The organism is Paenibacillus sp. VCA1 (assembly GCF_031583795.1).
GTDB classification, from domain to species: Bacteria; Bacillota; Bacilli; order Paenibacillales; family Paenibacillaceae; genus Paenibacillus_AQ; species Paenibacillus_AQ albilobatus.
Map to the genome: position 1 here is coordinate 55583 of NZ_JAVLSX010000002.1, position 57671 is coordinate 113253.

Sequence of the window (57671 nt, forward strand, 5' to 3'; positions counted from 1 at the left end):
CCGATCGCGATCGTGCGGGTCAGGTCGGAACAATATCCGTCGAGCAGCGCCCCGAAATCGAACGTAATCAGCTCGTTGCCGGCGATCACGCGCTGGCTCGCCACGCCGTGCGGCATAGCGGAGCGTTCCCCCGAAGCGACGATCGTATCGAACGAAGAGCTTGTCGCGCCGTTTTTCCGCATGAAAAACTCCATCTCCAGATCGACTTCGCGTTCGGTCATGCCCGGTTTAACAAAACCTAGGATATGCTTGAACGTTGCGTCCGCAAGATCCGCGGCCCGCTGCATCACTTTCAGCTCTTCGGCGTCCTTGATGATGCGCAGCTGTTCGACCAGACCGGAAACCGGCACCAGTTCCGCTGGTTTGAGCTGCTCGGCATATGCGCTGTATGCGGCAAACGACACGTCGTCCTGTTCGAACGCAAGCTTGCTGACGTTTGCTGCGGCCAGCAGTTCCTTAACGGTATCCATCACCCGCTGCTTGTGCTCGACGACCTGGACATCCTTCGTTTGCTCGGCCGCCTGAGTCATGTAACGGAAGTCGGTCAGCAGGTAAGCATCGTTCATCGTAACCAAACAATAGCCTGAGGAGCCTGTAAATCCGGTCAAATAACGCCGGTTGATCGCACTCGTAACGAAAAGTGCCTCCACATTTTTTTGCTGCATCGCCTCGCGCAGCTTAAGCACGCGCTGATTGCTCATTCGTTCTCGTCTCCTCTCATTCACGAACTTCGTCTCCCGGCGGCGTCAGGCGCCGTCGGCGCCGTTTTCCAGGTGGCGAAGCAAGGCTATCAATCCAAGCTCGTAGCTGACAGCCCCGAATCCGGCAATTTGTCCGACAGCCACCGGCGCAATGACCGATGTATGGCGGAACGCCTCCCGCGCGTGGATGTTCGACAAATGAACTTCCACCGTAGGGATCCGGACGGAGCTGATGGCGTCACGGACTGCGTAGCTGTAATGGGTCAGCGCGCCCGGATTCAGGACGATTCCGTCGGCATGTCCCAAGGCGCCGTGGATCCGATCGATGATATCGCCTTCATGGTTCGATTGATAAAACGTCAACGCCACGCCGAGCGTTTCGGCTTTTTTAAGCAAGCCTTCCTCGATCGATTGCAGGCTCTGGGATCCGTATACGCCGGGCTCCCGAAGACCAAGCAGGTTCAGATTCGGTCCGTTGATCACCCAAATGGTTCTCAAAATGGTATTCCCACCCTTACTGTCAAATAACCATCTGCTATTTTAACATAGGGAATGTCTACTTGAGAAGTTTTTTTGATGGTTCAAGCCTTGGCCTACTTTGGTTCCCGCTTGCGTTCATCCGTAAATTCGAAGGCGACCGTGTAGCCGATAAACAAACCCCAAAGCAAAAACAGACAAAATTCGCTTGTGATCGAATTCCAGCCGAGCCGATTGAGCGGAGTCACCATATTGAGCGCCGGTCCGGCTGCCGCAAAGATGACGCACCACCATACGATACCGTAGACGATCCCCGGCCAAGGCCCCCTCAGTTTGCGGAACAACATCCCGTATATGACGGACGCGATCACCGAAAGGGCGATGAAAAAAAGCCACCCTGCGAGCTGCCCCGCTCCGCTTTTCAGAAACGTATCGTTAAAAAAAGGCCTGCCGAGAAATCCCGGAATCACTTTCGTAAAATGCAGCGTATGAAACAGCCAGTGGATCGCGCCCCATATAAATCCCGCGAAAAAGCCCAGCTCCACGGAAAATGCAAACGGGTTGGTCGGTCCCTTCTGCGGTTTCTGGCGAATCGCGGACGCGTCAAATGTCATCTTCTTCTCTCCTTTTGTTTTCCTTAGTATGGTTCAATTCCCTTAAGCCTAAACCAACTAGAAATCGAGCCGGAAATTCGATACAATGGTAGTATTCAAAACCCGACTTTCATGCGGATGGAACGCTTTCGAAGGTTGGAATCCGATTACGGGATGGCTCGAAAATCCTGAATCCATCAAAACCCAGGGAAGGTGAAATGGTTGTCGCAACAATCGAAACCCGTCAGCTACGGCGGCCAAGCTGTCATCGAAGGCGTGATGTTTGGCGGCAAATATGTCAATGTGACAGCCGTGCGTCGGAAAAATCAGGAAATCACTTTTTTGGAAGTGCCCAAGCAGGACAAGAACTGGATCCGGAAAATGCGTAAAATTCCGCTCCTGCGCGGCATCGTAAGCATTATAGATTCGAGCGCCAAAGGGACGAAACATCTGAACTATTCCGCCGACGCTTTTGCGGACGATACGCTAGAGCCCGAAGAACGCGAAAAGCTGAAGAAGAAGGAAGAATCCAAATGGAGCCTCGGCATGATCATCGGCGTTTCGGCCGTCGGCATTCTCTCCTTTTTGGTCGGCAAATTGGTTCTCACCCTGCTCCCCGTTTTTTTAGAAAAATTTCTGTTCGGGGCGCTGTTCGAAAACTACATTTTGCATAATCTGATCGAAGGAGTCATCAAGCTGCTGCTCCTGCTGATTTACCTGTGGGGCATCTCGCAAACTCCCGTCATCAAGCGTTTGTTCCAATACCACGGCGCGGAGCATAAAGTAATTACCACCTATGAAGCCGGCGAGGAACTGACCGTGGAGAACGTGCAGAAGCACAGCCGTCTCCATTACCGGTGCGGAAGCAGCTTCATGATGCTCACCATCGTCCTGGGCGTGCTCATATACTCCCTAGTACCGTGGGATACTATGACCCAGCGCGTGCTGCAGCGGATTATTTTGCTCCCCGTCGTCATCGCCGTTTCCTTTGAATTTTTAAAATTGACCAATGCTTTAAGGGATGTGCCGGTGCTTCGTTATCTGGGTTATCCCGGCTTGTGGCTGCAGCTTTTGACCACCAAGGAGCCCAAGGATGACCAAGTGGAGGTCTCCATCGCCTCCTTCAAGCGGATGCTTGAGCTAGACGCACAGATGGAAAAAGCGCCTGAAACGAACCAGCCTGTCAGAACCGGAGTCTTGGATCCCCTGAAAGGATGAGGATAATATGAAAAGGCATGCTTTTATCTTTTGGATCGCCATCGCGCTCGCCGTACTTGGCATCGTGTGGGACATCATCGACCGTAATGCTGCCATGCTGCCCAGAATATTCATCCCACTGGGCGTGGTCGCCATCGTTTTTCTGCTTTACAAATTTCCGCCCGCCCGCTACCGCAAAAGGCCGAAGATCAAACCTTCCGCTCGGACGATGGAAAAGGTGGCCGCGGCGAAGCGATCGCAATCGACAGGCAAACGAAAGCATTATCCTTTTCAGGTCATCGAAGGCTCCAAAGGCAAAAACGATGATCAGCAGCCAAAATATCATTGACCCGCATTGCCGGGACAGAAGCTCATGCGCGAAAAAGGCGTTTATCCTCCGTTAGGAAGATGAACGCCTTTTTATGATCTGGCCGGCCCCGCAAAATACCGAATCAGCCCTGCCAAAGATATTCACTTTATGGTCCGGTTCATCCCTTAAACCTCGCAAAAAATTTCGTTCCCGCCTGAACTCCCGATTCGTACAGCTCCGCCGTTTTTTCCGGCGAAATGTGAAACTGCGTCGTTCCTACGCCAAGGGTCGGGATTTTGATCGTCCGAAACCGGTTTACCTGCTCGATGTATCGTTCGTCGTGCGCGGAAAGCATCGTCTCGAACATGGCTGTCAGCATGCTGATCGGACCGCGGATGACATGGGGGCGCCCCGTGCTCCGGCCCACCATTTGAAAGCCGATCGTTTGGATCGGCGCCTGGCCGGAGCTATCCGCCGGGGTGTCGTCAAACAGCCAGAGCGGAAGATTGCTTAACAGCCCGCCGTCGACGACGTAGACGAACTGGTCTTTGAACGCTTTGCCCCTGGCGGCTTTTCCGCACATGCGCAAAATGACCGGATCAAAAAAATACGGGATGCTGGTGCTCATCCGGATCGCCTTCGATACTTCAAACGTCGCCGGGTTGATGCCGAGCTTCGCCAAATCGCCCGGAAGGACCAATATTTTGCCGTTCGTAATATCCGATGCGATAATCATCAGTTTTCCGGCCGGAAGATCCGAAAACGTGCGAATCCCTTTCGACCGCAAGATTTGATGTATCCAATATTCAAGCGCCTCGCCGCAATAAAGCCCTTTTTTCAGGAAAAGGCGCACCGCGGGCCCGATAATTTTGATGTTGAAAACGGGGGCTCGATGGAGGAACGATTCAAAGGGAGTCGTTTTGACGATTTCGCTCATTTCGTCAGCCGTAAAACCTGCAGCAAGAAGGGAAGCCACGATCGACCCCGACGAGGTGCCGGCAACCCGGTTAAACACGACGCCCGCTTGCTCCGCCGCTTTGACGGCGCCTGCCAGCGAAATGCCTTTCACGCCGCCGCCCTCGAATACCGCATTAATGAGCATAGGAAAACCCCCGTCCTCATCTATTTAACCTAATGTATGAGATCGGGGGTTCAATTCATGACTTCATATGATGCGTATTATTGCTGATAATAAGCGGTCAGCGCCGGAACAAGTCCGAGCGGGTTGCTCAGCAGGTTGCCGGCTCTAAAAAAGATGCTGCCTTTCACTTCGCCGTATTTCTCGTTATATTTCAGCTGGTTGATGATTTCCTGGGCGGTTTGCCAGCCGGTTTCCGACGTGCCCAGTTTATAGGCCGCATGACCGATGTAAAGATCTACCCCGGTACCTGCCACTTCTTGGGCCCACCAGTCGACCAGTTTGTCATATTGGGCGGCTTTGAATGACATGCTCCAATAAATTTGCGGTGCTACATAATCGATCCAACGGTTCTGAATCCATGTTCTGACGTCGGCGTAATAGGAATCGTACGCGGTAATGCCCGCATTCGTGTCCGAGCCGGTCGGATCCTTCGCTTTGTTGCGCCATACGCCAAACGGGCTGATCCCGAATGATACCGAAGGTTTGGCCGCGTGGATCGATTGTCCGAGCTGCTTGACGAACGCGTTGATGTTATCGCGCCGCCAGTCGGCCTTCGACAGCCCGGTTGCATTGTACGTATTGAAGGCAGCATCGTCGTCAAAGGTTCCGCTTGTCGGATAGAAATAATCATCCAGATGAACGCCGTCGATGTCGTATTTTTTGACGACCTCCATCACGACGTCGATAATATGCTGGCGCGCTTCCGGAATGCCTGGATTGATGATCAGCTGGTTGTTCGATTTCACAATCCAGTCCGGATGCTGGATCGCCACATGGTTTGCCGCCAGTTTGTTTGTCGCGGAATCCATGCTTGCACGGAACGGATTGAACCAGGCATGGAACTGCATCCCCCGTTTATGCGCTTCTTCAATCATGAAGCCAAGCGGGTCATAGCCGGGATCCGCGCCTTGCGTTCCGGTCAAATATTTGGACCATGGCACCAGATCCGACGGATAAAACGCGTCTCCTGCAGGGCGCACCTGGACGAACACGGCGTTGATGCCCGTCGATTGCAGTTTGTCCAGGATTGCGGTAAACTCCTGCTTTTGCTGTTCCGATTTTCCATAGGATTTCGCCGACGGCCAATCGAGATTGGTTACGGTCGAGATCCATGCCCCGTGCAAGCCTTGCGCCTGCTGCCCGCCGCCGTTGCCGGGCTCCGCCGGGTCAGGTATGTATGTGCCGGAAATCAAGGCGATGCTTTGAGCCGCCTGATTCCAAAGCACCTGCAGTCCCAGGTTTTCGCCGACAAAACGCAGCGGCACCATGATTCTGCCGTTTTTGATTTCGACGGACGCGTCCAGCGCAACCGCTGCGCCGTTAACCGTGGCCGTTTTTTTGCCGTTTGTCAGCGACATGGACGAGCCGTTTTGATGGATGGTGACCGTTTTCGTCGTTTGTTCCCAGTTGACGGACGCCCCCAACCCTTCGCTGATCACGCCAAGCGGCACCATCGTCACATAAATTTTCGGAATGATGTAAGGATTGACGTCGCTGGCGACGGGATTGCCGTCCAGCGTAATCGTGATCGGCGGTGTCGAGGTTTTTGCTTGAACGTTGGTTACGGGTAACATCAAGATCAATATAAGCGCCAGAATCATCCATCGTTGAAACTTCCAAAACCTCATTCTACGAATCCTCCAAAAATAATAGATTTGCAGGCATGGGGCGCCGCGCCGCAACGGCCGGCGTCCGCCTTTTGCTTTCAGGGCTTTCCTCATAAAAACGAAGAGGCATCCGTCTCTTTTTAGAAGGGACAGATGCCTTGTTTACGAATCGCCCACTAATTCAGTGTGAATGTTCCGCAATTCCTGAAGACGCTGCTCATCCCGGCGGAAATATTCTACAAGCGTTTCGATATGGGTAATGGAATCCCAGCTCAAATGATGCTCGATCCCTTCCACATCCGTGTAAATATGCTCATCGGATACGCCGATCATCGTCAAAAACTCTTCCAGAAGTTTATGGCGGTCAACCAGCCGTTTTCCCATTTTTTTGCCTTTACTGGTAAGCACGAGTCCCCGGTACTTCTCGTAAATCAGATACTCGTCTTTATCCAGTTTCTGAATCATTTTGGTTACGGATGAAGGATGAACCTCCAGGCCTTCGGCAATGTCCGAAACGCGAGCATATCCTTTCTCGTCAATCAGCTTGTAGATGCGCTCCAAATAATCCTCCATGCTGGGCGTTGGCATCTTCTTCCCTCTTTTCTCTTTTTAAGCATGAAACTAAACACCTGCTCTTGTAATGATACATGTTTCCGAGAGCACTTGGCAAGTCCTGCCGGGAAACCTCTCTTTTCCAGAACAGCCTTGAAATCGCTTCCCCATTTTATGCAAAAAAAGGTAAACACAAAGGCAACCCGGTCCCCGATCCGGACGAACGCCAAAACGCCCTGCGAGTAGTCCCCGCAAGGCGCATGTTCAACCATTTTCTTTCAGCTTTAGAGCGATCGATTCGCCTAGAATTTCATCCAGTCAGGCGTAATCGCCTGCAGCCAAATCGTAATTTTGGTCATTTGGTTCGTGAACAGCAGCACGCCCATCAGCAGCATCAAAGCGCCGCCGATTTTCATCATGATGCCGGAATATTTCACGATCCAGCGGGTGGACCCGATAAAAAACGCAAGCACGAAAAACGGGATCGCAAACCCGAGCGAATAAGCGGTAATAAGCGAAAACCACGAGCCTGGCTGAGACGCGGCAAGCCCTATAATTGCAGTTAAAATCGGCCCGACGCAAGGCGACCATCCGGCGGAAAACCCGATGCCGAAAATAAATGAACCTATGTATCCGGCAGGCTTGAATTTCAAATTCATTTTGTAGTCCTTCATCAGAAATTTCGGCTGAAAGATACCAATAAGGAAAAGTCCCATCAAAATAATTAAAATGGCCGAAAGTTGACGAATCAGATCACGATTGTTGTAAAAAAAGCTGCCCAAAAAACCTGCACTCACCCCAAGGGTGTAAAACACAACCGAAAAACCCAAAATAAATGCGAGCGTATGCGTCATGGTCCGGAACCGGACTTCCCTCTTGTTCTGCTCCGTTTTCAGCTGCTGCACCGACATGCCCGTAATATAGGACAAATACGACGGATACAGCGGCAAACAGCATGGAGAGATAAAGGAAGCCAGTCCCGCCAAAAACGCGATGCCGATGTTCAAATTCGACAAGGCCGTACCCCCTAAACGATTTCTACACCGATAATCCTTTTTTGCCGGCCATGGTTAATACGAGAATCAGAATCAACAGGAGCACGATGGTGGCCCCAGGCGCCAAATTCCAAATGCCGGCGATGACGAGTCCGATAATGACGGCGATTTCGGAAATGACCACGGATAAGACGACGGAGGATTTGAAGCTGCGGGCGATCAGCAGGCTGATGGCCACCGGGATGGTCAGCAAAGCCGAGACAAGCAGCGCGCCCACGATTTTGATGGCCGTACTGATGACCAGCGCGGTCAAAACCGTGATCAGCATGTTCAAGAAACGCACGGGCAGCCCGTTGACGCTTGCGGCGTCCTCCTCGAAGCTGAGCAGAAAAAACTCTTTGAAAAACAGGGCGACCACCGCGACGACAACGAGAGTAACAGCACCGACCACGTACAAATCCTGCGTATCCAGCGTATAGATGCTTCCGAACAAATAACTCATCACATCTGTATTGTAACCCATCCCGAGCGTAAAAAACAAAGAAGCCAGCGCGACGCCGCCGGACATGATGATGGCAATAGACAGCTCGGCATAGCTTTTATAGGCTTTTCGAAGCTTTTCGATCGCAAAAGACGCGACAACCGCAAAAACCAGACCCGCACCAAGCGGGTATACTTCGATCAAAAACCCGAGCGCCACTCCCGCAATCGTCACGTGCGCAAGCGTGTCGCCAATCATGGACAATCTGCGGAGCACCAAAAAGATGCCGATAAGCGGAGCGGTAATGCCGATCAGAATGCCGCCGACAAGCGCCCGCTGAAAAAAATCACTAAGCAAAATATCGATAACCAATAGAAACGACTCCTTCTCGCGAAATGCTTGCGGACCAAGGTCAGGACAGCGAATGCTGCAAATCCGGAACCTCGCAGTTTTGAACGTCATGGGAATGCCGGACATAAAAATGGATGCTGCCGTTTTGCTGCTTCGGCTCTTTGCCAAGATAGTTTTCCACCATCCCCATATCATGCGAAACCATCAGGAACGTCATATGGTGATGCTGGTGCATGTGCGTGACCAGTTCAAAAAAATCCGCCTGGGTTTTGGCGTCGATGCCGACGGTCGGCTCATCCAAAATGAGCAGGTCCGGATGGTTGATCATCGCCCTTGCCAGAAATGCTCGCTGCTGCTGGCCCCCCGACAACTCCCCGATCCTTTTGCCGGCGATCGACTCGATGCCCATGACCTCCATGGCGTCGTCGCATTTTTGCTGCTGGCTTTTGCTCACTCTGCGAAACAGCGTCTTGTTATTGTACAGGCCCGACAGGACGACCTCGCGCACCGTGGCCGGGAATAAAGGGTTAAACGCGTTTTTTTGCGGAACGTACCCGACCCGCTCCCAATCTTTAAATTTGCGGATCGGCTGGCCGAACAGCCGGATATCGCCCGCGCCCGCGGGCAAAAGCCCGACGATCATCCGGAGCAGCGTCGATTTGCCGGCCCCGTTGGAACCGATGATCCCGACGAAGTCCCTTTCCTTCACCGAAAAACTCAAGCCGGAGATGACCTGCTGCCCCCGGTAAGAAAAAGAGACGTTTTCAAGCTCGACCACCGGCTGGTGGCAGTCATCAAGGTTCGGCGTTATCATAGTGGGTCTCCACCTTTCTGTCATGGAATGGCTGCCGGATTTCGGATTTCTCCTATTCCTGCAGCGCCAAAATCAAATTCGTCAAATTATTGCGCATGAGCGAAAAATAATCGTCCCCATGCTTCAGCTGATCTTCAGTCAGCCCTTCGACCGGGTTCAGCACCAACACTTCCGCCCCCGTTTCCGAAGCGAGCGTTTTGGCAAGCCGGTCCGACACGAGCTCTTCAAAAAAGATATAATGGATTCCTTTTTCCTTCACGAGATTCGCCAGCTCCAGCAAATCCCTGGAACGCGGCTCGGCGTCGGGAGACAGGCCCATGATGGCATGCTGCGTCAATCCGTAATCCCGGGCCAAATAACCAAAAGCCTCGTGGGATACGACGATTTCCTTCCGCGGCATCTTGTCCAGCTTCCCGGTAAACTCGCGGTCCAGCTCTTCCAGTCGTTTTTTCAGATTCAGGTAACGTTCGTTATAAGCATCCTTATGGGCCGGATCGACTTCGATGTAATTGTTTTTCATATTTTCCGCCATGATCATCGCGGATTTCGGGCTGACCCACGTGTGCGGGTCGACATGATGCTGATGCCGCAGCCCTTCGCCTTCATGATGTTCATGCTCGTCCTCCCCGTCGGCTTCGATCAGCTTGATGCCTTGGCTGACCTCGTAAGCCTTCACCTTGCTGCTGCGATTCAGGCCCTTCAAAAATTGCGGGACCCATCCCTCCAGCCCGGCGCCGTTATAAAAAAACAGCTGCGCTTTGGACGTATTGACGATATCCTGGCTGCGCGGCGTCCAATCATGCGGTTCGACGCCCGCCGGCAGCAAATTGATGACGTTGGCGTCATCGCCGCCGATCGCTTTCGCAAATTCGTATATCGGGTAAAAGGTCGTCACTACGTTGACCTTGCCTTCGACGATTTTTCCTTGGCTCTGCGGACCGCAGCCTGCCGCCAGCATGACGATCAGCAGGGTCATCAAAGCAGCCGCAACGGTTTTGAGCCTCCATGTTCTTTTCACCTTTTTTAAACCTGCCTTAATCGTAATTTTTACTAACAAATTATAGAATGGGCTTTGAAAATTTGTCAACACCCTGACGGCTGCTATCTTTCAAATAAAAAGACGGATTCCCTTCAAACTTCGAAGGTATCCGTCTTAGTATTCCAACATTTTCCGATGTTCAGACCGATTGGGTCGTTTACTTGACGACTGCGCCGTTTGGCATGCTGTCCGGCACGGTAGCCAGCGTCAGCTGGTCGCCTTGGGAGGCCGCAAGGATCATCCCTTGGGACAGCTCTCCGCGCAGCTTGACCGGCTTCAGGTTCGTCACGCAGATCACTTTGCGTCCCACCAGCTCTTCAGGTGTGTAAAACTTCGCGATGCCGGACACGACCTGGCGCTGCTCAAACCCGAGATCGAGCTGCAGCTTCAGCAGCTTGTCGGCTTTTTTTACCGGCTCGCACGCGATGACCTGCGCCACGCGCAGCTCGACCTTCGCGAAATCTTCGATGCCGATTTCTTCCTTCAGTTCCGGCGCTTCCGCTTCTTCTTTGGCGGCAGGAGCGCCGCCGGTCATCGCTTCCTTGATGTAAGCAACCTCCTGCTCGACTTCAAGGCGCGGGAAAATCGGGTTGCCTTTGACGAGTTTCGTTCCGGCAGGAATGAGGCCAAACGTTTTGCCGCTGTCCCAAGCTGTCAGTTCGCCTTCGCTAATCCCCAGCTGCTCCCAGATTTTGCGCGGAGCCTGAGTCAGGAACGGTTGCAGCAGGATCGACGCGATCCGCAGGCTTTCCACCAGATGGGTCATGACGGACGCCAGCTCTTCGCGTTTGCTTTCGTCTTTTGCCAGCGCCCATGGCTGGGTTTCGTCGATGTATTTGTTGCTGCGGCTGATAAACTGGCTGATCGCCGTCAAAGCGACGGAAAATTCCATGTTTTCCATGGCGTCTTCCACTTTCTGATACACCGCTTTTGCAGCTTCTTCAAGTTCGCCGTCGAACGCGGTGACGCCGGACTTGTATTCCGGCACGACGCCGTCAAAGTATTTGTCCACCATCGCGACGGTGCGGTTCAGCAGGTTGCCGAGGTCATTCGCCAAATCCGAATTGACGCGTTCCACGAAACTTTCCGGCGTAAACGTTCCGTCGGCGCCAAACGGCACCTCGCGAAGCAGGTAATAACGAAGCGTGTCGAGGCCGTAACGGTCGATCAGCGTCACCGGATCCACGACGTTGCCTTTGGATTTCGACATTTTGCCGTCCTTCATCAAAAGCCAGCCGTGCGCAAACACCTTTTTCGGGAGCGGCAGGTCCAGCGCCATCAAAATGATCGGCCAATAAATCGTATGGAAACGTACGATCTCTTTGCTCATTAGATGAACGTCGGCCGGCCAATATTTGTCGAACAGCGACGTGTCTTCCGAGCCGTAGCCAAGCGCGGTGATATAGTTCAGGAGCGCGTCGATCCACACGTAAACGACATGTTTCGGATCGCTTTTGACTTTGACGCCCCATTCGTACGTCGTCCGGGAAACGGCCAAATCTTCAAGCCCCGGCTTGATGAAATTGTTGATCATTTCGTTTTTGCGTGATACCGGCTGGATGAAATCCGGATGCTCTTCATAATATTGAAGCAGACGGTCCACGTATTTGCTCATGCGGAAGAAATAACTTTCCTCTTTGACGCGTTCCACCGGCCGTCCGCAGTCCGGACATTTGCCGTCCACGAGCTGCCGTTCCAGAAAGAAGGACTCGTCCGGCGTGCAGTACCAGCCTTCGTATTCGCCTTTGTAAATGTCGCCTTGCGCAAGCAGGCGCTCAAAAACTTCCTGCACGACTTTCGTGTGCCGGGGTTCGGTCGTCCGGATGAAATCGTCATTGGAAATGTCGAGCTTTTTCCACAGCTCCTTGATGCCCGCCACGATGTCGTCGACGAACTGCTGCGGCGTTTTGCCCGCTTCGGCCGCTTTGCGCTCGATTTTTTGGCCGTGCTCGTCGGTTCCCGTCAAATAGCGCACGTCATAGCCGCGAAGCTTTTTGTAACGCACCATGGCGTCGCCCGCCACCGTGGTGTAAGCATGGCCGATATGCAGCTTGTCGCTCGGGTAATAGATCGGCGTCGTCAAATAAAACGTCTTTTTTTCAGACATAGGTTGTCATCCTCCACATATTGATAGTTCTTGGATCAGGATTTCGCAAAATCCTCGTAAAAACAAAAAAATCCCGCCCCGCTATGGGACGAGAGTTCTCTCACGTGTTACCACCCAATTTCCCCGCTTCCTTCCGGAAAACGGGCTCCATCGGTTCCCGGCAGCCGCCGGTGACCGTCCATTAACGCTGGAACACGCCGCATCCTTACGCAGCGGATCATTGATCCGCTTCGCTCGAAAGCAGTTCCTCCGGGACCATCTTCGGAAAATCGCCTAGACCGGTTCGCAGCTGCCCCGGCTCTCTGAGCTAAGCGGACATTTTCTTACTCATCCGTTCGTCGGAAATGCCATATATTCCTTAATATACTGAACCCGGTTACCGAAAGTCAAGCGAGGCGGCTGCCTTTATTCCCCGATTGGCCGCCTTTCTCCTTGCGCGGAGGAACCGGATCGAGGCCTCCCGGGTGAAACGGCTGGCATTTGGCGATCCGTTTGGCGGCCAGCCACGAGCCTTTTAACGCCCCATGCACTTCAATGGCTTCCAAAGCGTACGCGGAGCATGTCGGATAGAACCGGCAGGTCGGCGGCTTCAGCGGCGAAATGAATTTGCGGTAAAACCGGATCGGTCCTTGAACCGCTTTGCGGGATATGCCCATCTTCATCGCCCCCCGGCGGGTTTGGAGGCCGCAGGGTTCGCCTCGTCCGGCATGGCGTGCCGGCAGTCCTTACAATATCCGAACACTTCGAATTTATGCGTCACGACCTGAAATTGCTCGGGGGCATCGGTAAATTGCACCGGACAGAAATGGATCGGATACGTTTTTTGACACTGCAGGCAGATCATATGGTGATGATGGTGCTCTTCGCTGCAGCTGGCCTTGAACTTGATGCCGTCTTCGAACACAACCTGCTCCAGCACGCCGAGCTCCTGCATGACCCTCAGATTCCGGTATACCGTATCAAAGCTTAAGCCGCTGTATTTTTTGCACATATACTCATAGACATCCTTGGCAGACAAATACCCCGAATGTTCGCCAAACAATCCGGCGAGCGTCTTCCGCTGGTCGGTAATGCGCAGTCCCTGTTCCGACATGGCGTGAATGATCTGATCCGTCGAAAGCATAACGCTCATCCTCCCGTTGACATCAACGCAAAAAATGCATTGGTTCGCACTTTCGCTGCTTCTCAAAAATCAATCGAATGTGCAGTATGTTAATACCTTTAATAATGCCTCAAAACGGTATGACAGTCAATCGAAGCGCCCGGATGCTGTGGAGGAAACCGCGCTCTAATGCGGCAAAAGGTGGCGCCGGCAGAAAAAAAGCCATCCCGTGCAAGTTTTTGCTCCTGCAACCGGGACAGCCTCTTTGATCGTATAAAATTCGTATAAAATGACGTGACTTTTTATTATTTAACGAAATAGGTTTTCAGCTGATCCAGCATCAGGTTTGCGGCAAGCACCCCGCCCGCCGTATTCCAGATGACGTCGTCGACCTTGTGGGCGTTGCCTTTTTTCACAACGTCGAGATTTTTCCACAGCTTGTCGTTTGTCCATTCCTTCTCCATTTCATTCCCTTTGCCGTTGCCGGTGTCATACGTGAAATAGAACATGATGTCTCCGTCCATTTCCGGAATGCGTTCTTTGCCTACATCGTCAAAAAATCCGTCGTTATCCTGGGATTTCGTGCGCGCAAAACCAAGCTCGCTCAAAATAAGGCCGGAAAACGTATCTTTATAATACATACGGGCTTTGCCCGCCATAAAACGGACCATGGACACTTTCATGTTCAGCTTGTCGCCCAGTTCGGCTTTCAAATCGGCTACGTGTTTGTCGTAAGCGGCAAGGACTTCGTCGCCTTTCGACTGCTGATTGACGGCGTTAGCCCACAGCTTGAAGTTGTCTTTCCACTCGCCGCGCAGCGTCTCGGAGAAGACGGTTGGAGCGATGGCGGATAATTGGTCGTATATTTTTTCCTGACGCATTTTCGTGCCCAAAATCAAATCCGGTTTCAGCGCGGCAATCGCTTCAACGTTCGGCTGGCTTTCTTCGCCGAGGTTTTCGACGCCCTGCATTTGATCCTTGATGTGAGGATACCATGGATCTCCCGTCCAGGATTTGACGGCGCCGACAGGTTTAACGCCAAGAGCAAGAAGGGCTTCGGTGCCTTCGTTGGTCAGTACGACGACGCGCTGCGGGTGAGCGGGCACTTCGACTTTCCCCATAATTGTATCGATCGTGCGGTTCGCATCGCCGGCGCTTTGCTCCGCCTCTTTATTTCCGGTTTCACTCGTGTTTGCGGTATTTCCGCTGTTGCTGCCGCATGCGGACAATACGAGCACGGCCGCCAGCAGCATAAGTATGATTCCGTTCCATTTTTTCATCAATCTATGTCTCCCCTTCGATTACTCTGATAATGATTATCAGTATCGAATCTATCCTATCGAAGACGCTTCACCTTGTCAACAAAAGAGAATAAAACAGTCGGCGGGTTCGCGGCAATTGCCGCTTGCGGCATGCCTTAATTGAGAATGATATTCATTGACAACTTTCTCCCGTCCCCTTACACTTTTATATGTTGTTTATTTTGACTGATAGGAATGAGGGATACGCCTTGCAGACGGTCTGGCTGCAAAAAACTACATATAAATGGGTTGGCCTGATCGCCGGGATCGTCATTCTTCTGCTTTGCGTCGCGGCGAGCATTCTGTTCGGAGTGCACAGCACGGGCTGGCGGCAGGTGCTGGAGGCGTTCACTTCTTATAACGGTAGTACCGAGCATATCATCGTCCGCGAAGTCCGGGTGCCGAGAGCATTGATTGCGGCGTTTGTCGGCGGAAGCCTCGGCATTTGCGGGGTGCTGCTGCAATCCTTGACCAAAAATCCGCTGGCCGATTCCGGCATATTCGGCATTAATGCGGGAGCTTCATTATTTGTGGTCGCTTCCTTCGTTTTATTTGGAGTAAGCTCGCTTGCTTCGTTTACATGGATCGCTTTTTTGGGTGCAGGCGTCAGCTGCCTGTTCGTTTTTGTTCTCGGATCTGCCGGCAGACAGGGGCTTACCCCGCTCAAAATTACGCTCGCCGGCGCCGCCATCACCGCGTTTTGCAGCTCCATGACCAACGGCATGCTTATCATTAGCGGACGCGCGATGGAAGAGGTGTTGTTCTGGATGTCCGGATCGGTGGAGGGCAGAAGCCTGGACATTTTGCTGAGCCTGCTGCCTTACATGCTGGCGGCATGGATCGTCGCCATGTTGATCAGCTCTTCCGTCAACACGCTTATGTTAGGCGACGACGTCGCCAAAAGCCTGGGGCAGCGAACCGCGCTGCTGAAGCTTACGATGGGGGCGCTGATCGTCGTCCTGGCGGGGAGCTCCGTCGCCGTGGCCGGCCCGATCGGATTTCTCGGGCTTGTCATCCCGCATATCGCGCGAACGATCGTCGGCAGAGACATCCGCTGGCTGGTTCCTTACAGCGCGGCGATGGGGGGCATATTGCTTCTGCTCGCCGACATCGCGGCCCGATTCATCGCCATGCCGCGGGAAATTCCGATCGGCGTCATGACCGCCATCATCGGCGTTCCGTTCTTTGTTCAAGCTGCCAGAAAGGGGCTGTTAAAAAAATGAGCCGTTCCGCCAAATCCAGAGAGCCGATCGCCATCCGGATGAAAGGCAATCGGGTTTCCTTTCTGACCAGCAGAAAGCAGATTTTCGTTTTGGCCGGGTTGGCCGTTCTTTTGCTGCTTGCCCTCGTCGCAAGCATCGGTTTTGGCACGAAATACGTGAATCCGTGGGCCGTCGTGCAGGCCATATTCGGACAAGGCGATGCGCTGGACGTCGTCGTCGTTCAAAAGCTGCGCTTGCCGCGGGTGCTGGTCGGCGCCATGGTCGGCGCATGTTTGGCCATGTCGGGCGCGATTACGCAGGGACTGATCCGCAACCCGCTTGCTTCCCCCGATGTGATGGGGGTTACCAGCGGCGCTTCGCTTGCGGCAACGGCGATCATTACGCTGATTCCTTCGGCCAGCGTCTTTTGGCTGCCGCCGGCCGCTTTTGCCGGCGCCGCGCTCACGACTTTGCTGATCTATTTCCTGTCTTGGAAAAAAGGCGTCAATCCGCTGATGCTCGTCCTTGTCGGCGTCGGCATCGGCGCCGTCGCTTCGTCGCTGTCGACCATGCTTTTGGTGACCGGGCCGACCGACGTCGCGCAGAAAGCCTTCAACTGGTTGCTGGGCAGCGTATACGGCAGCTCGTGGAAACACGTCAACATGCTTCTGCCGTGGTTTATTGCGCTCGGATTTTTAAGCCTGGCGTTTTCGCGCCGCATCAACATGCTTCAGCTTGGCGACGACCTCGCGGCCGGAGCGGGAAGCAGCGTCGAAAAAGACCGGACGATGCTTATTTTCATTGCGGTAGGATTGGCGGGGGCAGGCATATCCGTCGGCGGGGCGATCGGTTTTGTTGCGCTGCTGGCGCCCCATATCGCCCGGAAGCTGATCGGCTCCTCTTATGGCTCACTGCTTCCGGCAAGCGCCTTATGCGGCGCCCTGATCGTTGTTCTCGCCGATCTGCTCGCCCGGAACGTTGTTCCCCCGCTTGATATTCCCGTCGGGGTGTTCACTTCGGCGGTGGGAGCCCCATTTTTCATTTATTTGTTGTGGCGAAGCAGAAGCTCTTAAGATAAAGCGACTTCCGAATTCAACGATCTGACTACAAGCTTGTTTAAAAAGCGAACTCTTTAAAACGAACGAAAGCCTTCCCGTTTCATTAAGCCGGGAAGGCTTTTTTGTGTGGTCCGCAAAGAAAGGAACCATGCGCTTTTATCTCTTTTCAGCGGTTTTCATGTTTATATCCATTATTGAGCCATTCGAACATGTCCGGGGAAATTGCCCTTCTTTTTTCTTCGCCGCGGCTGATGACGATTTCGTTTTCCGCCGGCGTACAGGTTTTGATTCCGCTGCCGTCCGGATACGTAACCGAAACGCAATCATACGCCGGCTCGACCCTCATCCTTTGATGGCTTTCGGTCGTGAGCTCGGCAGCCATCGGATAACCGTGACGCCCATAATCCGTCTGGCCCGGGGTTGGTTTGGCCGCTTCAAGCCATTCCGCCATTTTGGCGATGATCGGATCGCCCTTCGTCCATGTCGTTCCCCGCATATCGTCCCCGGGTTTTCCGCCCACCAGCTTCACGGATACGATCTCTTCTCCCCGGATCGTTTGGTTCCATGGACCCGGTTCGTCGGCACGCACGGCAGCAGCCGTTAACAAAAAGGGGATGGCCAACACGCCCGACATGACAATCAACCGTTTCATATATATTCCCCCCGCTCGTCTCATTGATAGCCACACCCTTTTAAACGATCCTGCTTAGGTTACGGGTTACATGATCCTTTTATTGCAAAAACTGCCTCTATATCATCGGATATAAAGGCAGTTTTCTATTCAATCTGAAATGATCGGATTTAGCGCGAATGAACCCATCTTTACGCCTTAAGGCGTTTTGACTTCAGGCAGCGGTGTAAACAGCAGGTTGATCGGCAGGTTGCTGCCCGGCGCGGCGGTGTACCAAATTTCCACGTTTTCCTCGCCGTTGCCCGTGCGGTACAACACGCTTGCTTCATGCGGCGCATTGACGGACACGTTTTTGGCAACCTGAACCGGTTGGCCGTTGACCATCACGACGCCCGTGTACAAGCCGCCGCGCGGATTCAATGTAATCAAGGTATGCGGAGCGACGCGGCTCACCGTAATTTTATACAATACGCCGAAGTTGCCCGCGTTGGAAGTTTCCGTTCCGTAAATGCCGTCCAAACCTGTCAGGTTCGGATCCTGGCTGTTGTCGCCAAGAACGAGGCGCGACGGCGTGTCGCCGACGAGATCGTCATAGCGGATCAAACGCGTGGAATCCGGATACGTTCCGCGATTATGAACGTCCCGCTCCAGGTTCGTCAAATACGGCAAGGTTTGCAGCGGATCTTTGCTTTCGTCGATCATGATGAAGCTGTATTGGATCGGAAGATCGCTGAACGCGTCGGCAAGCGCGGAAATCGTATCCCCCTGCTTCATTTTGATTTTGCTTATATCGGTCATGATGACTTTGCTTTCACCCGGAGCCAGGTTAATGACCTGACGGGCGGTTTGGTTCTGCATCGATTGGAAATAACGTTCCGTCGACACTTTGCCGGTCAACGTCGGATACAGGTTCGGTCCGCCCATGCCAAAGTCCTGAATCGTAAGCTGTGCAGGTGTACCCGCGTTCGTGTTCGTCGCAATGACGTACAGTTTCATGTTTTTTCCGGTCGAATTGACGTGGTGCACCATGAAGCGCGTGTTGCCAAGCCCGGTCTCGCGGTACAAAAGCCCTTCCTGATACACGGTTTCCGGGCTGTTGCTGCGGATCAGCGTGGACGGCTCGGAAGAAATCTGGTATTGCAGGTTTTTCCACGATGGAACTTGGGAACCGTCAAACGCAAATTTATCGCCTACATCCGTAAACAGCTTGTTGAACTGATCTTCGGTGTACAACGTCTCGTTTGTGATATTGATCGTTTTTTGGAATTCGCTGGTCGCACCGTGTTTGTCGGTTACGGTCAGACGGATGGTCACCGGACCCGGCGTAAAAAACGCCTTGCGGTCGTTCAGCCATTCACGGCTGACGATCGCGTTCTCGTCATCGGTGCTCAGATCGGTGATCGTCACCTTTTCGCCCATTTTGTACTCGTCTTTATCGGTCGTAAATTTCGCTACAGGCGGTTCATTAGGCTTCACCACGTTTACGGTGACGGTGTACGGATCGCTCCATTGTCCGCTGGAATCCTGGACATAATGCGTAATCGTGTGAGGGCCTGCCTCCTGGAACACGTCTTCTTTGCCTTCCCAGCGTTCATCCACGATTTCCAGGCCGTTCGAAACCTTCGTTTGCGTGGTGTACGTCACCGTCGTTTCGCCGGCAATAATTTCCGAAGGCGAAACGGTAAACGCAGCCACCGGTTTGGTCGAAAGCGTCAGAATGACTCTTTTGTTGGCCTGATCAACCGTATAAGGAATGTTCAGCGCTTGGGTGATCGAAGTAAGCGGCACCATGAACACGTTGTTTTGCTGATAAGCCGGGCCTTTCATTTTCGTAGAGACGCCGTCGACGCGGTACACGTTGCTGTTCGTTTTAAAACGAAGCTCCTTGCCGTCTTTCATAATGATCGTTTCTTTGGTTTTATTATCATATGTAAGCTTGAGTCCCGCACGTTCGACCATCGCCCGAATAGCTACGTAGGAAACGCCGTTTTTGACCGCCATAGGCTGGCCTGCAAGATAAAGCTTTCCGTTTTGGTACATTTTGTTGCTGTTCATCATCAGGATCAACTGATCGGAACCGGCTTGAAGCGGATCTGTGGAGGTTACCGAAGTTCCTGCGGATTTTCCGTCTTTGCCCGGATCGGAAGCGCCGTTTTGCCCGCTTGTTTGGCCGGTCGGATTTACGTCTCCCGATGGATCCTGCGCATTTTTGCTGCCGTCTTGCGACGCCTGGTCCGTTTGGGAATCCCCGGATTGAACATCTCCCGTTTTGCCGGAGTCATTCTGGTTTACGTTCCCGTTGTTACCGTCTGTCGTTCCGGTGTTCGTTGTTCCGGTATTCGTCGTTCCTGCATTTGTTGTTCCTGTATTTGTCGTGCCCGGGTTCGTTGTTCCCGTTACTGCTTGGTCTTTCCCTAAAGCATTGTTTGATGGTTCCCCGTTTTTGGAATTATCTGCAATTCCTGCTGCGTTAGCGGCGCCGTCCTGCTTCGCGTTTGATGCAGCGTCCGTATTCGCGGTGATGTTTTGAATCGTTTCCGTTGTTCCTGTGACCGCACCTTCCGCACCCGCAGCCGGAACGACCAATGCGGTCTGGGCTGCAGCTAACACAGCGATCATTGTCAGTTTCTTGAAATTCATGTACAGACTCCTTTACACTCCCATTTTTCTATCTCGCCCTCAAACAGACATAGTATTAGACGCAGTATCCGATAAAAAGTTGCTTACCGTTTTCAAGCAAAATAAGAAAAAAGTCGATCGGTGGAATTTTTGGGCATGACCGGCTGTTTTATACGGAATTTTCCCACGGTTTTAGCAAGCTTTTTCTCCCCGGAAAATCTGGATGTTCAGAAAAAAAAGCGGAGGATTCCCGCCGAAAAGGGATCTCCCGCTTTCAAACCTTGCGACGATTCAATTCAGTGCATGGTTAGACGGCGCCCAGGACGCTCAGGCTAACAGGCAGCTTGCCTTCGGCTTTGTTTTTCCCTGCCAGCACGGCCGCCAACGCTTCCATGAAATAAGGCGTATTTTCGTAGCAGCACAGATAAGCCGGAATGGATGGAATTTCGTTCAAATCGTACGGATTCCGGGTAGAAGCCGCCACCAGCTTGTCATGCTTTTGCTCCATCAGCCGCTCGGCCAGCACGCGCTGTCCTTCGGGCAGCGTGCTTCCCGCCGTATAAGTGACCAGGACGACCTGACTGAAGCCTGCGGCAACGGAGATCACCCGTTCGATTGCATCCTCGTCCGGTTCGGCGCTGACCACGATTTCCTGAACCTGCTCCAAATGGCCGGCCAGCGCGTCCCCAAGGGTGACAAATTCCGTCCACGGCTCGTCGACCTGCGTTTCGGAACGCAATTCAGGCCAGATGACCAACACGGGCGCTTCGGGTTGAAGCGGCAGCTGCCCCTGATCCTTGACGAGCGTCACGCTCTTCAGGGAAACCTCCTTTAGCAGGCGATCCACCTCGGGTTTCTCATGCCTTTCGCGGAATACCGGCGGCTCGTCCGGAGTTTTCAGATTCGCCAGCCGTTTGGATTTCAGCGCCAAAATGCGGGCAACGGCGTTGTCGATCGTCTTTTCGCTGATTCTTCCCGACAAAACGGCTTGTTTAACCGCTTCGAACGCTTCGATCTGATCGCTGAGCGTATGGCTGACCAGGACGACGTCCGCGCCGGCTTCCACCGCTTTGACCGCTCCTTCCCCGATGCCGAAAAACTTGGCGATCGCGTGCATTTCAAGGCAATCGGTCACGATGATGCCGTCGTAGGCCAAATCCTCGCGGAGCAGCCCGGTCAGCACCGATCTCGACAAGGTGGCGGGGATCCGTTCCGGCTCGATGGCCGGGAAAATGACGTGGGCGGTCATGATGACGTCAACGCCGCCGCGGATCGCCTCGATGAACGGCTTCAGCTCAACCTGCTGCAAGCGGTCCAGGTTATGCTCGACGGTAGCCAAACCCATATGGCTGTCCACGTTCGTATCGCCATGCCCCGGAAAATGTTTTGCGGCTGCGGACAGCCCCTTCTCCTGGAACGCCTTGATGACCGCCGCCCCATGTTCCGCGACCCGGTCGGCGTCTTCCCCGAACGACCGGACCCCGATCACCGGGTTATGCGGGTTGTTGTTGACGTCAAGGCATGGCGCGAAGTTCATGTTGATGCCGACCTGAAGCAGCTCCTCGGCGCTGATCTTCGACACCTCATAGCTGTATGCCGGATTGCCGGTAGCGCCCAGGGACATATTGCCCGGAATCCGGCTCATTTTTTTATGGTCGATCCGCGCCACCATGCCGCCTTCCTGATCGATGGCGATCCACAGCGGCAAATCCCCTTGATCCGCAGCCAGCTTTTGCAGCGAAGCCGAAAGTCCGGCAACTTGTTCGGGGTCGCCGATATTGCGGCGGAAATAAATGACGCCTCCCAGATGGTATTCCTGAATCAGTTTCTTGATCTGGTCGTCCGGCACCAATGAATGAAATCCGCAAATGAACATTTGGCCGATTTTTTGCTCCAGTGTCATGTTCGAAAGATCCATTTTTCTATGCACTTCCTTATCAACTTAAAAATAGGGCTTACTTTTCCAACATTTCTATCATAACGGAAATCAGCTTACAGGGATACTTCTCGCTTGATCGCGGAATTCCGACGGGGTCATGCCGGTATGCCGCTGAAACACCTTCGTAAAATACCGCCGCTCGTGGTAACCGATGCCGACGCCGATTTGCGTGATGCTTTTATCGCTGTGGAGCAGCAAATATTTCGCGGCCTCGATGCGCTTCCCGGTGACGTATTCCACGAAGGTCATCCCCAGATGGTTTTTGAACAAAAGGCTGAAATAACTGCAGCTGATTCCCAGATGCCCGGCAAGCTCCTCGATGCCCAAATCCGTATCCAGCCTGCTCGCGATATAAGCAACGGCCTCCGCCATAAGCTGCTGCGGATTTTTTCTGGCGGTCTGCTGCCCTTCCGCCTCCCCGATGCGGGACACCGTTTGCCGAAAAGGATCCTTCAGCCGCTGATGGACGATTTGTTCCCCGACCGCGCGGATCGTGTTTTCGAGTTCCTTATAGTGGATCGGCTTGCAAATGTAATCGCGCACCTTGTATTTGATGCCCGCCCTGGCGTATTCAAACTCCTGGTAGCCTGTCAGCAAAATGATTTCCGCGTTCGAACCCCGTTCCCGAAGCTCCCCGATCAATGTCAGGCCGTCCATGACCGGCATGCGGATGTCGCACAAAATAATGTCCGGGTTATGAATGTCGAACAGCTCCAAGGCTTCCTTGCCGCTCCGCGCGGCCAGCACCTGCATGTTCATGTCCTTCCACGGAATGATGCGTTTTAAATTGTTGAGGATCGGAGCCTCGTCATCGACAAGCATTACGTTAAGGATCATTTTTATCCCTCCATTCGGCATCAGGCAAAACACATTGAATGATCGTCCCCGTCAAAAGCGAAGAACAAATAAACAATCCGTAGTACTCCCCGTAATGGATCCGGATCCGGTCGGCCACGCTCCGCACGCCCAGCCCCCTCCGTTCCTCATTTATATGTCTGTCTTCCACTTTGTTGCGGCCGGATTCCTCTTCCTTGTCCGTCTTCATGTAGACGAATTTGCGAAGCTGCTCCGGACTCATGCCGATTCCGTTGTCCTGCACCTGCAAAATGAAGCGGCCCCGGTCCGTCCAGCACGACACATGGATATGCCCCTTGTAACCGATCCCTTCAAAGCCATGTTGGATACAGTTTTCGACGAGCGGCTGAAGGGTCAGCTTCAGCACGCTGCGCCGGCCGAGCTCCGGCGGGATGTCCAGCTCGTAATCGAACAGGTCGTCGAACCGGAACTTCTGGATCTCCAAATAGCTGCGCAAATGCTCGATTTCCTGGTCAAGCGGAATTTCCTCCTTGCCCTGGATGCTGATCCGCAAAATATTGCCGAGCCTGTGCACCATCTCGCTCACTTTGACGCCTTCGTTCTGGATCGCCAGCACGTTGATCGACTCGAGCGTGTTAAACAGGAAATGCGGCTTGATCTGGGCCTGAAGCACGCGCAGCTCGGCTTCGGTTTTCTGCTTCTGCTCGGTTTTGATCTGCTTGAACAGACTGTTGATCTGGCCGACCAGGTCGTTGAAGCCTTTGGCTAAAATATGCAGCTCGTCCTTGCCCCGGTCCTCCACCTGCACGTTAAAATCGCCGCCCTCCACCTTCCGCATGAAACGGACGATAACGCCGATGGAGCCGGTAATCCTTCTCATGAACACCATGTTGAACGTGATGGCCGCCAGCAGGCACAGCAGGGTGATCCCGATAAACCATTGGGCAAAAACGAGCGTTTCCTTGGACAGCGACGCCCAGGAGGTAACCGCGACCACGTTCCAGGAGTAATCCTCCATATGGTAAATCGAAACGATGCTTTTTTCGTTGTCGAAATCGGTTTTGAAGCTCTGGTACCCGGATCCGAAATGCACCGCCTTTTTCATGACGGAGGAAATCCGTTTGCCTTCCAGCGTTTGGTTCGGGTCGTACAAAATCAGGCCGTCGTCGTTGACGAGCATAAACTGGGTGGACTGCATGTTTTGCGTCGGGGACAAATTGCGGAAAATCGATTCGATATCCCAGTTTTTGATCTGCACGACGAGGATGCCGATGTTTTTGAAATAGCTCAGCTCCTTGACCAGCCGGATTTGCGTGAATACCGGTTCGGTGCCCGTGAGCTCGGGATATTCATGCGGGGCGATCCATTTCGGCACGCCGTTCAGATCGATGACTTCCTGGTACAGAGGCTGTTTTTTGAAATCCTCGAAAGGCATGGTCTTAAAGTTTTCTTTGGTGAACACCGATACGACCGCGCCGCGCAGATTGTACAGAAAAGCGTAACTGATCGCCGGATGGTTATACAGCAAATTGCGAAAATTCCGCTGGCTGTTGTTCAGGCTGAGCTGCTCTTCGTTCAAATCCTGCTTGGAAGGGTCCTTGGCGGAAAGCGCCATATGGAAAACGGAGGTGGCGATGCCGTTATCCGTCACGTTGTCCATCTGCCTCAACACGGTCCCGATGCTGTAGCTGATCGATTTCAGCGAATATTCGGTCTGGCGGCTGTATTTTTCTTCGATCGAATGCGACGACACGATATACGTGACGACGCCCAAAATGCATACGGGCACGATGATGAGCACGACAAATGCCGTAAACAACTTGTTGCGCAAATTCATGGGCACTCTTCCATTCTCGACATTTTGCAAAATCCGTTATTAAGCGCATGGTCCTGCATGCAAAAACGCCTTGGCTTGCAAGCCGTCCGCACAGCTCGTTATCTCCGGCAGCCTTCGCTGCTATTTGGCGGAGTCGGCCGCCCTATTGGCTTCGTCCTGCACTTTTTGCAGCGCCTCGGCCATTTTTTCCGGCGTCGTTTGGCCGCTGATCAGCTTCTGGATTTGAACGTTGCTGATCTCCGACGTCACGTCCGCCTGAACAAGGGCGTCGAAGGCCGGAAACTTCGTATCCGCCTTCTCGATCACGTCGACGATCTCCTTCATGAGGCCGTCGTTAATGCTCGAAGCGAGTACCGAGGCATCCAGCTTCATCGCCGGCAGCACGCCGTCTTCGACCAGTCCGCGGATCTGCATATCCTCGTTGAACATGTTTTTAATGAAGGATTTGACCGCCGCGATTTTGCGGGGATCCTTGGCGACCGCGGCCGAAAAGCCGTAGCCGTTATTGAAATTCAGCATCAGCGAGGTCTGGTCCCCGACGCCCCCCTCGACCGGCGGCATGTTAAAAAATCCTACTTTGCCGAACATGGAAGCCCCCGATTCCCCCTGCTTGAACACGGATGATTTCCACGTGCCGTCGTACATCAGGATGGCTTTGCCGCTCGTAAACTGGGCCGTATATTCCGGATATTCCAACCCGAGCTCGCCTTCGGTAAAGTAGCCTTTGTCTTTCCATTCCTTATGCTTGGCGAAAGCCTTGACGACGTTCGGGTCGGTCCATGCGGCTTCGCCGGTGGCAAACTTGGCGGTAATGTCCGGGCCGGCGTAACGCGACCATAAATGGTTGGTGATCATGAGCGGAATCCAGCCGGCTTTCGAGGCCGCGGCAATCGGGACCTTGCCGTCGGCCTTGATTTCAGCCAGCATGTTCTCGAACTCCGCAAACGTCGCCGGCGGTTTCCAGCCTTTTTTCTCGAAATACTCCTTGTTGTAATAAAACCCTTCGCCCGAGCCGCCGATCGGCAGCCCGTACACTTTCCCCTCGTATGTAAATGCATCTAATGAAGAAAATTTGTCCTTGATGCCCAGTTCCTCGATGATCGGCGTCAAATCCAGCAGCTTCCCCTGCTTGGCGTACATGACGGAATCCGGGCTGCCGAACAGGTCGAAAATATCGGGAGGATTGCCTGCCGCCATCTCGCCGCGAAGTTTTTCTTTGCGGTTTACGTCGGAATCGACGCCGTCCAGTCTGAACGTCAGCCCGTTTACCTCGGCCTCCACCTTTTTGACTACATCGTTCAGGATGGCAAACCGTTTCTCTTTATCTTTGCCGACCTGGGTGTGACGGAGCGTCAAATCGAAGGGTTCGGCCTTTTTCTCAGCGGCTTTGGCCCCTTTTGCATTGGATGCGTTTTCATGGTTGGGCGCGCTTTGGTTCTCACAGGCTGTCAACCATAATGAAGCAGCGAAGCACAGCGATATCAAAAGAATGAAGCTTCTCTTGACCTTCATCGTTGATCCCCCTTAAATCTCACATTCTCATTATAAGAATGAGTATACATCAACGTTAGTGCAACAATCTGCTATTTTGGGGATAAAAATCTCTACTATTTCGGAAATTTGCAAAAACGGCAGCCTCCCAAGGTTCCGCAGACAAACCAAGAGCCCTTTTCTTATGCAGAAAAGAGCTCTTCAGGCGATTCGCTTATGCGGATTCGGTTTGTTTACGCCCGGCTTCTATCAAACGGTACGCGCGCTGCACCTCTTCTTCGGCAGGGCTCGGAACGCCTTCCAAAGGGTAGGTTTTGCCAAGCGCCTCCCATTTGTAGACGCCCATCTGGTGGTAGGGAAGAATTTCGAATTTTTCGACGCCCCGGAGCGTCCCGATGAACCGGCCGAGGTCGATCAGGTGTTCCTCGCGGTCATGGATGCCCGGCACGTACACATGCCGGATCCACATTTTGCGCCCATGCTCCGACAGCCATTTCGCCGTCTGCAGCGTCCGTTCGTTGGATTTCCCCGTCAGCTTGATATGCTCGGCGTCGTCGATGTGCTTGATGTCCAGCAGCACCAAGTCCGTCGCGTCCAGCAGCCGATGAATCCGCTCCGCTTCGTTAAAGCCGTTGCTGTCGAGCGCCGTGTGCAGGTTCCAGCGTCTTTTCGCCTCCTCGAACAGCTCCGCCACAAAATGCGACTGCAGCGTAGGCTCGCCGCCCGAAACGGTAAGGCCGCCCCCGGATGCCCGGTAATACGGCAAATAAGGTTCGATTTCGGCCAGCACTTCCTCGACCGTCATCTCTTTGCCGCCGTCCAGCGCCCAGGTATCCGGGTTATGGCAGTACTGGCATTTCAGCAGGCAGCCCTGCATGAAAAGGACAAAGCGGATGCCCGGCCCGTCGACGGTTCCGAAGGTTTCCATGGAGTGTACATGCCCTTTGATCATATGAAGTCATCCTTTCCGCATCCGCTTGATGTCCGGTTCGGCACGGGAGAGCCCGTGCCCCGGTTTACATGGAGCCGTGGAACGTACGGTTAATGACGTCGAGCTGCTGCTCGCGCGTCAGCTTCACGAAGTTGACGGCGTAACCCGATACGCGAATCGTCAGCTGCGGGTAGTTCTCCGGATGCTCCATCGCGTCCATGAGCTGCTCGCGGTCGAATACGTTGACGTTCAGATGATGCGCTTTGCTGCCGAAGTATCCGTCCAGCATCGATACCAGGTTCGACTTGCGGACCTCGGGCTCTTTGCCGAGCGCTTTCGGCACGATCGAAAACGTATTGGAGATGCCGTCGAGGCTGTCCTCATACGGGAGTTTGGCTACCGAGCTGAGGGAAGCGAGCGCCCCTTTCTTGTCGCGTCCGTGCATCGGATTGGCGCCCGGCGCAAACGGCTCGCCCGCCTTGCGTCCGTCCGGCGTCGTGCCCGTTTTTTTGCCGTACACGACGTTCGAGGTGATCGTCAGGACCGATTGGGTCGGCAGCGCGTTCCGGTACGCTTTATGCTTGCGGATCATGCCCATGAACGTTTCCACCAGCCAAACGGCGATGCCGTCCACCCGATCGTCGTTGTTGCCGTAGCATGGATATTCGCCTTCGATCTCGAAATCGACGGCAATGCCCCGTTCATTGCGGACCGGTCTCACTTTGGCGTGTTTGATCGCGCTCAGCGAATCGGCCGCTACGGACAGCCCGGCGATGCCGCAGGCCATCGTGCGAAGGATGTCGCGGTCATGCAGCGCCATCTCGATGCGTTCGTAGCAGTATTTGTCATGCATGTAATGGATGACGTTCAGCGAGTTCATGTACAGCTTCGCCAGCCATTCCATCATCGGCTTCAGCCGTTTGACCACTTCGTCATACGACAGCACCTCGGACGTAATCGCCGGATATTCGGGTCCGACCTGCGCGCCGGATTTTTCGTCGATGCCGCCGTTAATGGCGTACAGCAAACATTTTGCCAGGTTTGCGCGGGCTCCGAAAAACTGCATTTGCTTGCCGATCCGCATCGCGGACACGCAGCAGGCGATCCCGTAGTCGTCGCCGTAAATCGGGCGCATCAAATCATCGTTTTCGTATTGGATCGAGCTCGTCTCGATCGATACCTTCGCGCAATATTTCTTGAATGCCTCCGGAAGTTTTTCCGACCACAACACCGTCAGGTTCGGTTCCGGCGCCGGTCCCAAATTGTACAACGTATGCAGGAAGCGGAAGCTGTTTTTCGTCACCCGGGTTTGCCCGTTTACCGACATCCCGCCGATCGACTCCGTCACCCAGGTCGGATCGCCGCTGAACAGCTCGTTGTAGTCCGGCGTCCGCAGAAACTTGACGATCCGAAGCTTCATGACAAAATGGTCGACAAGCTCCTGCGCCTCTGTTTCCGTCAGCGTGCCTTCTGCCAGATCGCGTTCGATGTAGATGTCGAGGAACGAGGAAACGCGTCCCAGCGACATCGCGGCGCCGTTTTGCTCTTTGATGGCCGCCAAATAACCGAAATATAGCCATTGGAAAGCTTCCTTGGCGTTTTGCGCCGGCTTGGAGATGTCGTAGCCGTGCATTCCGGCCATTTGCTTCAGTTCGCCGAGCGCGCGGATTTGCTCGGACAATTCCTCGCGCAGGCGAATGACGTCCTCCTCCATGGCATCGACTTCAAGCTCGAGCAGCTCCCGTTTTTTCTGCTGGATGAGGAAATCGACGCCGTACAAGGCGACGCGGCGGTAGTCGCCGATAATCCGGCCGCGGCCGTAAGCATCGGGCAGGCCGGTAATGATTCCCGCTTTGCGCGCCGCGCGCATCTCCGTCGTGTAAGCGTCAAAGACGCCCTGGTTATGCGTTTTGCGGATATTCGTAAAGATGTCGATCAATTCTTGGGGAAGCTCGAAGCCGTAAGCCTCGCATGCATCGACCATCATGCGGATGCCGCCGAACGGCTGGATGGACCGCTTGAACGGGGCGTCGGTTTGGACGCCGACGATCTGTTCCTTTTCTTTGTCCAAATATCCCGGCCCATGGGACAAAATCGTCGAAGGCGTATGAACGTCCACATCCAGCACGCCGCCGTTTTCCCTTTCCTTTTGGGTCAAATCGGATACGATTTTCCACAGCTCCGTCGTATTCTGCGTCGGCCCGGCCAAAAAATCTTCGTCTCCCAGGTAGGGGATGATATTACGCTCGATAAAGTCGTTGACGTTGACTTTGTTCATCCAATTTCCTTTTTTGAACCCGCGCCAGCCCGGCTGCATGGTTTGTACGTCTTGTTCCAGAACAGACATTGGAATCCCTCCGTTTTTCAGGATATGATCCGCCGCATCGATGCGTTTTGCTATTTGTGATTTCATTCACTTATATGGCGTGATCTTGCTAATTTTTGCTTTATGCTGCTGCTTATCATTGGCTTTTGCTGCGTTCTTGCTTGTGATCTTTCATCGATGCGGCGTTTTCCTTTACAAGTCCAGTTTAAGAAACTTCCGCCAAAACGGCTGTGACATATATCACATTGTCGCAGCCGTCATGTACCGAATGCCTACTCCTCGAACCGACCGTAAAACGCGTTCCGGTAAATGTCCGCCAGCTCCGATACGAGCGGCAGCTTCGGATTCGCCGTCGTGCATTGATCCTCGAAAGCGCGGTCCGCCAAGTAATCGACTTTTGCTTCGAATTCTTTGGCGTCAAATCCGAGCTCCTGGAACGATTCCTCAATGCCAAGCGCCTTGTTCAATTTCCGTATGGCCAGAATCAGGCTGTTTACGCCTTCCTCCGTCGTGCGGGCAGGCAATCCCAAAATGCGCGCGATTTCCGCATACCGCTCGTCGGCGACGAAATGCGAATATTTCGGGAACGAAGCGAACTTGCTTGGCTTTTTCGCGTTGTAACGGATCACGTGCGGCATCAGGATCGCGTTGGTCCGGCCGTGCGCCGTATGGTATTCGCCGCCCCATTTATGCGCAAGGCTGTGGTTGATGCCAAGGAACGCATTGGCAAAGGCCATTCCGGCCAGCGTCGAAGCATTATGCATCTTTTCGCGGGCAATTTTGTCCCCGGTCAGCGCCGACTTCTCCAAGTATTGGAACACGAGCTGGATCGCTTTGATCGCCAGTCCGTCCGTATAATCGCTGGCCATGACCGATACATAGGCCTCGATCGCATGCGTGAGCACGTCCATCCCCGTATCGGCCACCGCCCGTTTCGGCAGCGTGTAGACAAACTCCGGATCGACGATCGCGACGTCCGGCGTCAATTCATAATCCGCAAGCGGGTATTTCGTATTGCCTTGGTTTTTGTCCGTTATGACGGCAAACGAGGTGACTTCCGAGCCCGTGCCCGAGGTCGTCGGAATGGCAACGAATTTGGCCTTTTTCCCGAGGCGCGGATATTTGTAGATCCGTTTGCGGATGTCCATAAACTTCTGCTTCAGGTTCGAAAAGTCCGTATCCGGATATTCGTAGAACAGCCACATCGCTTTGGCCGCATCCATCGGCGAGCCCCCGCCAAGCGCAATGATGCAGTCCGGCTGGAACCGTCTCATCATGTCGGTGCCCCTGTCCACCGTGGTCGTCGAAGGGTCGGGCTCCACTTCCGAAAACACTTCGATGACGACCGGATTTTGGCGCTGGCGCAGGAAATATTCGACCCTTTCGACATACCCCAGCTTCACCATCATTTCGTCGGTCACGATCGCGATCCGGCTGATGTCCGGCATTTTGGCCAAATATTGCGTCGCTCCTTTTTCAAAATAAATCTTGTCGGGTACTTTGAACCATTGCATATTCACGGTACGGCGCGCCACCCTTTTGATGTTGATGAGATTGACCGCGGTTACGTTCGAAGACGTCGAATTCCGGCCGTACGAACCGCAGCCCAGCGTCAATGAAGGCAGGTTCGTGTTGTAAATGTCCCCGATCGCCCCGTGGGTCGACGGCGAATTGACGATGATCCGCCCGGTCTGCAGCCGGTCCGCGAACGCCGATATCACTTCCTCGTTATGCGAGTGAATGACCGACGAGTGTCCCATGCCGCCGAACGCGACGACCTCCGCCGAACGCTGGATGCCTTCGGCCGCGTTTTTTACTTTATAACAGGCCAGCACCGGACTGAGCTTTTCCGCGGACAGCGGATACTTCGGACCGACGCCTTCGATTTCGGCCACCAAAATTTTGGTTCCCACCGGCACGCTGAAACCGCATATTTCCGCGATCTTCACCGCGGATTGGCCGACGATGGCCGGGTTGACCGCGCATTTTTCCAGGTTGATGGCGCCTGCCGTCAGCTTGGCGGTTTCTTCCTTATTGACGAAGTAGCAGCCGTTCGCCGTCATTTTCTTTTTGACCGCCTCGAAGATCGGCTCCTCGATGATGACCGCCTGCTCCGAAGCGCAAATCATCCCGTTGTCGAACGATTTGGACAAAATGAGGTCGGTCACCGCCTGATCGATGTCCGCCGATTTTTCGATGAAGCAAGGCACGTTGCCCGGACCGACGCCAAGAGCAGGTTTTCCGCAGCTGTAAGCGGCGCGCACCATGCCCGATCCTCCCGTCGCCAAAATGAGCGCCACGTCGGGATGGTTCATCAGCGCATTCGTTTTTTCCATGTTCGGCTCTTCGATCCACTGGATGCAATCGGCTGGAGCCCCGTGCTTCACCGCCGCCTCCAGCATGATTTTGGCCGCCTCGCGGCTGCACTGCTGCGCCGATGGATGGAAGCCGAAAATGATCGGGTTGCGGGTTTTGATCGAAATCAACGCTTTGAACATCGTCGTGGACGTCGGGTTGGTCACCGGGGTGATCCCCATGATGATGCCGACGGGTTCGGCGATTTTTTGGTAGCTTTCGTACGGATTGTCTTCGATGACGCCTACCGTTTTTTCATATTTGATGCTGTGATAGATGTATTCGGTGGAAAACATGTTTTTGGTGATTTTGTCTTCATATACGCCTCTGCCGGTCTCGTCGACGGCCATCCTGGCCAGCCGCATATGCTGATCAAGCCCGGCCAGGGCCATCGCCTGAACGATCCCGTCCACTTGCTCCTGCGTCATGTCCATGAACTTCCTTTGCGCCTCGTTCGCTTTGTCGATCAAGTTCTGGATGTACGCTTCCGGCGACTGCTGTTTTTGTTCTGCAGCGGGTTCTTTTTTTACAGCCATGTCTCTCATCCTTCCAGTTTATTTTGAAATCCTATCTCTGGCCTGATCATAACAAAACCGGAACCGTCCGGAGATGATCTTTCTCACACGAAAGTGAAAATAATCACAAATTCGGAATTTCGACACTTTTTCGGTCTTCAAAGTCCCCAAAAACCATTTTTTTCAGGTTATAATTTACTTAAAATTTATTTTAAAAATTAAAGAGATAGAGGGGATAACGAGTATGAGCAACCAACTGAACGTAATCGAAACCCGCGGGAATACAAGCTGCTTCTCCGAACAAAACCTGGAGCGCCTGATGGCTATCATGCAAGACCGGACCGCGCCCGAAGGATCCCATTTGTTTTGGGAAGGCGACAGCTCCGACAAGTTGTTTTACGTTAAAAGCGGGCGCATCCAGCTGACCAAATCCACCGATGAGGGCAAAGAGCTGATTTTGTACATGTACCAAGCGGGAGACATCGTTGGCCATGCCGATCCCTTTTTCAGCCATAAGCAAAGTTATACCGCCGAAGTGATGGAAGAAAGCGTCGTCGGCGTCATCGACCATAAAGACCTCGAAGTGCTGATCTGCCAGCACTGCGATTTCGCGATCGATTTCATGAAATGGATGGGCGTCCATCACCGGCTGACCCAGACCAAGTTCCGCGACCTGATGTTGTACGGCAAGCCGGGTGCCCTCTGCTCGACGCTGATCCGGCTTAGCAATACGTACGGCGAGGAACACGGAGATGACATTTTGATCAACAAAAAAATTACCCACACGGATTTGTCCAACATGATCGGCTCGACGCGCGAAAGCGTAAACCGGCTGCTCGGCGATCTCCGCAAAAAAGGCGCCATCGAATACGAAAACGGCCTTATCGTCATTAAAAACCTTGAAATGCTGCAGGACGTTTGCCATTGCGAGATGTGTCCGAAAGAGATTTGCCGTATTTAAGCCGTTAAGCCGCCGGCCAGCATCGCCGATGTTCCCGTCGCCATAAAGCCAAAAAAACCTCCAGGACCGCATTTCGGCCAACGGAGGTTTTTTAGCATGCATTAAGACCTATACCCCTGACAAATTTTGTAATCCACCCCTTATTCCAGTCCCATCATTCCAAAATACCTAAATATGTCATATCACGAAGCCAAAAAGACCTCTTTTGATTCTAAAGTCCTATAAAACTTTCGGAATAGAGAACCGATGAACATGATGTTGCGCATTTCTTTGGTCTTATTTTCATTGCGCAATTATTCCTAAAATATCATTCGATCATCGTTCACCGCCAGGCGGACACAGTCCCGGCAGCTGCCCGAAACAAGGACCGGCATCCGGCCCGCCCGTGTTGATCCATAAGACCAACAACCCATTTCGCCGCAAACGACGAGGGCATAATGGATCATGGATCGTATAGATCGTATAAGGAGTGCAGAGAGTATGGCATCAAAATGGATTCAGCGCATATTGACGATTATCGCCTTTGTCGGCACCATGGTTTCCGGCACGGAGGAAGGAGCGGCTGCGTCCCAACCGGCACCGGCTCCCAAAACCGCCGCGGCCCCGCATGACCAAAAAGCCACGTGGCTGTGGAAAACCGAATGGATCCGGCGGGATCCGCAGGAGGTTCTGACGTTTCTGACCCGGCATGAGGTAAACCTTGTCTATTTGCAAATCAATGCCGACATCCCCGTGACCTATTATAAAAGCTTTATTAAGCAGTCGGCGGCTCTGGGCATTGAGGTGGATGCGCTGAACGGCGCCCCAAGATGGGGTCTCACGTCGAATCGGCAAGAAATTACCGGTTTTCTGAACTGGGTAAAAAGCTACCAGCAAGCGGCAGGCGAAAACGAAGCGTTCCACGGCATTCACGTCGACATCGAACCCCATTTGCTCCCGGAGTGGAAAGAAGACCTGCCCGATGTCATCCGCCAGTGGGAAAGCAACGTCCGCTACCTTCGAAACGAAGCCGATCGCATGGGGCTGCCGTTGTCGGCCGACATCCCGTTCTGGCTCGGCAATTATACCGCCTCCGACGGCAAAACGGCCCTTAACCGGTTTATGATCGGCCAATTCGATTCGGTTACGGTCATGTCTTACCGCAATACGGCCAAAGGGATCAACGACATCGCCCAAAGCACGCTGAAGGCTGCGGCAGACCTCGGCAAAGCCGCCATGGCCGCCGTAGAAACGAAACCAAGCCTCGAAGGGGATTTCATTACCTTTTACCAGGAAGGGGCCGAGGTCATGTATGATCAAATGGCCGAGCTTCAGGACATGCTTAAAGACAATCCGGCCTACGCCGGCATCGCCATTCATGACTTTGACGGCTGGCGTGACTTGAAAAATTAATTAAAAATGAACCGTTCTTACGGATTGAGCTGCACCGAAGCCTGTTTCCCGCTAAGCTGGATTCCCGACGTCCGATGCCCTGCATGGCTCAAATCCTTTGCCAGCCGCTCAAGCAGTTCTTTGGCGGCGGTTCCTTCCTTGCCTTTGATTCGAACGACAAGCAAAACGGCGTCGCCGGACTGCAATATCTTCTCCGCCTGGCGCCGTTTCGTTTCATAATCATGCTCCTCGATTTGCGGCGTCAGCCGGATCTCTTTTACCTTCATGCCTCGTTCCGCCGCTTTCGCCTGCTGCTTTTCCCTTTTGGCGTCTCCCGCCCCGATGAGCCGGCATGGCGGGGGACTGCTCATCAGCGAGGTGCAAACCAGGTCAACCTTCAGCTTTTTGGCCAACGCCAACGCTTCCGCGGTCGGCATGACGCCGAGATCCTCTCCGTTTAGTCCCGTCAGTTCCACTTCCGACGCTTTGATTTTTTCGTTCATCAGCATTTTCCGTACGCTCCCGTTCGTATTGTCGTATAAAGCCGCACGCCGGGCTTGGCGCCGGACATACCGTATGTATGATGCCGCGCTAAGCCCGGTCCAGCTTGATTTCCACTTCGTCCAAAGGAGAAAGCCTCATGTCAAAACCGTCTTCGGTCAATTCCTTGCCGTTCACTTTAATTACCCATTTTTCCACCGCTTTGGAGACGTATCCTTTGATCGAATGAACCATGCGCTTGTTCAACGTCAATTCGATGAAATCCGTGCTGGTGAGCATGTCCCGCACGTTTTCGTTTTCGGCGTACGGCAGGATGTACGTATGCGAAATCGAGGGCATGATGGTCCCGCCGTTGATTTTAAGCACGGAATATTGGACCTCTTTCGTTTTGGGATCCGTCGGTTCAATGGAGATGCCAAGCTCGTCGTTTTCCTTCAACACCGTATCCAGCTTGTCCTTTCCAAGCTTTTTATCGTTGAGCTCGATTCCCCAGGTGAAGGCGGGCGAAAGCGATACCTGGCTGATCGAATGGATGCTCCCGTCGTCCGCAAAGGTGACGATTCCGCTGTTTTTCAGGCCTTCCCGGATCGTAACCCCCTGCTCCAAATATTTTTCAAGATCGCGAATCGTGTCCTGAGAGAAAAAATCGTCTTTTTCCGAAATCAATATCGGCGAAAAACCTTCGCCGGATGCCACTGCGGCCGCATCCTTGGATTTGACGCCATCGCAGCCCGCCAGCAAAACCATGGCGGCAGTGATGAAAGCGATTACTTTTTTGAAGCTGTTCCCCATTTTGGGCACCACCTTTTTTTATTCATTGCATGGTGCTTCAGCGGCTGCAGTCTCTATGAACCAAAAATAGAGTCCTCGCCTGAGAACTCTATTTTACCATAATGGAGCGATCGTTTTCGACAGGGATTAGACAGGTTTAGACCAAAAACTCAATTGATCAGCGCCTGCATGAACGTTCTTGTGCCGTCCGAGTTTTTCAAATATGGACCCAAACCGAGAAAATGGCCGCGGTCGACATAAACGCCCGTCATCCACGTCCCCTCCAGAACCTCTCCATCCAGATGGAGGAGCAGCGGCGGCGCGGAAATCAGTTCCTGGTAAACGGGCACGCGGGTATTGTGCTTTTTGAAAGGTTTGCCGGATTGCTCGAAAGGAAGGGAAGTGACATAGGTAGGCACGAAATAAGCCGAGATGGTTTCCATCTCTTCTTCATCGTAAAAAGGGGCGTCGCCGAGAACGGGATAAAACAGCGAAATTTCCTCGAATTGCGACCAGATGAACAGCTGCAGCATCATGCTTTGCAATCTGCCGTTATGGAAGACGTATTCGCGTCTGCCCGGATGCTCCTTTTCTTTCGCGCCGTCGACGGGCTCGACGTAATGGCGCTCGCAGCCTACGCATTTCCATCCGGAGGGGCTTTGAATCCATTTTTGAAAGACCGGACTGCTGTTTTCTCCGCATGGGGAGAGCGGTTCTTGAGCGGGCTTCGGGCAGGCCCAATACTTTCGTACAGATTCCGGTACATGCTGAGCCAGCATTGAGATCGTTTTGTCGTAAATCTTCCGCACTTTGATAGAAGCGCTTTCAAGTTCGTTAACATCCTCTTGGCCATACCTGATTTCTTGGGAAAGTACTATTTTTCTCATCTTCATCCGCCTCCTTAAGCGCCGAAAAGGCAGTTTATTTCCAATTATACTACAGAACCTGCGGCAAGGTGCAAGTCTGTGCCTAAAAATAGAAAAAACAACCAGTTTTATGCAGCATCATTCCACCCTCGCATGTTTTCGTATAACGCAAAAAACCTCCCTTGCGATCGAAGGAAGGTTTAACGTCACGGTTCGTTACCGGGGCTCATCAAGTTCCACCCAGTGCTCGGCCCATTGCTGGACTTGGTCCATCACCGGCTGAAGCGCTTTTCCTTTTTCAGTCAATTCGTATTCAATCCGAACCGGCGTCTCAGGATAGACATGGCGTTCCAAAATGCCCTCGGTTTCCAAATCTTTCATGCGTTCGGACAGCATTTTGTCGCTCATGGATGGTATGATATGCGATATATCCTTGAACCGTTTCGGCCCGTTCATCAACGAGTAAATAATAAGCCCGTTCCAACGCTTTCCCAATACGGAAAAGGCCGTTTCGAACCGAGGGCACATACCGTAATCCTGATCCTTCATGTTTTTCACCTCTTTACAGGATCCATGCAAACAGTTAATGTCTCATGAAAGCTTACATTAAGTTAGTTTGTTTCAATTTTACCACATTCGATAAAAAAAGAAAACTCACCGAAGCCGAATCCTGCCCTGTAAATCCTTCCGGACCGCATCCGAAATCCGCCCACGGCAAAGCAAAAACGGCGGCATCCGCTGCCGCCGTTTCCTTTAGGACCGCCAAAAAGGCGCAATAACCAGGTTATACCGCAGATCCTTTTGCGAATTCCCTTACCGGCTGGGGAGCATGCCCAAACTGCAGCTTCTCGCCGGGAGCCGGGCAAGCCCATCTGACGCCATTGGCGATCACTTTTAAAACCCCGGGATGGAAATAGGTCGGATGCGTCTCATGGCCGGGACGGAAATAGAAAATTTTCCCGCGTCCGCGGCGGAAGGTGCACCCGCTTCTGAATACTTCCCCGCCTTCGAAATTGCTGATGAACACGATCTCATCCGGCGTCGGGATGTCGAAAAATTCCCCGTACATTTCTTCGTGATCCAGGATGATCTTTTCCCCGATGCCTTCGGCGATCGGATGGGACGGGTTGACGTTCCAGATGATTTCCTGCTCCTCCGCTTCGCGCCATTTCAAATCGCAGGACGTGCCCATCAAAGCTTTGAACGGTTTGGAAAAATGGCCGGAATGGAGCACGATCAATCCCATGCCGTCCAAAACGCGCTGCTTGACCCGCGCCACGACCTCGTCGCTTACCCGGTCATGGGCTACATGCCCCCACCAAATCAAAACGTCCGTTTGGTTCAGCGTTTCTTCGGTCAAGCCGTGTTCCGGCTCATCCAGCGTCGCGGTTCTGATATTAAAATCATCGTGCTGAATGCCTTGGGACAATGCCGTGTGGATGCCGTTCGGATAAACGGCTTTGACGGCGGCGTCCTTGTTCTCGTGTACGAATTCGTTCCATATCGTTACGTTAATCATGCTGATCCCCCTTATTTATACCCACCACATGTCGCCAAGCGACTCTTCGATCAGAACTTGCTGCAGGTTGGCCACCGCTTTCGAGAAGCCTTCCTCGATGGACATCAGGCCGTCTTCATGCTCAATGCTGACCACATAGTCATAACCGACCAGGCGCAGCGCGCTGATGATGTCGGCCCATGTTTTGACGTCGTGGCCGTAGCCTACGCTGCGGAACTGCCATGCGCGCTCCAGCATGTTCGTGTACGGCTGCATATCCGTTAAACCGTAACGGTTGACGTTAATCGGATCGATCACGGTATCCTTCGCATGGAAATGGTGGATGGCTCCTGCACGGCCCAAAATATGAATCGCTTGAACCGGATCGATGCCCTGCCACCACATATGGCTTGGATCAAGGTTGGCGCCGATCGCCTCTCCGGCCGCTTCGCGCAGGCGGAGCAGCGTTGCCGGCGTATGCACCGAGAAGCCCCCGTGCAGCTCCAAACCGATTTTCACGTGATGGTCGGCCGCAAATTTCGCTTGCTCCGTCCAATACGGAATCACTTTGTTTTCCCACTGCCATGCCAAAATTTCCTGGTAGTCGTTCGGCCACGGAGCGACCGGCCAGTTCGGGTATTTGGCGTTTTCGTGATCGCCCGGACAGCCGGAGAACGTGTTGACGACCTCTACGCCGAGCTTTTCGGCGAGCTTCACGGAATTGACGAAATCCTCGTGATCCGCCTGGGCCAAATGTTTCTGCGGGTGAAGCGGGTTGCCGTGGCAGCTGAGCGCGCTGATCGTCAGGCCGCGGGATTCCACCGCATGCTTGAATTCTTTCAGCTTCGCTTCGTTTTCAAGCAGCTCCGCCGGATTGCAATGCGCTTTGCCGGGGTTCCCTCCCGTTCCGATCTCAACCGCTTTCAGTCCTTTGGAAGCGACGTAATCGAGCGCATCCTCCAGCTTGCGTCCCCCGAACAATACCATAAATACGCCTAGTTTCAAGGTAAACTCCTCCTTGTGCTTTTTGGTTTTATTTTTAGCGAGGCTTGAAGCCTCTGTTTGAAAAGCTTTTCATCTCGCAAAAGAAGATGTCCGAAACCCCGCACAGAACATCTGTATGGGGATCGGGGCATCAACATGCATGTATTTTGGATGGATTATTCAAAATAAACGGCTTTACCCGTTTTGGCGGATTCGTAGATCGCCTCCAAAATTTGCGTTACGACAAACGCCTGCTCCGGTTTCACGATCGGCTCCTTGTCTTCCAGAATCGCTTCGATCCACAGTCTTTGCTCCAGATCGGATTCGCTTTCCGCGGTTCCGGAGTAGAACGCGACGCCGCCCGCCTGCAAATCGATGTTCGTATCGTACAAACGGCCGAGCTTTTCCCCGTTGATGCGGAGTCCGTCTTTCATGTCGGCGCCGCCTTCGGTGCCTGCAAGAATCGTTTTCGCTTCGCCGGTTTCCACGACGTTCAGCGCCCAGCTGGATTCCAACATGATCGTTGCCCCGTTTTCCATCGTAATGAAACCGAAAGCGGAGTCTTCCACCTTGAATTGTTCCGGATCCCATGGACCCCAGGCGTTAGCCGCGTCTTTGCGCTGCCCGAGCTTGTGGAACGAGGAGCCGAGCACGCTTTTCGGCTTGTAGTTGTCCATCATCCACAACGTCAAGTCAAGCGCATGCGTGCCGATATCGATGAGCGGTCCGCCGCCTTGTTTTTCCTCGTCCAAAAAGACGCCCCAAGTCGGAACCGCGCGGCGGCGGATCGCCAGAGCCTTGCCGAGATAGATGTCGCCAAGCTCGCCTGCTTCGCACAGCTGCTTCAAATACAAGCTGTCCGGACGGTAGCGGTTTTGGTAGCCGATCGTCAGCTTTTTGCCCGTACGGCGCGCGGCGTCCAACATTTCTTGAGCCTGCGCGACGGTTTTGGCCATCGGCTTTTCGCACATGACGTGTTTGCCGGACTCAAGGGCGGCTACCGTAATTTCCGAATGGGAATCGTTAGGCGTACATACGTGAACGACGTCGATGCTTTGGTCTTTCAGCAGCTCGCGGTAATCCGTATACACCTTCGCGTCTTTGGCGCCGTATTCCTCCGCGGCTTTTTCGGCGCGTTCCTTCACGATATCGCAAAATGCCACCATTTGGGCTTGCTGCTGCTTGGCAAGGCTCGGCATATGCTTCCCGTTGGCGATTCCTCCGCAGCCGATGATAGCGATGTTCAAGGTTTGGGTCGATTTAGACATGTACTGGTCCTCCGTTTTTCGCATAATTTTTAATCCATTCCATGCTTTGGGCGATGGCTTCGAGCGGCGGGTTCTGGCAGAAATCCTGCTCTACCACGATCCACTCCACCCCCGCTTTGTCTGCGGCATCGGCTACGGCCTTCAAATCCACTTCTCCTTGGCCCAGCTCCACCGTCAGCGGGGAGCCGTCCTCTTGTCTGCGGACATCCTTCCAATGCACGACCGGCAGCCGGCCCGCGTAGGATTCGATGTATCGGGCGGGATCGTAACCCGCAAAGTGAGCCCAGCAGCTGTCCAGCTCGATCTGGAGCAAGGATGCGGGAACCGCTTCATACATGGCGTCGAACACCGTTTTGTCCCCGATCTTTTCCGTAAACTCGAAATCATGGTTATGGTACAGCAGCGTGACCCCTTGTTCGGCGCAGCGCTTTCCGATGCGCTCCAGGTTCGCGAACACCTCGTCCCATTTGCGGTCTTCGGCTCCCAGATACGGGACGATCAGCCGGGTGTTGCCGATCTCTTTGTTGTAGGCAATCTCCTCGTCGAGGGCGCTCAGCATGCGGTCGTAGCCGGTATGCGTCCCGAGGGCGACCAGGCTGTATTGATCCAGCAACGCTTTCACCTCGGCGGCAGGGCGTCCGAAAAAGGTATGGAACTCGACGCCTTGATAGCCGAGCTCTGCTACTTTCTTCAACGTACCCTCGAAATCCTGCTCCATTTGCTCACGAACCGTATAAAGTTGCAATCCCAGCTTTAACATATAAACCCACTCCCGTTTTTTTGGATTGGCAAACGGCGTTTTAAGATAAAGTGCTTTCCAATACCACATGCTCGCCCTTTAAGGAAGAGGCTTGGAACGCATGCATCGCTTCAAGCACGTGGTAAGCGAGCTCCCCGCCCGCGCGGTGGTTCCGGCCTTCCCGGATCGACTTCACCATATCGTTCACCCCGAGCCCGCGTTCGTTTCTGCCGCATTCGAACACCGGAGCCAATGTTTCGGCTTCGCTTGATCCGCTTCGGCGGAGCTTGACGTCCCCGTCAAAAAAATTCGGATCGGGCAGGATCAGCGTCCCTTCCGTGCCGTATATTTCAAGCCAAGGCAAATCGGCCCCGCCTTTAATGTCAAAGCTTGTGATGACGGTGGCGATGGCGCCCTGCTTGAAATCGATCGTCCCGGCCAAATGCGTCGGCGTAAGCACCGGTATTTGCGTGCCGGCTTTCGGTCCCGAACCGATCGTTCTCGTCTGGACCGGAGCCCCGGCCGAAGAACTGATCCGGTGCATCGGGCCGAGCAGCTCCGCAAGCGCCGTCAAATAATACGGTCCCATATCGAACATCGGCCCGCCGCCCGGGGCGTAAAAAAACTCCGGATCCGGATGCCAGCCCTCCGGCCCGCCGCTCATCATAAATGCAACGGCCGCCACCGGCTTGCCGATCATGCCGCTTTCGATGGCGGCTTTGGCGGTTTGGACGCCCGATCCGAGGAACGTGTCCGGCGCGCTGCCGACGCGAAGGCCTTTGCTTTCCGCGACTTCAAGTATGCGCTTACCATCCGCAAGCGAGACCGCCAGCGGCTTCTCGGCATACACATGTTTGCCCGCTTCAAGCGCGGCGATGTCAATGTCGGCGTGGCTGCCCGGAATCGTCAAATTGATGACGAGTTCGATGGACGGGTCCGCCAGCAGGTCTGCCACCGTGTATACGTTTGCAATCCCGTATTCGGCCGCCCGCGACTCGGCGCGTTCGAGCACCACGTCCGCGCAGGCCGCCACTTCGACCACCGCGCTTTTTTTCAAGTTTTCCAAATAGATGGCGCTAATGTTGCCGCAGCCGATGATGCCTGCCTTCATTTTGCTCTCCATGTCCCACTCTCCTTCAGGATGTTGAAGGTTGAACCAACAATCTAGTACCCATGGTATTCCGAATTCATTTATATTAAAATGAATAATATGATTAAAACATGAACAATCTGGTCATTATTTTTCCGTTCGAATAAATAATCCCGCTAAGCGGGGTCATTGGCTTCGAAGCGGATCCAGGTACTTTAACGGTGACCTTGGCAATGATTGTTTTTATAGATAAAAAAACCGCCGGATTCTTTCGAATCCGCGGCCGGCATAGGAGTCATTTTCATGTCAACGGATCAAACGGTTCACATCTATACGGCGGGGTTTTCGTTCCACCATAAACCCTTTTACATGAGCGAAATGAACGGAGTCAAAAATTATTTGATGCGGCTGCAGACGGACGGAAGATGCCGGGCCCGCGTCGGCGGGGAAATGGTGCCCATCGAGGCGGGGGACCTGCTCCTTTTTTCGCCGGACGAGCCTTATGAGCTGAAAATCGACGAAGAGCTGAACGCCCAAAACGAGCTGGCGGTCGAAAGCGGCGATTACCATATTTTTTTCGGGGGCAGCTGGATCGAACAATGGTGGGCCCGCCAAAAGCGGCCGACGAAAATCAGGGTCCCGCTTAACGAGACGATTATCGGCCTGTTTAGGCAGATCGTGCTGGAGCAGCGTAAAATCTCGAATCCTTACCCCGAAATTTCGGGGTATTATATGCGGATCTTGTGTCTGGAAACGGACCGCCTTCTCCGCGAGCATCCGTCCACGACGCCGAAAACGTATTTGGCTCACCGGATCAAGCATTACATCGAGGAAAACGCGTCGGCGTCGTTTAAGCTGGAGGACGTGGCCGCCCACGTCGGGATCAGCGTTTCGCGCGCGGTTCATCTGTTTAAGGAAGCGTTCGGCAAAAGCATCATGCAGTACACGCTTGACGTCAGGCTCGACATGGCGCGCGAAAGGATCATTTTCAGCCCGATGTCCCTGGAAAACATCGCCGAAACCTCCGGGTTTGCGAATTACACGTATTTTCACCGCGTATTTCGCTCCCGCTTCGGGAAATCGCCGAAGGAGTTCCGGATGGACAGCCGCGAGCAGATTTAAAGATGGTTTTAGAAAAAGAGGCCGAATCCGCCTTAAAATGTACCCCATAGAGTAGACACCTAAAAAAAGGTCTACCCTACGGGGTACTTTTCTATACTTAAAGGAAATAAAATCCGGGGAGAAAACCATGAGTATTAAGTTATTTAGTCAACGTGACATGAACAAGGTTGTCGGAACTTTATCAAATGTTAAGAGTAGAATATTACTCTTTTAAGATTCCTCATTGAAGGAGATTGCAGTAACGCTAGGCACCGAGGGTGGTACTTATATAGGGTATGACATTATGACTACCACTGTCAGTCTATCCGTTGGATATTCCACGATGAATTGCAGGAATTGCTATATAAGTTATCTATAGTAGATCGACAGTATTTATTATTGAATGTGATTTGGGGTTATACGAGCAGGGAGATTGCTGATGCTTTTAATGATACTGCTGCTGTTACAAAAAGAATTCAACGAGCTAAGAAGAAAATGAAAGGCAACATACAGAATCTGATTGTCTAATGTGGATGGCGTCTAATTTGGAAGCGAAAATATTTATTTGTTGAAAGCTAGAATACTCCGGTGAGTACTAACCTCAAAGCCTTGTTACCGCACCACAACTAACAGTACAATAATTCCGAGCCCAATCAGCCAGATTACTGGGTGACCGAAATTTAATCCCCAGCCGACTCCGGACCTTTTCTCGACGATTAGGTTTGGATCTTTACGATTGAAATAAATCATACCTAATAGCCATTTATCATCATCATGGACAGGTCTGACATTGGAGAAATCGGCAGATCGCTCCATGCGGCTTCCGCCCTGACCAGCCCAGAACGATAAGGCGCAGGCGTATAGGATGACAAAGGCTATTATGATTAGGATAATGGGGATAGCGAAATTGATATCAAGCAGAGATATCATGCTTAGTTGCACGACGGAAACCAGGATAACTATTAAGAAGCTTGCTGTAATCATAAAATATGACCAAGTACGGCGGAAAGTTACGTCTTGTCTGATAGAACGGTTCGGATCAGTGGGTCGAACCTGCTGCTTCACTCTGCGAATACTCCAATTCTCAAATATGAACAAAAGTGTTATGAACACTTGTATTATCGTAGGCATAAACACAGAACTATAAGATTTAGCTGCATAGCGGTCTACGTTCCAACTGCTGTTGTAATGGATCGGAATCTGATCAGGAATCAGGTCGTAGTTGCGTAGCACAGTTACAATACTAACGACAATAATTAAAACATGAATGAGGAACCAATTACTAGACAAGCCAATGTTTCTTTTCCGAAATCCAGTGTCCACTGCCATGATCGATGGTTCCGGAGCAATAGGCAGCATAGGTAGTAACCTTTTCATTTTGAAATGATAGCTAATGTTTATGACTAGAGAGAATACGACCATGGCGAGTGAATAAGTGACAATGACCCAACTTTGTTGCTTGGAATGTTCATCACCGTATATTAGGCAAATGATACAAACAATGAATAGGATGGTATGTAAGGTAGCACTAATCCTAGCATATGACTTCCGCATCTGGCGCAAAGGCTCATTGTGGAATTGTACAGCGCTGACGGTGACCCCAAAACTAATTGTCTCTCTTGTTAAATAAGGCATGCTTACCATGAGTACAATTGTAGGTATAAATACAAAGACCATTACTATAACAGGCATTATCGTCATATCATTCGCCTCCTCTTATACATAAGTGTGTATTCGAAAACTCTATAACCCTTAGAGCATAGGCGATTCATCACTATGCCTTTTTGCGTATGATTATCCTTTAACTTAGGATAGGTAATCGACTTGAACATAAATTTAATTATAATCGATTTTAGTGACTATAAGGGTGAAATTAACAATTCAACCATATTTTTTTGCTACTCTTAGCAAGGCATTCTGAGCCTCCAGCCTGGCATACTTCTCTTCCTGCGTCAGCTCCCGTTTAAGGGACCTTCCTGATGCTTGGCTTCTAGTATCCTGCAAACCTAAGATTCCGTTCTCCTGGTAGCTCGCACGCCATCTCTTTCTCGAGGATTCGACTCTTTGGATCCCGATAACGGTTACGTCAAAACCACATTCCTCAAATATTTCTCTAGGAAGCTTACCCTTGTTATTTTCTGAGATAAATAACTGCTTAAATGCATCTGTATACGTAATTGCCTTAGAAGAAACAGACTTCACATAAGGATTATTTAATAACTGTTTGATTTCACTATCCGTGAATATTTTCTTGCTCATTTTTCAATTCCCCATCCCCATCTTTTTGCTTATAAACAAAAGTACCCTACCGAGAGACTTTTTTAAAGTGTCTTCTCGATAGGGTACAGTTTACATGGGATTCGGCCTTTTTGTTGTTCGGACGCATGCAAGCGTGATTAGCCGCTTTCGGTTAATACACTTTATAGGTTTGTCCGGTTTGCGCGCCCTCCACGCTTTTGCGGTACGCTTTCGCCGCCCTCGCCGCCGGCACCGGTTCAAAACCGGGAAAAAACGGGGCATAGCTGTCCATCGATTCCTCCAGCACGTTCGGGCTTACGTCGTTGATCCGGATCCCGCGCGGAAGTTCGATGGCGGCGGCCTGCACGAACGCACGGACCGCGCCGCCGGCCATTGCCGATGAAATTCCGCCCAGGATCGGATCGTCCATAATGATGCCCGTGGTCAGCGTAAAGCTGCCCCGGGCGTTGACATAATCCTTGCCGATCAACACCAGGTTGATCTGCCCTTTCAGCTTGCTTTGCACGGCGATTTCGTTATGTTCCGGCGTCAGCTCCTCCAGCCTGCCGAAATAAGCGTCGCCTGCGGCGCAGACGACGGCGTCGACGCTGCCGACTTTTTCGTACATGGCCTTGATGCTTTCAGGGGACATGATATCGACGGTAACGTCCCCCTTGCTGCGGCCGGCAGAAATGATTTCATGCCTTGGGGACAATTCGTCGCAGATGGCCTTTCCGAGCGTGCCGTGCGCACCCACCACAATGATTTTCATATTTGCATTGCCTCCTTTATCGTTGATGCCTCAAATCGGCACCGGTATCGTTCATGAATCAGCGGTCGCCGGCGTGCATTTATTTGCGTTTATCCCTGCCCGCAATCGCCTCGGACACGGCAAAAGCCAAATCCTCGTTGCCAAACAGCGACAAAACGCCAAGGACCGTCTCGTCCGGGATGGGCCCCGCCTCCTCCTTCGGCACCGTCAGCTCCAAAACCCGCTTCAGCCTTTCGTTCCCCTGCTGCTGCGGATACGCCTGCATGTACAGCTCCTCCGGATCAAGGCCCTCATTGACGCACCACTGGGCAAACACAAGGATCATCATGTCCTCGTCCTGCCGGTAGCTTTCCACGATGTTTTCTTCGACCTGTTTGCGGTATTCATCCATGTTTGCATTTCTCCCCTTCATCGTTACTTACGTATCCATGCGCATTCGCCGAAGTTCCGCTTTCCTGCCCCATGACGTCGAAGCGGCGGGTCCCCTGCATACGTGCCTTTTCGGACGCCTGCCATGGAAACCCGCCGCTTGCGGATTTTTTTACTCATGCGTAACGTCCTTACTTGCATGTTGAGCCTAAAACAAGGATCGATACACATTATACCTTTTCAAGGGACGAAACTGAATATGATTGCCGCTCAGCCCATGCCAACCGCCCGGCTTTTGGCGGCCTTTTCTTTTTTCTTCTTCGTTCGGAGCCCCAGCGCCACGACGGCGGCGATCACGATCAGCTCAAAACCGTACTTCAGCACCGCATTCGCAAACAGCCCGTGGATCAGCGGCTCTTCGACCAGCATCTTCGAGGCGGTCCAGGCAAGAATGGCCGCCCCGACCGTGATGATCACCGGGAAACGTTCCGTCAGCTTGACGATAAGCGTGCTTCCCCACACCATGATCGGCACCGAAACGGCAAGGCCGATGATGACGAGCAAAAAGTCTCCGTGGGCCGCGCCGGCTACCGCCAGCACGTTGTCCAGCCCCATCATCGCGTCGGCGATAATAATCGTGCGGATGGCCGCCCACACCTGGTTGCCTGCCGAGATGTCGTGCTTTTTCTCATCGATCAGAAGCTTATAGGCGATCCAGATGAGCGCAAGCCCCCCGACCAGGCGCAGCCCGGGGATCAAAAGCAGCTGCACGACAAGCAGCGTGGCGATCACCCGGATGACGATCGCGCCGATCGTCCCCCACAAAATAACTTTCTTCTGGTCTTCTTTTCTTACGTTTCGCGCGGCAAGACCGATGACGATGGCATTGTCTCCGGCCAGCACCAGGTCAATGATGACGATGGACAGCAGCGCCGTCCAAAAAGCCATGGTTAACAATTCCATTTTTTCTTCCACCCTTCTTTTTGAGGGAAAACATCCCCCCAGAATAAAATGATTGCTATGACTAGTCCGCCGCATGAAAAAAGCGCCCTTACCTTCATCAGGCAAACGGCGCTTTTTTTTCCACCAAAAAAGACCTCTACCTAATGAAAATCAGGCAAAGGTCTCGCAAAACAACGTTATGTTGCCAATAAAGCCGGGGATCCCGATCCCGTAATGACGACTTTATTGCATGAGCTACTCCCCTTTGGGAACTATTCACTTGTTGTTATCATTATATCAGGCCGATTTAAACATTTCCATAGTTTGTTTTATTTTATCTGCCGGTATTTGGTATGATGGGTAGGATGAAAGAATCCCGCAAGCGAGGAAACCGATGAAAAAATGGCTTCTGGCCGCTCTGTACGCGGCAGTTCTTATCACCGCCTGGATATACCGAAACGACGTCGTGGATTACATGCGGGAGCACGGCTCCTTCCCTATCCTTGTCTGCCTTGCCGCCTTGGTCGCCATGTTCCCGATCATTCCCTACAAGCTGGTCATCGCCGCCCTCGGCTTTTCTTTCGGCACGTTTTGGGCGGCCGCCGTCAGCTGGCTGGGGACGATGATCGCGGCGAGCGTCATCTATGCGCTTGCGAGGACCGTGCTTCGCGAGCAGGGGCGGGCTTATTTGAACCGGTTCCGCATGCTGCAGTCGTTTACCGCCTGGGTGGAATCCCATCCTTTTATGAGCGTCGCTGCCGGCAGGCTCATCCCGATCATACCGCAGATGGCGGTGAACGTGTTCGCTGGCGTCGCCTCCATTCCGTTTTGGACGTTTACGGCGGCATCCGGCATCGGCAAGCTGCCGGGAATTTTGGTCTATGCGTTTCTTGGCGACCAAGGATCCAAGCACCCGCTGGCTGCTGTTCTCGTTTTTGCCGGTTACGTGCTGCTGCTCGGCATCATGCTGCTTTTTTACCGGAAACGGAAGAAACTCCCGCCCGCTTAGCTTGGTTTCTTGGTTTTCGGCCGGCACATCGATTATAATGATTCTATTAAGGCAAGATATTCATGAAAAACCAGAACAGAAGAACAATTGGAACGGAGTGATATCATGAGCGATTTACAAGCGGTTCATCAGGAAAAAGCGACCTTTGCAGGCGGATGCTTTTGGTGCATGGTAGCCCCGTTTGAAGATCTGCCCGGCATCATTGAGGTCGTATCGGGCTATACGGGCGGTCATAAAGAGAACCCTACCTACGAAGAGGTGTGCTCCGATACGACGGGACATGTCGAGGCGGTGCAAATTACGTACAACCCGGATATTTTCCCTTACGAAAAACTGCTGGAGCTGTATTGGCAGCAGATTGACCCTACCGATGCGGGCGGCCAGTTCCATGACCGCGGCCAATCCTACCAAACGGCTATTTTTTACCATACGGAAGAACAACGCCGGCTCGCCGAAGAGTCCAAAGCCGCTTTGGAGGCCAGCGGACGGTTCGATAAGCCGATCGTAACGCCGATTCTGCCCGCCAAGCCTTTTTATCCGGCCGAGGAATACCACCAGGATTACCACAAAAAGAACCCCGGGCATTACAAACGTTACCGCAAAGGCTCCGGACGGGAGGATTTTCTGGAAAAGACATGGGCGCCGAAAAAGGACGAAGCCGACTTGCAGCAGCGCCTGACGCCGCTCCAATATCAGGTGACGCAAAAAAATGCGACCGAACCGCCGTTCCAAAACGAGTTTTGGGACCATCACGGCGAAGGCATTTACGTCGATATCGTGTCCGGGGAGCCGCTCTTCAGTTCGCGAGACAAATACGACTCCGGCTGCGGCTGGCCAAGCTTCACGCGCCCGATCCGGGATTACAGCATTAAAGAGAAGCTGGATCTGAGCCATATGATGGTCCGCACCGAAGTCCGCAGCAAAAGCTCCGATTCGCATTTGGGCCACGTGTTCGACGACGGTCCGGGACCGGAAGGCTTGCGTTACTGCATCAACTCCGCAGCGCTGCGCTTTGTTCCGAAAGAGGAACTGGAGGCGCAGGGTTACGGGGAATACAAAGTATTGTTTGAATAAATCGGCGAAAGCTCGCTTACTGCCGAAACGCCGTAGATTGCGGGCAGCAGAAAAACCCGGGGACGATCCCCGAGTTTTTCTTTATGGGATGACACTGTCTCTAGTTATACCGAAGTAGCCGTTGTCGTTTTCTCGTTCTGCGCCTGCTTCTGCGCCTCAGGCATCTTGTTGGATGTACGCAGCGGGATTTCGCGCAGGAAAAACAGCAGAATGAGCGCCACGGCCACAAAAGCCGCGCCTGACAAAAATACCGTCGTCAACGAAGCGCTGAGCGCATGTTTCAGCATGTCGATCATTTGCGTCAGCAGCGGCTGCACTTCCTTCGGCAGCGTTTCCTGCAGCTGATGGAGCTTCGGCTGGTCGAGCAGCATCTCCGGATTTTGGAAGGCGGCCAGCTTTTGGGCGACCTCCGGCTTGATCTGCTGCATGTTCACCCCATGGCCGGCAGCCATCTCGTCTTTCACATGGGCGGTTAAGCTTGTCGTCATGATCGTGCCCATCACCGCGATGCCGATCGTGCCGCCCAAATTCCGGAACAGCTGCGAGGATGCGGTTGCGACCCCAAGCTGGTCGGGTCTGACGGCGTTTTGCACCGTCAAGGAAAAGACGGGCATGCCGATGCCAAGGCCGAGTCCAAATACGATCATGGCGACGACGGCGAGCCAAACGCTGTTCATGACGGCCATGATCAGCATGCCGACGATCATAATCGGAATTCCCGTCAGCGCAAACCGTTTGTATTTGCCCGTTTTCGTGATCATGCGGCCGATGACCGTGCTGACGATGACCATCGAGATCGACATCGGCATCGTTACATAACCCGAATACGTCGGCGAGATGCCTTCAACGCCCTGCACGAAAAACGGCAGGTAAATAAGCGCGCCCATCATGCCTGCGTTCATAATAAAACCGATCACGTTCGAAATGGTCACGATATCGTTGCGGAACAGCGACAAAGGCAAAACAGGGCTTTTGACGACGCGTTCAACAAGTACGAAGATGACCAGGAACACGGCCGCGGCGCCGAACAAGCTCAAAATTTGCCACGACCCCCAATCGTATTTCGTGCCGGCCCAGGAAAAGCCGAGCAGCAGGGGGACGATGGTCAGCGTCAAAAACAGCGAGCCGAAATAATCGATTTTTTCCGATTTTTTGCGGGGAACCTTCGGAAACAGCATCACGATCATTACAAACGCCACAAGTCCAAGCGGCAGGAAAATCCAAAACAGCCATTTCCAAGCGAGATGATCGACGAGCCAGCCGCCAAGCGTCGGCCCGAGCACGCTGGAGAAGCCAAACACGGCCATCATAATGCCGGTCCATTTGCCTCTCTCCCGCGGCGAAAACAAATCCCCGACGGCGGTAAAAGCGGAGGCCATAATGATGCCCGCGCCGATCCCCTGAATCCCGCGGAACGTAATGAGCTGAAAAATGTCTTTCGAGAAACCGCTCAAAAACGCCCCGATGACAAAAAAGACGATCCCCGCCAATATGAACGGCTTCCGGCCGTAGATGTCCGACAGCTTGCCGACAAGAACCGTCGCAATCGTCGAAGTCAGCATATAGATCGTAATCACCCAGGTGTAATAGTCCATGCCGCCGAGAATGGCGATGATGCGCGGCATCGCCGTGCTGACGATCGTCTGGTTGATCGCCGAGAAAAACATGGCCGCGATAATCGCAATCATGATCGTGACTTTCCTCTTCTGCGATAAATCTTCCAAGTGTGCTCCACTCCTCGTTATTTATCCCTGAATTTCGATTTCACATGAAGTCATACCCGGGTGCTCTTGGATCTTTTGGCCGCTTCACCGGAAACAGCCGGACATGGCGTGCTTCATGCACCGAAGCCGCCGGTCAACTTTTCAACCAGTTCCGTCACCAGACGCCGTTCGTCCGGCGTAAGGCGTGCTAAATGCTCCTCGACGATCTCATCCCGTTTGCGGACGGCCCGGGCCAGCACTTCCTCCCCAAGCGGCGTGACTTCCACCAATATCGCCCTGCGGTCCGCAGGATCGTTGGCGCGAACGACGTAGCCCGCTTTTTCCAACCGGTCCACCATCACGGTGACTGCGCTTGGCTTGACTTCCAGCATTTCCGCAACCTGCGTCAGCTTGCATTGCCGCTCCCGATGGATGTAATGCAGCATGTACATTTGCGGTCCGGTCAAGGCGGAAGCCATTTCCTTGCATACTTCGCTTTCCAACCCCCGCCAGAAAGTCCGCACGGCAGCGTAAAACCGGTTGGCAAGCGCGTCCATGCGCATCCCCCTTTCTTTGTCCAATATGGTAAGGTTTGCTATTATTTCAATGGTTTAAATATTAGAAGTTTTAAGTTCCTATGTCAACCCTGTTATATGTAAAATTTTATTTATTTTCCTTTTATCCGATCAACCAGCCGATCCAATACGCGCAAGGCACGAGCAGCAATTGCGCCAGCAGCGTCCCGAGCAGCCGCGACACCATCAAAAGTCCGAATACCCGGTTGACTATTTCAAGCCCGGTCTCCCCGCGCAACGCCTGATCGGACAGGAGCGCGATTCGCGGATCGATCAGCAGCGTCAGCAATATCGTCGCGACGCCGTTGATCAATCCGGACGAGGTCGACGCTGTCAGCCGGAAAGCGGGCCAAAGATAGGCGGCATATAACGCGGAAAGGACTCCTACGGTATAAATAGCGGTGACCGCTATATTCAGCGCCATCAATCTTCGCGGTAAGGGCCCTTCGAATAGGGAGCGCATCATCCGAAAGGTCGGACGCTTGAAGTAAGTCAGCCCGTTTTTCCATTTCGCCCAAGACAGCAGATTCTTTGCCATTTTCGGAATGGATCCGGCCGCTTCCAAATGCACGACCATCCGCGAGCACAACCTCGCCGCGCTCGGAAACATCAGCATCGCGAGCAGCGTGCCGACGGTGGCGGCCGCAATGATGCCGTGAAGCCTTGGTTCGAGCCGGAAAGCGGCGGAATCGAGCGCATGATCCACCATGCTGCCGACCATCGGGCTTTGGGCGATATTCGAGGTGCGTGACACCAAGACCAGCAGCCCCGACAACGATAAAGCGAGCGTAATTCGGCGGCTCCGAAGCCCGCCCAAACGCAAAGCGTAAGATAAGCTGTCCACGGTATGGATGACAACGGTAAACATTAATATCATCATGAACTGAACCACCTTAATTTTCCCCCTCCCGATTATATTTTTACATTATAAACCAATGTCTTCAAATTTCTACCGTTTGATCCCCACAAAAAAACCGCCCGATCCTTAATTCAGGACCGGACGGTTATCCGTTAATGAGCACTCCGCACCGCATGAACGGGCTTGGTGGCGTTTTTGGGTGAAATTGCCGGTTCGGGAACGGCGGTATCGACCGTTTTGCCCTTACGGAATGAGACCGTGAACGTGATCGTTTGCCCGGCGATGCCAACCGCCAAAATCGTAAACAGCGTTTCCTTCAGCGGCATATAAAACAGGGACAGCAGCAATACGGCGGCATCCAAAAGAATAAATACGGTACCTACCTTAAGTCCGCTCCAGCGGCTAATGAGCAGCGATAAAATATCATCTCCGCCGGTAGCTCCCCCAAATCGGAGAACCAGTCCTGTGGCAATCCCCGTGACCAGACCGGACAACAGTGCGGCCAGCAGCAGATTGTCGTGCAAGTCGATGACCAACACCGAATAACGTTCAATAAGTTCGTAAAAAATAGAAAACGATAACGTCGCAAGCAGCGTGTGCATAACGAACTTGCGGCCTTTCAAAAACATGGCGATCAAAATGACCGGGATGTCCAGCAGCAGCGTACTCAGCGCCGGATTGATCCCAAGCACGTACTTGCCCAGCAGGGACAAACCTACGAACCCGCCCTCCGATAAATGATTTTGAAAATTGATGTGATAATACGCAAAAGCCAGCAAAAAAGTTCCGAAAAGCATCATTGCAATGGATGAAAACTTAGAAATCAAATGGTCTTTCTTTCTCATACAGGTTCCCTCTTATCGTCGTAGGTTAGTCAGGAGTCTGGCAAACCTCTGCGATAAGTACGGGACCTGCGGGACTTGGTCCTTCGCATGTGAAGTTCCTTCTTTCGCAGAGTTTGTCATTCGTCCTTGGTTGTCCAGGTGACTTTTCTCTACGAAAGGGAGCTACGTGTAAGAGAGATCATAACGTTTCCAAATCGTCCTTTGGGGATGGTTCCTTCGGGGACACATGGTATCCTGATCCTTTCTTTATGTTGTTGTGTTACATTTTTATTATAACACATTCCGGGCCGAAGCTAAACAGCAGGCTACCGAAAAAGGGCGATCCCTCCATATTTTGCACGTTGATTTTTTGTCTTTTTCCTGCCTTTCGTTGTTCACACATTGTCAATCTTTAATGTGACGAGAATCACAATTTGCCCTTAACGCCTTTTCTATACTTAAGAAGGGAGTACGAAACATATTTCAAGAAAAGAGGAATTCGTTATGTTGACGCAAGAAACCATAGACATCATTAAATCGACCGTTCCTGTATTGGAAGTACACGGAAAAGAAATCACGACCGTTTTTTACCAATTGCTGTTCGAAAACCATCCCGAACTGCTCAACATATTTAACCACGCGAACCAAAGAGAAGGAAAGCAGCAGACGGCGCTGGCCAATGCCGTGTATGCGGCCGCTGCGCATATCGACCATCTGGAGAACATCCTGCCTGCCGTGAAGCAGATCGCGCAAAAACACCGGGCTTTGAACGTCAAACCCGAGCATTACCCGATCGTCGGCGAAAATCTGCTTGCAGCCATTAAAACGGTGCTGGGCGATGCGGCCACCCCTGAAATCATAAACGCATGGGCCGAAGCATACGGCGTCATCGCCGACGCATTCATCGGCGTCGAAGCCGAAATGTACCGCGAGGCTGAAAACGCCCCGGGCGGCTGGGCCGGCTTCCGTCCGTTTGTCGTCGAACGCAAGGTGAAGGAAAGCGACGTCATTACGTCTTTCTATCTGAAACCGCGGGACGGCGGCGCCATTTCAAGCTATCTTCCGGGGCAGTACATTACGGTGCGCGTTAAGCCGGAAAATCAGCCTTACGCCCAAATCCGCCACTACAGCTTGTCCGCCGCTCCCGGAGGCGATTCGTACCGGATCTCGGTGAAGCGCGAAAGCGGAGCGCCAGGCAAACCTGACGGCGTCGTATCCACCTACCTGCACGATCGTATCCATGAAGGAGACGTGATCGAAATCAGCGCGCCGGCAGGCAGCTTTACGCTGGATACGTCCAAATCGATTCCGCTCGTTTTGATCAGCGGCGGCGTCGGCTTGACTCCGATGGCCAGCATGCTGGAGACGGTTCTGAAAGAGCAGCCGGAACGCAAGGTAACGTTCATCCATGCAGCCATCAACGAAAGCTTCCATGCGATGAGAGAGCATGTCGAACAGCTGGATGCTTCGCACGACAACTTGAAATCCTACATTTGTTACGAGAAACCGCTCGGGCAAGTCGCCTGCCATAAAACCGGGTACATCGATCTGCCTTGGCTTCAGGAAATTACGTCCCAAGATTCCGACTTCTATTTCTGCGGTCCGGTTCCGTTCATGAGCGCAGTCAACAAGGCGCTGAAAGAATGGGGCGTGCCGGAAGAACGGATTCACTACGAATTTTTCGGCCCTGCCGGCACATTGTAAAAATCCAGGATTTTTGCAAAATCCTCAATCAAAAGGGATATTGGCCTTTCGCCGGGCCGATATCCCTTTTTTCGTTTTTATCCTCCCCCACCCCATTTTAAAAACATGGCAACTTTGCAGCACGTATTCAACTGCCGGGACCCAAGCGTGATGCCGATCCCGCTCGGGGAAAAATCGGTCTGGACCGCTTCCGAAACGCCGATGGACTTCATCAGCCGGTCGACCTCCTCTTTATTGCCCGCTTGGGCGGCCCTCATGACCTGAACCGCAAATGAATGTTCGGACAGCTTGTTCAAAACCTTGTATCCATCTTCCATCAGCTTGTAGGTGTTCTGCAGCGATTGATTCAGTACGTCCGTTTGCACCTGCGGATATTCGCGGGCCCAGGCATAAACTCGGCGGGGATAGGGATAAGGATAAGGCGCGTACCAAACCCAATACGGGGGGTAACCCATGGGAGTTACCTCCTTTCTGTATATCCGGTTAACCCATTATATGTGCCCGCGCCGGCTTTTGTGATGTCCGCCCCTGCGCTTCATCCTAGCAGGCGAGCTCTACTTTGATCCGGTCCGGATCTTCGAAAAAAACCGCGTAATGCTCCGGTCCGCCGGCATAAGGATATCTGTCCTCGTACAGCAGCGGAATCCCTTTTTGCTTCAGCATGCGGGCCATCTCGTCAACTTGGTCGCGGGACTCCGCGCGAAAGGCCAGATGATTGAGACCTGTCGCCTTCCGGTGGTACGGGAGCTCCAAAAAACGCTCCTCCGTCTGCACGAACACGAGGTAGGTTTTTCCGTGCTTGAAGCTGAACCCTTTGTCCCAGTCCTGATACGGCGCATAACCGAGCTTTGCCAGAAACCATTCCCAAAACTCCCGGCTTCGCTCCAAATCCGATACGTTGATTTCCACGTGATGCAGCATCCCTTAATGCCCCCTTAACAAACGATTGATCGTTTCCCGCCGAACCCCGATCAATTGCCCGATTTCCTCCTGCGTCAGCAGGTCGGTGAAATGCACGCCATGCGAGTAATCGTTCAGCCATTCCGTCAAAAGCTCCAGCCGCTCCGCCGGCGTTCCCACGGTCAAATGATCCAGCCTTTTTTGCATGAACCGGACCTTCTCCTGCAGCAGCAGCGCGATTTCCAGCGCCTTCTCCGGATGTTCGCGCAAATCGCGGTACCAATCCTCCGCCAGAATCCGGTCCACCTCGCTGTCCATAAGGGCAATGGCCGACCCGTGGGTTTCCTTCGGAGTGATGAGGGAATGATGCGGAACCGTTTCGCCGGGGTACAATATGTTGAAAAGCACCATGTTTCCGTTTTTGTGAAGGCGCGTCACTTTAAACAGCCCGCTTTTGATATGGTACAAATATTTCCCGCTATCCCCCTGACGGAATAAAATCTCTCCTTTATGCAAAATCATAAGATGATATCCTCCCCGGTTTCTTTTGGTCCGTGATGCCAATACCTTATATTATACCAAAAAAGCTCCGGCTCCATTTCAAAGATTTGGCTCTTGCCGGAATGCATGCCCTTCGCTTAATATGAGTATAATCAGAACATATGTTCCCGTCCTTATTCATGAATGCAAGGAAGTGTTCGCATGAAAGCATCCGCTCTTCCCCCTGCCCCGGACGAAGAAGATTCGCAGCTGGTCAAAAGCTACATGCTCCATGTCGTTCTGCTCGATGTTCTGGAGCGGGACATCCGCACGCTTGGCACCCTTGCCCTGAAACTGCCGGACGTGTATATCCGCGGCTTGTCGGGCGTTCAGCAAAAGGCGATGCGGCGGCTGACGGAAATCCGCCAAGAGATGCGGAGCCGCGGCATCCGGGTATACGAGGAAAACCGGAGCGCCAAAGGGATGGAGGCTCTTTATTTATGCCGGGGATACCAGCGGCGTTTTTTTATGCTGTGGTCCTACGTCAAAGCGGAAACGGCCTGCGAGCTATGCGCTTATTTGGG

At 53.0% G+C, this 57671-nt stretch carries 55 protein-coding genes and 1 pseudogene (2 of these 56 running past the window's edge); 12 read left to right on the forward strand and 44 right to left on the reverse strand.

Translation table 11 applies throughout. The features are described from left to right. The 3 genes from RJP21_RS03730 to RJP21_RS03740 all read right to left on the reverse strand — a co-directional run. Positions 1 to 701, reverse strand: partial view of a M24 family metallopeptidase gene (locus RJP21_RS03730; RefSeq protein ID WP_310858167.1) — the 5' portion only. 376 nt of this gene lie to the left of the window's left edge; 701 of the gene's 1077 nt are visible here — the first part of the coding sequence; its start codon is at positions 699 to 701; its stop codon lies off the left edge, out of view. A gap of 45 nt (positions 702 to 746) precedes the next feature. Then, complete coding sequence (gene aroQ, locus RJP21_RS03735; protein ID WP_310858168.1) at positions 747 to 1199, reverse strand: type II 3-dehydroquinate dehydratase; 453 nt, start codon at positions 1197 to 1199, stop codon at positions 747 to 749. Between the two features lie 95 nt (positions 1200 to 1294). Next, complete coding sequence (locus tag RJP21_RS03740) at positions 1295 to 1792, reverse strand: YqhR family membrane protein (protein WP_310858169.1); 498 nt, start codon at positions 1790 to 1792, stop codon at positions 1295 to 1297. 201 nt (positions 1793 to 1993) lie between these two features. Between RJP21_RS03740 and RJP21_RS03745 the strand changes: the two genes are divergently transcribed. Both RJP21_RS03745 and RJP21_RS03750 read left to right on the forward strand, forming a co-directional pair. Continuing rightward, a complete protein-coding gene (locus tag RJP21_RS03745) occupies positions 1994 to 2989 on the forward strand; it encodes a DUF1385 domain-containing protein (protein ID WP_310858170.1) in 996 nt (331 codons plus the stop codon). A gap of 7 nt (positions 2990 to 2996) precedes the next feature. After that, positions 2997 to 3317 (forward strand): hypothetical protein, encoded by a 321-nt coding sequence (locus RJP21_RS03750; RefSeq protein WP_160041037.1) that lies wholly within the window; start codon positions 2997 to 2999, stop codon positions 3315 to 3317. A 139-nt stretch (positions 3318 to 3456) separates the two neighbouring features. On the opposite strand, the gene RJP21_RS03755 is transcribed toward RJP21_RS03750, so the two are convergent. From RJP21_RS03755 to RJP21_RS03805, 11 genes are all read right to left on the reverse strand, one after another. Further along, positions 3457 to 4380, reverse strand: coding sequence for a patatin-like phospholipase family protein (locus tag RJP21_RS03755; protein ID WP_310858171.1), 924 nt, complete (start codon positions 4378 to 4380; stop codon positions 3457 to 3459). Between the two features lie 77 nt (positions 4381 to 4457). Next, on the reverse strand, positions 4458 to 6047 hold the full coding sequence (locus tag RJP21_RS03760; RefSeq protein ID WP_310858172.1) for a family 10 glycosylhydrolase: 1590 nt from the start codon (positions 6045 to 6047) through the stop codon (positions 4458 to 4460). Positions 6048 to 6188: 141 nt separating this feature from the next. Then, positions 6189 to 6614, reverse strand: coding sequence for a transcriptional regulator MntR (gene mntR, locus RJP21_RS03765; protein WP_160041032.1), 426 nt, complete (start codon positions 6612 to 6614; stop codon positions 6189 to 6191). A 266-nt stretch (positions 6615 to 6880) separates the two neighbouring features. Next, entirely contained in the window at positions 6881 to 7594 is a 714-nt protein-coding gene (locus tag RJP21_RS03770; protein WP_310858173.1) for a cytochrome c biogenesis CcdA family protein, read from the reverse strand. A gap of 22 nt (positions 7595 to 7616) precedes the next feature. Beyond that, positions 7617 to 8420 (reverse strand): metal ABC transporter permease, encoded by an 804-nt coding sequence (locus RJP21_RS03775; RefSeq protein WP_310858600.1) that lies wholly within the window; start codon positions 8418 to 8420, stop codon positions 7617 to 7619. 46 nt (positions 8421 to 8466) lie between these two features. Continuing rightward, positions 8467 to 9219 carry a metal ABC transporter ATP-binding protein gene (locus RJP21_RS03780; RefSeq protein ID WP_160041028.1) on the reverse strand — a complete coding sequence of 251 codons (753 nt, stop codon included), beginning with the start codon at positions 9217 to 9219 and terminating at the stop codon, positions 8467 to 8469. 52 nt (positions 9220 to 9271) lie between these two features. Further along, a complete protein-coding gene (locus RJP21_RS03785; protein ID WP_310858601.1) occupies positions 9272 to 10195 on the reverse strand; it encodes a metal ABC transporter substrate-binding protein in 924 nt (307 codons plus the stop codon). 220 nt (positions 10196 to 10415) lie between these two features. Next, positions 10416 to 12365, reverse strand: a complete 1950-nt coding sequence (metG, locus tag RJP21_RS03790) for a methionine--tRNA ligase (protein WP_310858174.1) — start codon at positions 12363 to 12365, stop codon at positions 10416 to 10418. Between the two features lie 386 nt (positions 12366 to 12751). Further along, positions 12752 to 13021, reverse strand: a complete 270-nt coding sequence (gene yidD / locus RJP21_RS03795) for a membrane protein insertion efficiency factor YidD (RefSeq protein WP_160041024.1) — start codon at positions 13019 to 13021, stop codon at positions 12752 to 12754. Between the two features lie 2 nt (positions 13022 to 13023). Then, entirely contained in the window at positions 13024 to 13488 is a 465-nt protein-coding gene (locus tag RJP21_RS03800) for a Fur family transcriptional regulator (RefSeq protein WP_310858175.1), read from the reverse strand. Positions 13489 to 13772: 284 nt separating this feature from the next. Continuing rightward, positions 13773 to 14747, reverse strand: coding sequence for an ABC transporter substrate-binding protein (locus RJP21_RS03805; RefSeq protein WP_160041020.1), 975 nt, complete (start codon positions 14745 to 14747; stop codon positions 13773 to 13775). Between the two features lie 191 nt (positions 14748 to 14938). On the opposite strand from RJP21_RS03805, the gene RJP21_RS03810 reads away from it, so the two are divergent. Continuing rightward, positions 14939 to 15991: a FecCD family ABC transporter permease gene (locus RJP21_RS03810; protein ID WP_397386169.1), complete on the forward strand. Its 1053-nt coding sequence runs from the start codon at positions 14939 to 14941 to the stop codon at positions 15989 to 15991. Further along, positions 15988 to 17043, forward strand: coding sequence for a FecCD family ABC transporter permease (locus RJP21_RS03815; RefSeq protein ID WP_310858177.1), 1056 nt, complete (start codon positions 15988 to 15990; stop codon positions 17041 to 17043). The genes RJP21_RS03810 and RJP21_RS03815 overlap by 4 nt, the downstream gene beginning before the upstream one ends. 151 nt (positions 17044 to 17194) lie before the next feature. Here the strand turns inward: RJP21_RS03815 and RJP21_RS03820 are convergent, their stop codons facing one another. From RJP21_RS03820 to adhE, 9 genes are all read right to left on the reverse strand, one after another. Beyond that, positions 17195 to 17680, reverse strand: a complete 486-nt coding sequence (locus tag RJP21_RS03820; protein WP_310858178.1) for a hypothetical protein — start codon at positions 17678 to 17680, stop codon at positions 17195 to 17197. Between the two features lie 177 nt (positions 17681 to 17857). After that, a complete protein-coding gene (locus RJP21_RS03825; RefSeq protein ID WP_310858179.1) occupies positions 17858 to 20299 on the reverse strand; it encodes a copper amine oxidase N-terminal domain-containing protein in 2442 nt (813 codons plus the stop codon). A gap of 286 nt (positions 20300 to 20585) precedes the next feature. Further along, positions 20586 to 22196 carry a glycoside hydrolase family 3 protein gene (locus tag RJP21_RS03830; protein ID WP_310858180.1) on the reverse strand — a complete coding sequence of 537 codons (1611 nt, stop codon included), beginning with the start codon at positions 22194 to 22196 and terminating at the stop codon, positions 20586 to 20588. Positions 22197 to 22265: 69 nt separating this feature from the next. After that, positions 22266 to 23054 (reverse strand): response regulator transcription factor, encoded by a 789-nt coding sequence (locus RJP21_RS03835; RefSeq protein ID WP_310858181.1) that lies wholly within the window; start codon positions 23052 to 23054, stop codon positions 22266 to 22268. After that, positions 23044 to 24870, reverse strand: coding sequence for a cache domain-containing sensor histidine kinase (locus RJP21_RS03840; protein ID WP_310858182.1), 1827 nt, complete (start codon positions 24868 to 24870; stop codon positions 23044 to 23046). Before RJP21_RS03840 ends, RJP21_RS03835 begins: the two co-directional genes overlap by 11 nt. Positions 24871 to 24990: 120 nt before the next feature. After that, positions 24991 to 26382 carry an extracellular solute-binding protein gene (locus RJP21_RS03845; protein WP_310858183.1) on the reverse strand — a complete coding sequence of 464 codons (1392 nt, stop codon included), beginning with the start codon at positions 26380 to 26382 and terminating at the stop codon, positions 24991 to 24993. A gap of 193 nt (positions 26383 to 26575) precedes the next feature. Continuing rightward, positions 26576 to 27313 (reverse strand): pyruvate formate-lyase-activating protein, encoded by a 738-nt coding sequence (gene pflA / locus RJP21_RS03850; RefSeq protein WP_310858184.1) that lies wholly within the window; start codon positions 27311 to 27313, stop codon positions 26576 to 26578. Positions 27314 to 27377: 64 nt separating this feature from the next. After that, complete coding sequence (gene pflB, locus RJP21_RS03855) at positions 27378 to 29639, reverse strand: formate C-acetyltransferase (RefSeq protein ID WP_310858185.1); 2262 nt, start codon at positions 29637 to 29639, stop codon at positions 27378 to 27380. A gap of 251 nt (positions 29640 to 29890) precedes the next feature. Beyond that, positions 29891 to 32509: a bifunctional acetaldehyde-CoA/alcohol dehydrogenase gene (gene adhE, locus RJP21_RS03860; RefSeq protein WP_310858186.1), complete on the reverse strand. Its 2619-nt coding sequence runs from the start codon at positions 32507 to 32509 to the stop codon at positions 29891 to 29893. Positions 32510 to 32732: 223 nt separating this feature from the next. Here adhE and RJP21_RS03865 point away from each other — a divergent pair, with 223 nt between their 5' ends. Both RJP21_RS03865 and RJP21_RS03870 read left to right on the forward strand, forming a co-directional pair. Further along, positions 32733 to 33449, forward strand: a complete 717-nt coding sequence (locus RJP21_RS03865; protein ID WP_160041000.1) for a Crp/Fnr family transcriptional regulator — start codon at positions 32733 to 32735, stop codon at positions 33447 to 33449. A 480-nt stretch (positions 33450 to 33929) separates the two neighbouring features. Further along, positions 33930 to 34841 (forward strand): hypothetical protein, encoded by a 912-nt coding sequence (locus tag RJP21_RS03870; RefSeq protein WP_310858187.1) that lies wholly within the window; start codon positions 33930 to 33932, stop codon positions 34839 to 34841. A 17-nt stretch (positions 34842 to 34858) separates the two neighbouring features. Here RJP21_RS03870 and infC read toward each other — a convergent pair whose 3' ends face one another. The 9 genes from infC to RJP21_RS03915 form a co-directional block, all read right to left on the reverse strand. Beyond that, the gene (infC, locus tag RJP21_RS03875; RefSeq protein WP_310858188.1) at positions 34859 to 35329 is read right to left on the reverse strand and encodes a translation initiation factor IF-3; all 471 of its coding nucleotides are present in this window, start codon (positions 35327 to 35329) and stop codon (positions 34859 to 34861) included. Between the two features lie 82 nt (positions 35330 to 35411). Beyond that, positions 35412 to 36113: a hypothetical protein gene (locus tag RJP21_RS03880; RefSeq protein WP_310858189.1), complete on the reverse strand. Its 702-nt coding sequence runs from the start codon at positions 36111 to 36113 to the stop codon at positions 35412 to 35414. A gap of 149 nt (positions 36114 to 36262) precedes the next feature. Next, positions 36263 to 36979: a hypothetical protein gene (locus RJP21_RS03885; RefSeq protein WP_310858190.1), complete on the reverse strand. Its 717-nt coding sequence runs from the start codon at positions 36977 to 36979 to the stop codon at positions 36263 to 36265. A 195-nt stretch (positions 36980 to 37174) separates the two neighbouring features. Further along, entirely contained in the window at positions 37175 to 37507 is a 333-nt protein-coding gene (locus RJP21_RS03890) for a winged helix-turn-helix transcriptional regulator (protein ID WP_160040990.1), read from the reverse strand. Positions 37508 to 37742: 235 nt separating this feature from the next. Next, on the reverse strand, positions 37743 to 38477 hold the full coding sequence (locus tag RJP21_RS03895) for a ThuA domain-containing protein (RefSeq protein WP_310858191.1): 735 nt from the start codon (positions 38475 to 38477) through the stop codon (positions 37743 to 37745). 15 nt (positions 38478 to 38492) lie between these two features. Then, positions 38493 to 39461 carry a sugar phosphate isomerase/epimerase family protein gene (locus RJP21_RS03900; protein WP_160040987.1) on the reverse strand — a complete coding sequence of 323 codons (969 nt, stop codon included), beginning with the start codon at positions 39459 to 39461 and terminating at the stop codon, positions 38493 to 38495. A 155-nt stretch (positions 39462 to 39616) separates the two neighbouring features. Beyond that, a complete protein-coding gene (locus tag RJP21_RS03905) occupies positions 39617 to 40708 on the reverse strand; it encodes a Gfo/Idh/MocA family protein (protein WP_310858192.1) in 1092 nt (363 codons plus the stop codon). Then, complete coding sequence (locus RJP21_RS03910; protein ID WP_310858193.1) at positions 40701 to 41468, reverse strand: sugar phosphate isomerase/epimerase family protein; 768 nt, start codon at positions 41466 to 41468, stop codon at positions 40701 to 40703. Before RJP21_RS03910 ends, RJP21_RS03905 begins: the two co-directional genes overlap by 8 nt. Before the next feature lie 40 nt (positions 41469 to 41508). Next, positions 41509 to 42570, reverse strand: coding sequence for a Gfo/Idh/MocA family protein (locus RJP21_RS03915; protein WP_310858194.1), 1062 nt, complete (start codon positions 42568 to 42570; stop codon positions 41509 to 41511). A 270-nt stretch (positions 42571 to 42840) separates the two neighbouring features. Between RJP21_RS03915 and RJP21_RS03920 the strand changes: the two genes are divergently transcribed. Both RJP21_RS03920 and RJP21_RS31210 read left to right on the forward strand, forming a co-directional pair. Then, on the forward strand, positions 42841 to 43659 hold the full coding sequence (locus tag RJP21_RS03920) for an AraC family transcriptional regulator (protein ID WP_310858195.1): 819 nt from the start codon (positions 42841 to 42843) through the stop codon (positions 43657 to 43659). A gap of 327 nt (positions 43660 to 43986) precedes the next feature. Next, on the forward strand, positions 43987 to 44166 hold the full coding sequence (locus RJP21_RS31210; RefSeq protein WP_397386170.1) for a hypothetical protein: 180 nt from the start codon (positions 43987 to 43989) through the stop codon (positions 44164 to 44166). A gap of 84 nt (positions 44167 to 44250) precedes the next feature. Here the strand turns inward: RJP21_RS31210 and RJP21_RS03925 are convergent, their stop codons facing one another. From RJP21_RS03925 to RJP21_RS03945, 5 genes and pseudogenes are all read right to left on the reverse strand, one after another. Further along, the gene (locus RJP21_RS03925) at positions 44251 to 45339 is read right to left on the reverse strand and encodes a DUF1648 domain-containing protein (RefSeq protein WP_310858196.1); all 1089 of its coding nucleotides are present in this window, start codon (positions 45337 to 45339) and stop codon (positions 44251 to 44253) included. 201 nt (positions 45340 to 45540) lie between these two features. Next, positions 45541 to 45897, reverse strand: a pseudogene (locus RJP21_RS03930) (HTH domain-containing protein); the annotation flags it as partial. A 151-nt stretch (positions 45898 to 46048) separates the two neighbouring features. Continuing rightward, positions 46049 to 46648, reverse strand: a complete 600-nt coding sequence (locus tag RJP21_RS03935) for a short chain dehydrogenase (RefSeq protein ID WP_310858197.1) — start codon at positions 46646 to 46648, stop codon at positions 46049 to 46051. Positions 46649 to 46727: 79 nt separating this feature from the next. Beyond that, positions 46728 to 47039, reverse strand: coding sequence for a hypothetical protein (locus RJP21_RS03940; protein WP_160040975.1), 312 nt, complete (start codon positions 47037 to 47039; stop codon positions 46728 to 46730). Between the two features lie 248 nt (positions 47040 to 47287). Beyond that, the gene (locus RJP21_RS03945; RefSeq protein WP_160040973.1) at positions 47288 to 47980 is read right to left on the reverse strand and encodes a TerC family protein; all 693 of its coding nucleotides are present in this window, start codon (positions 47978 to 47980) and stop codon (positions 47288 to 47290) included. 373 nt (positions 47981 to 48353) lie between these two features. Between RJP21_RS03945 and RJP21_RS03950 the strand changes: the two genes are divergently transcribed. After that, positions 48354 to 48968, forward strand: a complete 615-nt coding sequence (locus RJP21_RS03950) for a TVP38/TMEM64 family protein (protein WP_310858198.1) — start codon at positions 48354 to 48356, stop codon at positions 48966 to 48968. A 105-nt stretch (positions 48969 to 49073) separates the two neighbouring features. After that, positions 49074 to 50042 (forward strand): peptide-methionine (S)-S-oxide reductase MsrA, encoded by a 969-nt coding sequence (gene msrA, locus RJP21_RS03955; protein ID WP_310858199.1) that lies wholly within the window; start codon positions 49074 to 49076, stop codon positions 50040 to 50042. A gap of 104 nt (positions 50043 to 50146) precedes the next feature. Here the strand turns inward: msrA and RJP21_RS03960 are convergent, their stop codons facing one another. The 4 genes from RJP21_RS03960 to RJP21_RS03975 all read right to left on the reverse strand — a co-directional run bounded on the left by RJP21_RS03960 (position 50147) and on the right by RJP21_RS03975 (position 54024). Then, entirely contained in the window at positions 50147 to 51766 is a 1620-nt protein-coding gene (locus RJP21_RS03960) for an MDR family MFS transporter (protein WP_160040967.1), read from the reverse strand. 113 nt (positions 51767 to 51879) lie between these two features. Continuing rightward, positions 51880 to 52302, reverse strand: coding sequence for a MarR family winged helix-turn-helix transcriptional regulator (locus tag RJP21_RS03965; protein ID WP_160040965.1), 423 nt, complete (start codon positions 52300 to 52302; stop codon positions 51880 to 51882). A gap of 121 nt (positions 52303 to 52423) precedes the next feature. Further along, a complete protein-coding gene (locus RJP21_RS03970) occupies positions 52424 to 53200 on the reverse strand; it encodes a lipid II flippase family protein (protein ID WP_310858200.1) in 777 nt (258 codons plus the stop codon). 131 nt (positions 53201 to 53331) lie between these two features. After that, on the reverse strand, positions 53332 to 54024 hold the full coding sequence (locus tag RJP21_RS03975; protein WP_160040963.1) for a YitT family protein: 693 nt from the start codon (positions 54022 to 54024) through the stop codon (positions 53332 to 53334). A gap of 459 nt (positions 54025 to 54483) precedes the next feature. Here RJP21_RS03975 and hmpA point away from each other — a divergent pair, with 459 nt between their 5' ends. Continuing rightward, positions 54484 to 55707, forward strand: a complete 1224-nt coding sequence (gene hmpA, locus RJP21_RS03980; RefSeq protein ID WP_310858602.1) for an NO-inducible flavohemoprotein — start codon at positions 54484 to 54486, stop codon at positions 55705 to 55707. A 77-nt stretch (positions 55708 to 55784) separates the two neighbouring features. Here hmpA and RJP21_RS03985 read toward each other — a convergent pair whose 3' ends face one another. The 3 genes from RJP21_RS03985 to RJP21_RS03995 form a co-directional block, all read right to left on the reverse strand. Continuing rightward, on the reverse strand, positions 55785 to 56162 hold the full coding sequence (locus RJP21_RS03985; RefSeq protein ID WP_310858201.1) for a YuzC family spore coat inner layer protein: 378 nt from the start codon (positions 56160 to 56162) through the stop codon (positions 55785 to 55787). An 85-nt stretch (positions 56163 to 56247) separates the two neighbouring features. Then, on the reverse strand, positions 56248 to 56628 hold the full coding sequence (locus RJP21_RS03990) for a VOC family protein (protein ID WP_310858202.1): 381 nt from the start codon (positions 56626 to 56628) through the stop codon (positions 56248 to 56250). 3 nt (positions 56629 to 56631) lie between these two features. Beyond that, entirely contained in the window at positions 56632 to 57129 is a 498-nt protein-coding gene (locus RJP21_RS03995) for a Crp/Fnr family transcriptional regulator (protein WP_160040955.1), read from the reverse strand. A 180-nt stretch (positions 57130 to 57309) separates the two neighbouring features. Between RJP21_RS03995 and RJP21_RS04000 the strand changes: the two genes are divergently transcribed. Further along, positions 57310 to 57671, forward strand: the 5' portion of a protein-coding gene (locus RJP21_RS04000) for a YhjD family protein (RefSeq protein ID WP_160040953.1). 13 nt of this gene lie beyond the right edge of the window; the window shows 362 of its 375 coding nt (coding positions 1–362); the start codon lies at positions 57310 to 57312; its stop codon lies beyond the right edge, outside the window.

Excerpts from the sequence above, each read along its gene's own strand:
- RJP21_RS03815 (WP_310858177.1), top strand. The coding sequence starts at position 15,988 with ATGAGCCGTTCCGCCAAATCCAGAGAGCCGATCGCCATCCGGATGAAA.
- yidD (WP_160041024.1), bottom strand. The coding sequence starts at position 13,021 with ATGGGCATATCCCGCAAAGCGGTTCAAGGACCGATCCGGTTTTACCGC.
- RJP21_RS03975 (WP_160040963.1), bottom strand. The coding sequence starts at position 54,024 with ATGAGAAAGAAAGACCATTTGATTTCTAAGTTTTCATCCATTGCAATG.
- RJP21_RS03835 (WP_310858181.1), bottom strand. The coding sequence starts at position 23,054 with ATGATCCTTAACGTAATGCTTGTCGATGACGAGGCTCCGATCCTCAAC.
- RJP21_RS03965 (WP_160040965.1), bottom strand. The coding sequence starts at position 52,302 with ATGGACGCGCTTGCCAACCGGTTTTACGCTGCCGTGCGGACTTTCTGG.
- RJP21_RS03840 (WP_310858182.1), bottom strand. The coding sequence starts at position 24,870 with ATGAATTTGCGCAACAAGTTGTTTACGGCATTTGTCGTGCTCATCATC.
- RJP21_RS03760 (WP_310858172.1), bottom strand. The coding sequence starts at position 6,047 with ATGAGGTTTTGGAAGTTTCAACGATGGATGATTCTGGCGCTTATATTG.
- RJP21_RS03890 (WP_160040990.1), bottom strand. The coding sequence starts at position 37,507 with ATGAAGGATCAGGATTACGGTATGTGCCCTCGGTTCGAAACGGCCTTT.
- RJP21_RS03755 (WP_310858171.1), bottom strand. The coding sequence starts at position 4,380 with ATGCTCATTAATGCGGTATTCGAGGGCGGCGGCGTGAAAGGCATTTCG.
- msrA (WP_310858199.1), top strand. The coding sequence starts at position 49,074 with ATGAGCGATTTACAAGCGGTTCATCAGGAAAAAGCGACCTTTGCAGGC.
- pflA (WP_310858184.1), bottom strand. The coding sequence starts at position 27,313 with ATGATCAAAGGGCATGTACACTCCATGGAAACCTTCGGAACCGTCGAC.
- RJP21_RS03940 (WP_160040975.1), bottom strand. The coding sequence starts at position 47,039 with ATGGATGAATACCGCAAACAGGTCGAAGAAAACATCGTGGAAAGCTAC.
- RJP21_RS03895 (WP_310858191.1), bottom strand. The coding sequence starts at position 38,477 with ATGATTAACGTAACGATATGGAACGAATTCGTACACGAGAACAAGGAC.
- RJP21_RS03990 (WP_310858202.1), bottom strand. The coding sequence starts at position 56,628 with ATGCTGCATCACGTGGAAATCAACGTATCGGATTTGGAGCGAAGCCGG.
- mntR (WP_160041032.1), bottom strand. The coding sequence starts at position 6,614 with ATGCCAACGCCCAGCATGGAGGATTATTTGGAGCGCATCTACAAGCTG.
- RJP21_RS03935 (WP_310858197.1), bottom strand. The coding sequence starts at position 46,648 with ATGAAAATCATTGTGGTGGGTGCGCACGGCACGCTCGGAAAGGCCATC.
- RJP21_RS03825 (WP_310858179.1), bottom strand. The coding sequence starts at position 20,299 with ATGAATTTCAAGAAACTGACAATGATCGCTGTGTTAGCTGCAGCCCAG.
- RJP21_RS03920 (WP_310858195.1), top strand. The coding sequence starts at position 42,841 with ATGTCAACGGATCAAACGGTTCACATCTATACGGCGGGGTTTTCGTTC.
- RJP21_RS03805 (WP_160041020.1), bottom strand. The coding sequence starts at position 14,747 with ATGAAAAAATGGAACGGAATCATACTTATGCTGCTGGCGGCCGTGCTC.
- RJP21_RS03905 (WP_310858192.1), bottom strand. The coding sequence starts at position 40,708 with ATGTCTAAATCGACCCAAACCTTGAACATCGCTATCATCGGCTGCGGA.
- RJP21_RS03800 (WP_310858175.1), bottom strand. The coding sequence starts at position 13,488 with ATGCTTTCGACGGATCAGATCATTCACGCCATGTCGGAACAGGGACTG.
- adhE (WP_310858186.1), bottom strand. The coding sequence starts at position 32,509 with ATGGCTGTAAAAAAAGAACCCGCTGCAGAACAAAAACAGCAGTCGCCG.
- metG (WP_310858174.1), bottom strand. The coding sequence starts at position 12,365 with ATGTCTGAAAAAAAGACGTTTTATTTGACGACGCCGATCTATTACCCG.
- RJP21_RS03925 (WP_310858196.1), bottom strand. The coding sequence starts at position 45,339 with ATGACGATAATGCCTGTTATAGTAATGGTCTTTGTATTTATACCTACA.
- RJP21_RS03750 (WP_160041037.1), top strand. The coding sequence starts at position 2,997 with ATGAAAAGGCATGCTTTTATCTTTTGGATCGCCATCGCGCTCGCCGTA.
- RJP21_RS03945 (WP_160040973.1), bottom strand. The coding sequence starts at position 47,980 with ATGGAATTGTTAACCATGGCTTTTTGGACGGCGCTGCTGTCCATCGTC.
- RJP21_RS03810 (WP_397386169.1), top strand. The coding sequence starts at position 14,939 with ATGTTGTTTATTTTGACTGATAGGAATGAGGGATACGCCTTGCAGACG.
- pflB (WP_310858185.1), bottom strand. The coding sequence starts at position 29,639 with ATGTCTGTTCTGGAACAAGACGTACAAACCATGCAGCCGGGCTGGCGC.
- RJP21_RS03910 (WP_310858193.1), bottom strand. The coding sequence starts at position 41,468 with ATGTTAAAGCTGGGATTGCAACTTTATACGGTTCGTGAGCAAATGGAG.
- RJP21_RS03780 (WP_160041028.1), bottom strand. The coding sequence starts at position 9,219 with ATGATAACGCCGAACCTTGATGACTGCCACCAGCCGGTGGTCGAGCTT.
- RJP21_RS03740 (WP_310858169.1), bottom strand. The coding sequence starts at position 1,792 with ATGACATTTGACGCGTCCGCGATTCGCCAGAAACCGCAGAAGGGACCG.
- RJP21_RS03820 (WP_310858178.1), bottom strand. The coding sequence starts at position 17,680 with ATGAAACGGTTGATTGTCATGTCGGGCGTGTTGGCCATCCCCTTTTTG.
- RJP21_RS03985 (WP_310858201.1), bottom strand. The coding sequence starts at position 56,162 with ATGGGTTACCCCCCGTATTGGGTTTGGTACGCGCCTTATCCTTATCCC.
- RJP21_RS03845 (WP_310858183.1), bottom strand. The coding sequence starts at position 26,382 with ATGAAGGTCAAGAGAAGCTTCATTCTTTTGATATCGCTGTGCTTCGCT.
- RJP21_RS03830 (WP_310858180.1), bottom strand. The coding sequence starts at position 22,196 with ATGGATCTTTCGAACATGACACTGGAGCAAAAAATCGGCCAAATGTTC.
- RJP21_RS03995 (WP_160040955.1), bottom strand. The coding sequence starts at position 57,129 with ATGATTTTGCATAAAGGAGAGATTTTATTCCGTCAGGGGGATAGCGGG.
- RJP21_RS03950 (WP_310858198.1), top strand. The coding sequence starts at position 48,354 with ATGAAAAAATGGCTTCTGGCCGCTCTGTACGCGGCAGTTCTTATCACC.
- RJP21_RS03865 (WP_160041000.1), top strand. The coding sequence starts at position 32,733 with ATGAGCAACCAACTGAACGTAATCGAAACCCGCGGGAATACAAGCTGC.
- RJP21_RS03915 (WP_310858194.1), bottom strand. The coding sequence starts at position 42,570 with ATGGAGAGCAAAATGAAGGCAGGCATCATCGGCTGCGGCAACATTAGC.
- RJP21_RS03785 (WP_310858601.1), bottom strand. The coding sequence starts at position 10,195 with ATGACCCTGCTGATCGTCATGCTGGCGGCAGGCTGCGGTCCGCAGAGC.
- RJP21_RS03970 (WP_310858200.1), bottom strand. The coding sequence starts at position 53,200 with ATGATGATATTAATGTTTACCGTTGTCATCCATACCGTGGACAGCTTA.
- RJP21_RS03870 (WP_310858187.1), top strand. The coding sequence starts at position 33,930 with ATGGCATCAAAATGGATTCAGCGCATATTGACGATTATCGCCTTTGTC.
- infC (WP_310858188.1), bottom strand. The coding sequence starts at position 35,329 with ATGCTGATGAACGAAAAAATCAAAGCGTCGGAAGTGGAACTGACGGGA.
- RJP21_RS03880 (WP_310858189.1), bottom strand. The coding sequence starts at position 36,113 with ATGGGGAACAGCTTCAAAAAAGTAATCGCTTTCATCACTGCCGCCATG.
- RJP21_RS03885 (WP_310858190.1), bottom strand. The coding sequence starts at position 36,979 with ATGAGAAAAATAGTACTTTCCCAAGAAATCAGGTATGGCCAAGAGGAT.